The following is a 54,729-nucleotide window of genomic DNA, read 5'->3' as shown; positions in this document are numbered from 1 at the left end:
TAATTGATGGTGTAAAGATACGAAAAATATTCCAGATAACAGCATAAAGCAGAGATTATTTTCGTGAAATATAAACATTTTAAACAGGCCTTACTTTTTAAAGTGGGCTCAAAGATTAAATTCTGCATTTTGTTTTATAGAAGCTTTTGCCCTTTACCTTTCCCTTCGGCCGGTGACCGTTGGTTCAGGGCGCATTGGGTAATTTCAGCCGTATAGGTCGAAAGCCTTTTTAGTCGTTATATAGGTCGAAATCCTTTTTATTCGTTATGAAAGACCTTGTAGGGGTCCATCTGCCGCATTTTTTCCTTGATTTTCTGCTCAATTCCTTCTGATGGTTCTAGAACTTTGGCACCCATTTCCTTTACTGCAGCCTCATCCTCGGCAGCTCCGGCACTATCTCCTAAGATTGTGCGCACTATGCTGCGCTCACGATAAGCATCAATAGAGAAAGGATTCACATCCATCACTTTACCGTAGGTCTGCTCAGCCTCCTTCAACTTTCCCTGTGCCTTCTCTACACGCGCCTTCAGCAACAGCACATCCTCGTTGCCTGGAATATGCTCATAGAGGAAAGTTGCATCGAGTTCAGCCTCGGAAAGCTGAGCCTGATCCAGCAGGATGCTGCCACGAAGCAATCGGGCGGCGTAGAAATCATCACGCTTGCCTATCGCCTCAGTCAGCATCGACACGGCACGAGGTGCATCGCCCAGCCCTCTGCAGGCTCTGGCATAGAAGAAATACGTCTCTACATTCTCAGCATCCAGCTGCAGAGCCTTGTCGCACACATCCGTCATGGCGATATAATCCTCCATCATATACGCCACATCCGCCATACGCAGCAATACAGCCACGTTATCGGGCTGCGCCTCCGAGATTTTCTGCAACTGGGCGTAAGCCTGCTGCAGGTTGCCCATCGAGATGTAGGCACGAGAAAGATAGTCGCGGCATTCCAGATCTTCGGCATTCAGCTGCAGAGCTTGTTCCAGAAACTTGGCTGCAAGGTCAAATTGGTGCATGCGGAGAGCACGCACACCATCATATTTCACCTTGTCGAAGTCCTTTTCCTTCGTTTCTCTCACTTCTTCGGTAGTTTTTTGCCCACCAAATAGCTTTTTCAATATGTTCATATCCAATTGATTTTTTAAGTTTTGAATTGTTTGTTGTTGAAATCGTCTCAAACGACAAGGCAAAGATACAAATAAAATCCAAAAAACGCCCCTTTTTTGGAAGAAATATTTTCTTTTTTCTGATTTTTGGATAATAGAAAACAAACTAAAACGACCAGAGACAATCCATATAAGTATTTACCTTACAGAGAGTTACAACTTTTCCGAATTTCAATTAAAGGCATCAATCTATCAATCTATCAGTTGTTTTTTAAGTACCCCCTCTTACTTTTCACGCCCTTATATATTTATATATAACTAATTAATATTCAATAAGTTATAATAATAAGAGAGGAGGAATTGGAAGAATGACACCCCCTTATTTATAACTGATAGATTGATAGATTGATAGGTTGATAGACTTTGAGACTGAGACTTTTTTAATCAATTGGAACAACCGGAACACAGCCAACTGGAACAAGATAATTGGAACGCAGCCCCCCAGGGAAATCTCCTCTTCTCTAGAAGGCAAGCCCAATCCATTTGCTTCTCACCTTAGGAACAGAAAATCATAGGAAAAACATTAATTTTCCTTAAACAAGCCGCTTTCTAGGATTATTTCGAAGTATAGTTAGAAATATTTTCGGATTTTTGCAAAGTATACTTTAAAATATTTCTGTATGGACAAGCAAATTATCAAAAGAAAGCCTTTCCAGGCTATCACGGCTACATCATCACCCGTGATTACCAGACCCAAATAAAGGCAGATGGCTATACGATAGAGGTAGTACCTATCTGGAAATGGCTACTGCAAGACAACAACTAGAGCTTTAAAGAGCAAAAAGAGATTTTAGATAAAAACAGAAACTTTCCTTTTGAAAAGGAAATAATTGCCGATTTCTTTCCTTTTTAGAAGGAAAGTTTGTATCTTTGCAACCGAGTGTAGGTAGCTACATATTAACAATAAAATAATCAGTAATAAAGAAGGTACACAAATGGAACTACGCAGCACATTTCAGTCAATCATTTCCTTGCACCAAGAGGAATTACCTTTTGCCTTGCAAGAGAGAAGCACCCAACTCCCGTTGGATGGAAACCGCATCGTGACTGTTACTGGCATTCGCCGTTGCGGAAAGTCATCATTATTGGGACTTACGATTAATCGCCTGCTACAACAAGGAACTCCAAAAGAGCGCATCCTCTATGTAGGCTTCGACGATGAACGTTTTCTCTCCATGTCGCCCGAAAACTTCGATGAATTGCTGCAAGCTTATCGTGAAATGTATCCTGATACATCGCTTAAGGATGTTTATATGTTTTTTGATGAGATACACCTCATAGAGGGATGGGAACTCTTTGTTCTCCGGGTGTATAAGAATTATTGCAAGCATATCTATATAACAGGTAGCACAGCCAAGATGCTTTCAGAAGAAATGGCTTCCGCTTTGCGAGGATGGCCTGACGAATATCGCGAGTATCCTTTGAGTTTCAAGGAATATTTGGCGTTCAAAGGCACCAAGGCAAATCCATTTAGCGAAGCTGGAAAGGCAAAGATGGCGGTCTCCTTCCGCGGATATTGCGAGGAGGGCGGTTTTCCAGAGGTAGTTCTCGAAAAAAGCAAGATGGAAAAAGTCAAAATCCTGCAGTCTTACTTCAACACCATGCTCTTCAGGGATATGGTGGAGCATTATCATATCGGAGCTTCTCCTTCGGTGGTGCGTTATTTCTTAAAGCGTGTGATGAACAATCTCACGAAGCCGACTAGCGTGAACAATATTTATAACGACTTGAAATCGCAAGGCTTAAAGGTCTCCAAGGATTCTCTCTATCTGTGGCTCGACTATGCTTGCAACATTTTCATGTTTCGCAAAGTGGAAAAATACGATAAGTCGATGGTAAAACAGCGTTCTGCTCCTGCCAAGTATTATGTGGCTGACATTGCCCTGCGCAATGCCGTATTATTGCCTGAGAGCGAAGATGCAGGCAAGGCTTTGGAGAATATTGTTTATCTCAACTTGGAGAGAACGCTTGGAGAAGAGGACGGGATATTCTACTTCTATGAATCGAAGGAATGCGACTTCGTTGTGAAAAAGGGCGAGCGTGTAGCTGAGCTGATACAAGTCTGCTGGACATTGAATGATGATAACGTAGAACGAGAGATAGGAGGCTTGATAGCTGCCTCCTCCGTTACAGGCTGCAAACAGGGTAAAATCATCACTTTCTCCCAACGGGAGACCTTCGAACGAGACGGGATAAGGATTGAGGTTATGCCAATATGGGAGATGGAATAGGAATAGGCAAAATCATGGCTTAAAGCACCATGATCTTGCCCTTTTCCATTCTGACTTTTGCCACACCCATCTCGTTCAGCGCCGTGATGATTTCCTGCAGGCTTGCCCTGCGGGAGAAGCGGAAGTGGATGAGCTTACCCATATTCGCCTGGGACTGGAAGACTACGGTCTTGTTGTACCAGGCTCCGATGTCGCTCATCGCCTCTGCCAGCGTAACCTGATCCATATCGAAATCGCCTTCCAGCCAATCGGAGACTGAAGAGGAAGCCCTAGACACTACTATCTTATCCGACTGGAGCGTAGCAGTCTGCCCCGGGTGCATCTCTACCTCCGTATCGGCATTGCTCACCTTCACCTTGCCTTCCATCAAGGTTACCTTTGGGGCATCCTTGCGATAGGCTTTCACATCGAATATGGTACCTAATACCTGCGTTTGCATCTCGCCCGCTTTTACCACAAAAGGACGATGAGGGTTCTTGGTTACCTCAAAATGAGCCTCGCCCTTCAGACGGACTTCCCGGACTTCTGCATCATCGAAAGATGCAGGATATTCGAGCGTAGAATTGGCGTTGAGCATCACCCTGGTGCCATCGCTCAGCGTTACCAATGTGGTGGTTGCTGCCGGGGTAGAAACCACGCAATAGCCATCGCTCAGGGTCTGCTCCACCTGCTTGGGAGAAGTGACCTCCGAGAAAAGCTCCATGGAGAACTCCGTAGGCTGAGAAATCTCCTGGGATGAACGGAAAATAAAAAGGAATAGGCTTGCCGCAACTGCAACAGATGCCGTAATCCAAGTCAGGATTCGGGCTTTATCTATCTTTTTCTCAGACAATTCATCTTCTGCCTTCTGTAGATATTCCTCCTCAGAAGAAATATGCTTCTGCTCGAAGGCTTCCCAAGCCGCCAGCGTTTCCTCCTTCGAAGGCTCATCGCCCAAGGCTTCCCCGAATATCTGGGAAAGCCGGGCATCAGAAACATTTTCTGAAACTTTCTCAGAAACATTCTCAGAAACATTTTCTGATACAGAATCCATTCTATAATCCAGTTCTTGATCTTGATTCTTATTCATGATTTTTCCTCCTAATTCTCTATGTTTGTATGCTTCATTCGCTCACGCAAGATGGCGAGTGCCTTGGAAATATGCTTCTTCACGGTGTTGGGACTGATGCCCAGCCTGTCGGCTGCCTGCTGATAGGTGAGATGCTCGAAATAACAGAGGCGGAGAATCGTGCAGGTGGGTTCCTTCAGCTCCCTCGCTATCTGCTCCGCCTGTTGCAGCAGGCGCTCGTGCTCCTCATACCGGGTACTCATATCATACCGGGTGGCCTCTATCAGCGCCTCCACATTGGTCTGTTCCACCTGCTGGTGCTTGAGCCAGTTGAGGCAGGCATTTCTCACCGATGCATAGAGCCAGCTCCTCCTTGTTTCCATCTGCAAGGAGGAGAATTGGTTCCACGCCTTCTCGAAAACATCTCCCACAACGTCACGGGCCTCGTTACCGTCTCCCAAAAGGGACACGGCATAACGCACCAATCGAGGATACATTTCCAGGAATAGCTGCTTAAAGTCGTTGTCTTTCGCTCTGTCCTGCGCCACTACCTTTATATTTATTTCTTGTTGCGTTGAATGTGTATCTCACATTCATAAGAATTTTCTGATTATCTGCATATCGGGTTAACGTGCGATGCGACTGCGTGCCGTTTGCCTCGGAATAATAATATCCTGTATGCAAGAGGTCTTGCACAACAAACATCACCTTGAGGGCATCATTCTTCATGAAGTTCTTGGAAACCCGGAACTGCATATTGCCCGTACATTTTCTCCTTCCGATTCCCATCTCTGCCTTCGTGCTGATGTTGCCCGAAAGATTCATGAACCACCGGTGAGGAAGCCTCAGATTGTTGTTCATGCTGAATGTAAACTGAGGCTGGTTTTTGCCAAACTCGGGGATATTGAGATGATCTACATTATCATGACCGTAGAAGACACTCGCCGTGAGGTTAGGATACCAGATTCCAAACGAAGGCGCCACACGGATATTGGCTCCACAATAGTAGGAATGAGGCACCGAAGCCATCGTCTCCAAAAGCACACTCGGATGGTTCACCTCGTCGTAAGGCTTGTACCAGGTCATGTACATATCAAGTACATAGTTGTAGTAAGCCATGAACGACAGCCACTTGTAATTGCCCGACAGGTTGAAACTGTGCTGCTTCTGAGGCTTGAGATGAGGGTCACCTGAATAGTACTCGTACTTGCTGTCGTAGTCGATGCTGCTCTGAAGCATGACGTAGATAGGACTGTACTTGTTCAGACGATAGGAGAAGGCAAGATTCAGATTATCCTTGCTGTAGCCGATGGATGCAAATGGAATCCAATCCCTGTAGCTGGGACTCTGTTCCGCCTGCAGCACATCCTTCTCGTAATAATCGGTCTTCTGGTATTCGTATCGCAAACCGGCTCCATAGTTCATGTGTCCGATGTTCAGATAATACTCCAGGAATCCGGCATAGATAGACTGGCGGATGTGGTTGAAGGCATCGGCAGAAAAGCCGCTCTGGGTGAAGTCGTTGCGGCGGTTGGTAAACATCTCTTCCGTTCCGAAGGAAAGCCTACCCTTCCACAAAGGTCCCGACACCACCAGCTTGGCAGCATAGAGATTACTCCTCACCTTGCTCTCTGATTCCGCATCCAGCTGTCCGTCGTTTATCGCCGTCTGGGACCTCTGACTCACCTTGTTATAGAAGTCGCCATTGAAATTGATGTTCCATTTGCCGAAATCGCCATTATAATAGGCGTTCACGCTATGCGACCAATGGGGCTTGCGTTTCGAAAACAGATCTACGCCCATGCTTTCCGTCAGTTTGCCATCCTCCCACACATCAGTTGCTCCCCAGCTGTGGGTGTAGTTGTTACCTATTATATTGGTTGTCTCATAGCGCATACCCAGCGATTGCTTCTCGGAAATCTCATAGTTGAAACCTGCGTTCATAAGAATCTCTCCACCAAGGGTTTTCGTGGTTCTGCGGCTGTTGAATTCCCAGTCGCTGGTGGTATGGAGCTGGGTTTCGGAATGGGCGGTGGTGTGCGAGCGATTCAATCCCACTCCCACTTCGCCGAAGATATCGAGTCCGCCCGTACGATAGTTCAACTGCACATCATCAAAAGTATGAGGCGAATAACGGCCCTGCATATATTCAGAATAAAGGCTTCCGCTCAAGCCCTGTCCGCGCTTGCGAACGGCACGCAGACGGATTACGGCATTGGTCTTGGAACTATACTGCGCTCCGGGAACGGTAACGATTTCTGCCTTCAGAATATCCTTGGCGCTCAATCGCTTGAGTTCGTTCAGATTCTCCAGTTTCCTGCCGTTGAGATAAATCTCGGGCGCTCCACGACCGATAATTTCCCAACTCCCTGCTTCGCCCGAAACAAAGGGCAACTGACTGATCATATCTTCGGCAGAGCCCAGTTCGCCCAGGATGGTACCTGATACCAAGGTGGTGAAGGCACCGTCCTTGTACACCACATTGGGGCGGGTACTCTTGATGGTTACCGCCTTCAGCTGCTGGGTGTCGGGATGCAGACCGATGTGCATGGTAGGCTTGCAGGCCAGGGTCTGCGACTTATAGCCCACAAACGAAACCTTCAGCATCACATCCTTATCGGCATAAGGAAGCACGAAGCTTCCATCCTCTGCCGTTACACAACCAGCCACATAAGCCTTGCTGACGGAGGAAATCAACACCACGTTGGCAAAAGGCAGAGGCTTCTGGTGCTCATCCACTACCCTGCCCTTGATCTGTTCCACCCGGGTCGTCTTGCCCGTGTATTGCACGGCAAAATAGGTATTGTGCTCTACGAAGGAGAAAGGTTTCCCTTGCAGCACCATCTCCAGGGCTTCCTTCTGTCGCTTAGCCTGGATATTGGCAGTAACGCGATATTGGTCGGTAGCCTGATAGGCAAAGAGGATATTCTTCTCGCCCGCCTTTTCAATCTTCTTCAACACGGAAGTAAGCGTTTCGTTATGCACCTGAAAGGTCATACCTCTGCTTTGAGCAAATAGGGAAATGCTCAAGACAAGACTCAGTATAAGGGAAGTCGTTCTTTTCATCATTTTTCTTGTTTTTATGATTCTACTTTGTTCATAATACAACATCCCCCTGGAATCGGGTACGCCTATTAAAAAAATAATGTTGCAAAAGTACAAAAATAATTGGGAAACTTGCCATTTGTTTTCACCAAAAAATATTCTTCCTGCCACTTTTGATGCCTTTATCTGCATTTTTTCGTCTAATTATTAGACAATCATTACCCATTTCCGATGATATTTCGTAACTTTGCACCATGATTAAGAAACAAGGAACGATATTGATTGTTGATGACAACCGCAACATTCTTACTACAGTAAGGATGCTGCTGGAACCCATATTCGATGGCATCATCACCATCGCCAACCCTAACTCCATCCCAGCCAAGCTGAGAGAGGAGCATCCCGACGTGGTGCTGCTCGACATGAACTTCTCCAGCGGAATCAATTCGGGAAACGAGGGACTGTACTGGCTCAGGGAAATCAAGAGCCTCAGCCCGAAAACCGAAGTGGTGCTCTTTACCGCCTATGCCGACATCCAACTTGCCGTAACAGGCATCAAGGAAGGTGCCGCCGACTTCATCGTGAAGCCTTTTGAAAACGAGAAGATGATACGTACGCTGGTAGAGGCTAGGGATAAGAACAAGGCTGTGGATAACGTTATTAACAGGAATGGTGGAAAACCTGGTGGAAAAGATGCGCAAAGCGCTATGTATTGGGGAGATAGCGAAGTTATGAACAATTTGAGAAGTATTGTGGAAAAAGTTGCCGCAACCGATGCAAATATCCTCATTACGGGCGAAAACGGAACAGGTAAAGAGGTGTTAGCCAACGAGATACATCGTTTATCCACAAGATGTGGAAAAAAGATGCTGCCTGTGGATATGGGAGCCATTACGGAAACCCTTTTCGAGAGCGAACTCTTCGGTCATGTGAAGGGTGCTTTTACCGATGCCAAGGTGGATAAACCGGGCAAGTTTGAGCTTGCCGACGGCAGTACCATCTTCCTGGATGAGATAGGAAACCTATCATACGGTCTTCAGGCAAAACTCCTTACCGCCCTGCAACGCAGAAGCATCGTAAGAGTGGGCGGAAGTACGCAGATTCCCATCAACGTACGACTGGTTTGCGCCACCAACCGCAACCTGCAGCAGATGGTAAACGATGGCGAATTCAGAGAGGATCTGCTCTACCGCATCAACACCATCCATCTGGAATTGCCTGCCCTGAGACAGAGAAAATCAGACATCGTTCCGCTGGCAGAAAGATTCCTCCGTCAATATGGCGATTTATATAATAAGTTGAATCTCCGTCTTTCGGAAGAAGCTGAGAAAAAACTTACCAGTTTGCCTTGGTACGGCAACATCCGTGAACTTCAGCACGCCATCGAGAAAGCCGTGATTCTGTCTGATGGCGGAATGATTTCTGCCGAAGATATTGACGGCGGAAACCAGCAGAGAAGAGAGAAGCCCCTGGAAGAGGTTCAGACGCTCGACGAGATGGAGAGCCGAATGATAGAGAAAACCATCAGGGAATGTGAGGGAAACCTGTCGGTGGTAGCCGCAAGGTTAGGTATTTCCCGCCAGACGCTTTATAATAAGATTAAGCGATACGGGTTATGAATTTAGGCACGGATTACACGGATTTTTAGTTATCAGATGAATAGTCAGTTAGCAATCATCGTTTTATTGGTGATTTTGGTAGTTCTAGTAGCAGTCAACATCTGGCTCTACCGCCACTATCGCCGGAACATCAAGAAGGTAACCTTCCTTTTTGATGCGATAGATAATGGGGATTTCTCCTTCAACTTTCCTACGGAGAAGGGGTTTAAGGAGGATAAGATCCTGCACAAATCCCTCAACCGCATCAAGCTCTTCCTGCAACATACGAGAGAGGAGCAGATGGATCGGGAGAAATATTACGAGCAGATTCTGAATGCGGTGGATACGGGCATCCTGGTGGTGGATAGTCACGACAACATCCTGCAACATAATCAGGCAGCCCTCCGGTTGCTCGATACGGATGTGCTTACCCACATGAACCAGGTAAAAGAGAAACTGAAGGATGAACACTTGGCAAAGCATGAGACGCAAGCCATGCTGAAAGACAAGCACGTGCGTATCATCGCCCTGAGCGACGTGAGCCACGAGCTGAGCAATCAGGAGGTGGATTCTTGGATCAAACTGATTCGTGTGCTGACCCATGAAATCATGAATACCATCACGCCGGTTACTTCATTGAGCGAAACTCTGCTGAAAGAATTGGGCAGCAAGGAGCTGCTGATTGCAGATAACGAATCTGATGATTTACATTCTCCAGGCAAATTGATAAAGGTTTCAGAGAAGCCACAATCTGCTGAGCAAGCAAAGCTGAAGCAAGGCTTGGAAACCATCCACAAAACAGGAACCGAGCTGTTGGCTTTCGTCAACAACTATCGCCGCTTCACCCATGTTCCCCAGCCTCAGCCTGCCCTCTTCTATGTGGAACCATTCCTGGAAAGGATGGCTCTGCTCTGCAACCACGAAGTAGAAATAGAAGTTTCTCCCAAGGATTTGCTGGTTTACGCCGACGAGAGTCTCCTCTCTCACGTAGTAACGAATCTTCTGAAGAATGCCGTAGAAGCTTTCAGGGGAAAGGGGAAGTTATCTGCAGAAAGAAACAAGCAAGATGGAAATGAGCAGGGTAGGAACAAGCAGGAATGCCGCTCCGCGGATTTGCAATCCGCGGCAAGCAAGAAGGCATTTATCCGTCTCCATGCCTACGCCAACGCCCAGGAATCCATCATCATCGACGTGAGCAACAACGCCGGTCTCATCCCCGAAGATGTAGCCTCCCACATTTTCATCCCGTTCTTCACCACGAAGCCGGAAGGAAGCGGAATCGGTCTCTCCCTCTCCCGCCAGATCATGCGAGTAAGCGGCGGCAGCCTCTCGCTCCATCAGGACAAGGCACAGGGAATCACCACCTTCCGCATCATCATCCCATAACATAAACACTTTTTTGAGAGAAAAGTTTGGTGTTTATCCATAAAAATCGTATCTTTGTCCCCACAAATACAGAAGATTATGGCATTCGAAAAGGAAATCAAGGAATACGAGGATTTGAGACGCAAATATCAAACCCTTATCATCAATAAAATGGATAGAGAAGAGTACATCAAATATAATGAAGTACTCTTCTCTACTTTTTCGTGCGCCATTGAAGGCAACTCTTTCTCCGTAGATGATACCCGGGAACTGAAGGAGAAAGGCCTGGGGATGATTCCTGTCGGAAAGACTCTTTTCGAGGCTTTCGAAATGCTCGACCACTTCGAAGCCTTTGAGTACATGATGCAAAACACGCAGCATCCACTCGACGAGAATCTTCTGAAAGGAATCAACAGGCGGGTTACCAGCCATACACTTTCCTACCGTTCTCCAGAAGCCATTCCGGGCGAATACACCACCACAGACATGGCAGCAGGCGATACGGTATTTGGCGACCACGAAGAACTCATCGCCAGAGTTCCCAAACTGTTGGAATCTACCGAAAAAGCCATCGTTTCGGCAGCCGTTCATCCCATGATTCTTGCCGCCCGCTTCCATGGCTTCTACGAATATCTTCATCCGTTCCGTGATGGGAATGGAAGAACAGGACGACTCATCAGCAACTACATTCTCTTAAGATTGAATCATCCTCTCCTCATCATCCCATCCGAAGCCCGTCAGGAATACATTTCTGCCCTCCGCATGATTCGTACGGAAGCTACGGACGAACACCTCATCCGTTTCTTCTTCAAGATGGCAATACAAAGAATGGAAGAAGAGCTGAAGCAGAAAGAGGCCAATACCAAGCGATTTATGACATTCCTCTTCTAATATGGTCAAACATTTTACGGATTTCGGCATATTCGCACTAAAACATTTTGCGGATTTCGGCAAAAGTCTTATTCGACTACACGTAAATCACTAATTATAAGCGAAATACGTTTTCTTTGAAATTTTACTCATCCACTATCTGTCCATCAAACAGGCGGATGGTGCGATGGGCTATCTTGGCATCATGCTCATTATGCGTCACCATGACGATGGTGGTACCCTCGTGGTTCAGCTCGGTAAGCAGATGCATTACCTCGGCTCCATTCTTGGAATCAAGGTTACCCGTAGGCTCATCGGCAAGGATGAGCTTCGGACCAAAGACCACGGCACGGGCGATGGCTACTCGCTGCTGCTGACCACCTGATAGCTGGTGAGGGAAGTGCTTGGCACGATGGCTGATGGCCATTCGCTTCATAATCGCCTGCACCTTTGCCTTGCGCTCTGCCTTCGGAATATTGAGGTAGGTAAGAGGAAGTTCGATGTTCTCCTCTACATTCAATTCATCTATCAGGTTGAAGCTCTGGAACACAAAACCGATTTCTCCCTTTCTCACATCCGTACGCTCCTTTTCCTTCAGGTTTGCCACCTCGTAATTACCCAGGAAATATTTTCCTGAAGTTGGGTTGTCGAGCAAACCGAGGATGTTGAGCAAGGTGGATTTGCCGCAACCGGATGGTCCCATAATGGCAACAAACTCGCCGTCTTCTACTGTGAAAGATACATTATTTAAAGCAATCGTCTCCACATCTTCTGTGCGGAAAGACTTGCAAAGATTCTCTATTTTAAGCATTTTCTTATCTTTTTACTTTTTTACTTTTTTACTTTTAATTTTATTCATCCTTGAGATATTTCACCGGATTACTGTTAGCCACCTTATAGCAGTTGATGATGACGGAAAGCCCGATGATGACGAGCAAGATGATGGTAACGCCGATAAACAGCAAAGGCGTCATCGTAATCTTCTCGCTGAACGACATCAGCCATTGTCTGGCTATCAGCCAAGCCCCCAAGTCGCCCACGATGATGCAAGGCAAGGCAATCTTCATAATGTCCTTCAGGAAGATGCGAAGAATATCCTTCACCTTCGCCCCGTTCACCTTTCTGATCGCTATCTCCTTGCGGCGGCGGTTCACCTCATCACTCGTATAACCCACCAATCCGAAGAGGGCGATGATCATCGTTACGATGCCGGCTACCAGAATTCCGTTGCGGAAATTGAGCTGGGAAGCATACTGGTTAGCCAATTCTGAAGCATAACTCTTCACGATGACCTTATTGTTCGGATACATCGCCTGCACCTTCGATTGCAACTCTGACAACGATTCATCCCTTAGTTCTTTAAACTTAACCAACATATAATAAGCCGTCTTGGCAGAATAGAAATACAAGTCAGGAAATCCATTCATTCCATCACCACCAGTTTCCGCAGACCCCCAGCGAATATTCTTGCTCACGCCACAAATGGTAAAGATATTATTATCATGCCCTGTACAGGTAATTTGCTTGCCAACTACGCCATCCTTCCAATGCCACGTCTTGATGAGTTTCTCAGCACCTCGTTCATCAATAATTACCTGTCGGCAACTGTCATTTCTTTCCGTAAAGAAAGAGCCCTGAACGATAGGAATATTCATCATCTTGAAGAAATTATCGTCCACTCCCGACATCTCCATGATATTAAAGGTATTCTTCTCGTCGCCAGGTACTCCAACCATATTTCCACTACGATCATACCCATCGAGCGGAACATTAAAAGTCGAACTGCAATCCTTGACATTCGGCATCCGTCTGATTTCTGCCAGACATTGGTTGCGCTGGTCTCTATTGCTGGCATCTACCGAAACAATAGCCACATGATCGTAATCATACCCAGGATTGAGCCCCAACATCAGCTGGTATTGACCATTCACGATGTAAAGCAAACTGAACAGCAAACCAGAAATAACGAACTGGACACCCAACAAACCAAGTTTCCAACGGTTGCGATTCTCATTATAACCACGGAAAGCGATGGCTACAGGAATCTTGTTGTAAAGCCAACCTGGCAGCAAGCCGCCAACCAGCAGTACCAGAATACAGATAGCCACCAATATCCAACTGCCACGATTAAGCACCAACGTGCTTACCGGAGCAGAGAGGAAGTTTTCGATGGTTCCCTTGCAAAGGAATACAAGACCTGCAGCAAGAACAACCGCCAGCCCCACATGCACCAAAGCCTCAGAGAAAATAATGGCATGAATGTTCTTCGATTCGGCACCATAACACTTACGGACAGCCATTTCGCGAGAACGACCCACAAGATTTCCCACGATGATAAGCAGATAGTTCATCACAGAAGTAAAGAGGAGGACAAAAGCGATAATTCCCATAATCCATCCCATCTTCTTGACATAAGGATCTTGGGTGTAAACATCGCTCAATACCGTGAAATCATAGTTCAGTTCTATTCCCATATTCTTCATCTCCTTCAAAGGAAAATGATCCTCTCGCATCTTATTCACGTAAGGCTTGAGTTCTTTTGCCTCATGCCCCTTTGCCAACCGGATGTAGGATCTATAACAATCATTTCCCACCCATTGGCCTCTGCCATCATAGGAATATACGTATGGCACACTACACCTCGACAGAATCATCTGCGTACCATGAAAGGAAGAACCCCAAGGAAACGCTTCGAAAACACCATAGATGGTAAAAGTGGTTCCCGGATAATTAGAAAGCGTGAAATGCTTGCCTACAACATTACCGCCAATCTTTGCTGCCGTTTCTGAATCGATGAGACAGGATAAGGGTTGGGATAAAATCTGTTTAGCCTTGCCTATCAATATCTTCTGTGGAAAGACATCAAAGAAACAACTGTCTGCCATCCTGATATTGGCAGAAACGATGTTCTGGTCTTCCATCTTGCATTGGGCACCATCATAAAAATAGAGAGTACTGGTAGCAGCTTCCACCATAGGCGCATATTGCTTTACACCTTGGGCGGTGGCTCCAGAAGTATTGGTAAACTCCATGGTTTCGCCATGGTTAGTACCCACTTCCGAAATCAGATACGTCCTCCCCCATCCAGGAAAGTACGTATCGTAAGTCTGCTCGAAATAAATCTCGGCAATAATTACCGAACTGATTGCCAATCCGAGCGCCAGACACAAAATCTTCACGAAGTTGTGCTGGCCCCTTCGAGGCAGATTCTTGAATGCGTTAATAATATGATTCATAAGATATATTATTGTAAGGGCGTATGCCCCAATTTAACATTTAACATTTCTAATTTAACATTAGAATTTCATTATCCTTATATGCCTCATAGCCGCTAACGATAACCTGCTCGCCCGGCTCCAAGCCTTCAATCACCTCATAATACTGAGGATTCTGGCGACCGATGGTTATCTTTCGGCGATAAGCTTTTTTGCCACTCTTGTCTAAAACGAAGATCCATTGACCGCCCGTTACACTATAAAACGTGCCTTTAGGAATAATTATTGCCTGCTTCGACTGACCGAGCTGCAAATCTACATAATAAGTCTGACCAGTTCGGATGTTGCCAGGGCGAACGCCCTTGAAGATGAAGTCGATACGGAACCTGCCGTCTCTTACCTCGGGATAAACCTTGCGAACCTGCAGGAGATAATGCTTGCCGTTCTGGTCGAAGGTGGCTATGAGTCCCGGTTTTACCCGGTCGATGTAATGCTCATCCACCTGCGCCTGCACCTTGAAATCGCTGAGGTCGTTGATGACTCCAATCTTCTGTCCAGCCTGGATGCTCTGTCCCAGCTCCACATCGAGCAAACCAATCTCACCCGAAATGGTGCTGCGGATGTTCAGTTTCTCCTTGCGCTGGCGAACCAGTTGCACATTCTTCTGCATGGCTTCCAGATTATCACCCATCTGATCCATCTGCGAACGGCGGAGCTGGGCATCCTTCTTCAATCGCTTACTGATGAGCGCATGCTTCTTGACGGCAAGGTCGTAATCTTCCTTTGCCTTGAGATACTCCTCGCGCGAATTGAGTTCTTCCTTGTGCAGCGCCTCCTGATGCTGATAGGAACGGCGCTTGGTAATGACATCCTGCGAAAGCGACAGTTCCTCGTTGCTGTTGTTCAGACGGTCCTGCTCCATCGAAATCTGGGTGTTGCGAAGCATGTCCTGCTTTTCGGCAAGTTCGCTTTCGGCATTCAGAATCTCCAGGTCGAGATTCGAATTGCTCAGTTTCACGATCACATCGCCCTTGTTCACGTGGGCACCTTCATCCACCACTTTCTCCAGAACAATACCGCCTTCCTCGGAACTGATCTGTACCACGGAGATAGGAATCACCTGTCCATCCACCGAAACATAATCGTTGAACTGCGCCTTCTCTACGGTTCCGATGCTCAATCCCTTCCTGTCCACCTTCAGGGTGGAAGAGAAATTGCCCAATCCCAACCAAATGAGGACTGCGATCAAAACCGCTCCTCCGCCAATCCATGCCCAATACTTGCGAGGCACGAGATATTTTTTCTTTTCTATCTTTATATCCATAATTTATCTTATTAAATTTTCTCCCTGATAATAAGCAACCAATCTCTGTTTGATAATGAGCAGCAACTGCATCTGGAGTTCCTTGATTCTGCTTTCCAGAAGCGTCTGGGCTGCGGTATGAAGATCGAAAGTGGAAAGCATTCCTTCCTCAAACTTCCGGCTCGACATGTGATAGGCGAGCGAATCGGAGGCCACCTTCTTCTGCATCTGATGCAACTCCTTGGCGTAACCCTCTGCATCCATTACCGCCTGGGCTATCTGGTCGTGAAGCTTGCGACGGGTTTCCTCCAGGTTCACCTGCGCCAGTTGCCAGTCGTTGCGTGCCTTCTTCACGCTGTGCCAGCGGTCGCTATTATAAATAGGTATGGAAAGGGTCAATGCGAGGTATTCGCCCTGGTTGTTGCGAAACTGCGAGGCAAACCCATCGTATTGCCCTTTCTGAGAGAGATTCTTGTAATAGTTGGTAGAAATGCCGCCACCGAGAGAGAGTGATGGCAGCAATCTGCCTTTTGCTATCTTATAATCATATCGTGCCCGCTCCACTTCGTATTCTGCCGACTTCAAATCGGGAGAAATATTCTGGAAACCCTGGTAAACGGTTTCGTAGTTTACAGGTAAGATTGACGTTTCTATTTTGTCAGTCCCCAGATTCTCTACCCCATTTGGTTCTACGCTCTGACTACCAGCTTCTTTCTCGCTTTCTTTCAGCATTCCTGATTCCAGGCTTTTCTTCTGAGTCTTCGTCAGAGCCGCCAATTTCAGCTCTTCATCCACCGGAAAATTCATCGCGGATTTCAAGGCGAGCAGACTCTGTTTTGCCACACTCTCCTGATGCGTAAGATTGTATTCATCTTCTGCCACCTGCGATTCCATCTGCACCACATCCGGTCGACCTTTCTCGCCCAGTTCATACAGGCGCTTCATCTTCGCCAGCATCCGCTTGCTTTCGTTCAGTTTCTCGCTTGCTATCTGAATGCTTGCCTCAGCATAGGCAGCATCCACATAATTCTGCATCACGTCGATGGCGCGGTCGTCCTGAATCTTCTGCATCGCCGTGGCAGAATAATCCCGACTCAACTTAGCCTGCTTCAAGGCGTTGATGGTAGCGAAACCATCGAAAACATTCAGTTCGGCATAAAGCTGATAGTAATTGTTGAATGTCGTTACATTATTATAAGTATTGGTTTCCGGGTCGATGTTTCGTCCCCAGGCGTACTGTCCCTGTACGCCACCCATAACGGTAGGCAGGAATCCAGCCACAGCATGCTGGTAATCCTGCTTGCGCTGGCGGGCATTCACCACCTCCCGCTTCACCTCCGTGGCGTGCTCCACGGCGTATTTCATACAGTCGTCAAGGCTCCAGCTCTGTGCCGAGGCACCAGCCGCCCAGACCAACCATCCTATCAATATTCCTATTCTTTTCATAATCTTCTTCATTTTGGCATGATAAGGACAAGAGCCGTGCCAAAACAGCATTTCTCCTGATAATCAGGCCATTAAATAAAAATCCTCATTAAACAAACTGTCCAACAATTAGACACCACCGTCTAATTGTTGGACAGTAAACCGCAGATCAAAGCTAATCATTCGAAACCAAAGATTAAAGCTGATCATTCATCGCATCCACCACTTGTCCATCAAACAGATTGATGATGCGACTGGCGTAGGTAGCATCGTGCTTGGAGTGCGTAACCATCACGATGGTGGTTCCCTCTTCGTTCAGCTCGCTGAGCAACTGCATCACCTCCATACCATTCTTGGAATCGAGGTTACCCGTAGGCTCATCGGCAAGGATGATGCTAGGCTTGCCCACCACGGCACGGGCGATGGCAACCCTCTGCTGCTGACCGCCCGAAAGCTGATGAGGATAATGCTTGGCACGATGGCTCAGCTTCACCTTTCTCAGAATTTCGAGCACACGCTCCTTGCGCTCCGCCTTTCCCACTCCGAGGTATTTCAGCTGCAAATCCACATTTTCCTCAACGGTAAGTTCGTCGATAAGGTTGAAGTTCTGAAACACGAAGCCGATGCGACCCTTGCGATAGGCGGTGCGCTCACGCTCCTTCAGATGGCCCACTTCCTCATTATTCAACCAATACTTGCCCTCCGTAGGACTGTCCAGCAAGCCGAGGATGTTCAGCAAGGTTGACTTGCCGCATCCCGAAGGACCCATAATGGCGATAAACTCACCATCCTCTACTTCTATGTTTACGCCGTTCAGGGCGATGGTTTCCACCTCTTCCGTGCGGAATATTCTAGTTAAATTTTCTGTTCGTATCATCGTTAGAAATCTTTTTAAAGTTTATGACTCATTATTCAGCCTTGATGCTGTCTATCGGATTCGACATCGCCGTACGCAGGGTGCAGCCGATAACCGAAACAAAGGCTATCAATAAGGTAAAAACGGCGCCAGCCAGCAACACCCACCAAGGGAAGGAGATGCGATGGACGAAATCCATGAGATAAGTCTGCATCAGCTTCACGCAGATAGGGATGGCGATGACCACAGCCACCAGCGAACTGACGAGGAATCTCTTAGCCAGTTGCCAGGCCGCATCCCCAATCGAAGCGCCCATCACCTTGCGGAGGGCAATCTGCCGCTTCTGCTGGTTGCCGTAATAAACCGACATTCCGAAGAGGCCCAGGGCAGAAATCAGGATAGAAATGCTCATAAAGGTGATGATGAGCACCATCATATTATGCTTGTCCTTGAGGTTATTCTTCAAAGTATCATCCATATACTCCACATCCATTTCCGTAGGAACACCCATCAGTTCCTTAGCCACCTGCTTGCAGGTATTCCTGATTGCCTGCAGCGCCTGGGCATGATCGCCACGGGTTTTCACCAGAACAGCCCATCCACCCTGCTGCGGGGTAATGACTCCAATGGCATTATGCTCCGTTTTCTCATTCTCGCTCAGCGCATCTCCACTATGATAATCGGCAATCACGCCGCACACCTCATATTCATGTTTACCATCCTTCATTCTCATTCCGAACCAAGGCTTGTGGGCAGAAACGCCATAGGCACGCTTCGCCTCTTCCGTTACCCAAATCTTGCCATAGGCTGGTTCGCAATACTGTTCAATCACCTTGAATCCCAACATCTTCATCGCCGTGGAATCTGCCATGAACATACGGAGCATTCCTATTACTTTTTCATTGTCATCATGCACGCCATTTCCCCAGCTTACAATAGGATTGGCGTTGCCGTAAGTGGCCTCTTCCACCTCAGGAAGCGCTTTCAGACGGTTCCTGAGGATAGCCATCTTCTCCGGCGAACCATCCAAAGAAGAATAGATGTAAACAATATCCTTCGTCTGATAACCCAAGGGCAAATCGGCAAGATGCTTCATCTGGAGCATCATCGTTATCGCCATGACTACCAGCGTGATGCTGATGACGTTCTGGGCTACGATAAATATCTTGCTGAACCACATCTTGCTGCGCATGCGGATGGTTCCCTTCACCACATCTATCGGATTGAAACGGGAAACCACGATGGCAGGAAGGATTCCCGCAAAGATGGAAATGATGACGTAAGCCAACGGCAGGAACCACAGAAGGTCGAAGGAATGGAACAGGTCGATTTTCGTATCCAACATAGAATTGAACAACGGAATGAATGCCCAGGAAATCAACAAGCCCAGCAGGAAGCAGACTGCCGTGAAGAGCGCCGACTCTTTAAGATAGCGCAGCATAACGCCCTCTACCGATTCGCCCAGCAGTCTTCGGGTAGCCATCTCCTTCGCACGGTTGCCAATCTGAGCCACCGTAAGATTGATGTAGTTGAACAAGGCAGAAAGCAGCAGAACCAGCGCCACAACCAGGAGGATATTCACGAGAGTACGATTGCCATGCTTGAAAATATCGACACTATCAGTTGTAAAATGAATCTGGTCCCATCTCATAAACTGGCAGCCCCACATGAAGTTGACTCCATCCGATTCCTTTTTCCAATCTTTCCAATAGTTCATATATTTGCCGAGCAAGGTCTGTCTCACCTTTTCGGGGTCGGCTTCCTTTGCCAGTCGCGCCACCGTAGTGCAGGAGCCAAATTGATCCATCGCCTGAGCCTTAGCTTCTATCAGTTTCATCGACACGAAAATATCGTATGGGTTAAGAAGGTCCTCACGGTCGAAATCCTCCATGATTCCCACCACCTTGAGTTGCAGCTTACCGCATTGGATGGTACGGCCGATAGGATTGGCGTTGCCGAAGGCTTTCTTGGCAAAAGATTCCGAAACCATTGCCTGATGAGCATCCGAAAGGAGATGATCAGGCGCACAACCACGGCATTTGTAACCCATAAACTGGGAGAAGTTCGGGTCGATAGCCAGATATTTTGCCTCATAATACTGTCCATCTATCATGGCTCCCTGCGGAGCATAATATTCACCAAATCTTGTCCATCCCTTGATTTCCGGGATGGAAGGAAAGAACTCCTTGGCTGTGCCCCAGGTCATTCCGAGATAATCGCCGGAACCTGCAACATAGAGTTCCTTCGCCAGTTTCTGATTCGTTCCCACACGATACTCTGCAGTAGCGTAGGAAACGAGAATCAGCACAAAAGCCAGTGCCACCGAGAGGCCCAAGGCCTCTATGGTGGCATAAAGCTTGTTGCGTGATAAGAATTTCACATAACTTTTCATCATATACTCATTTATTTTTTGTTTCACTAAAATCAAACGATAAAGGAAGAATACCATCTCCCTGTTTTCGTTAGCTGCTGCAAAGTTACGGCTTCTCCCGTTTTCTGCCAAGATTTCCGGCAGCCCGGAAGGTGGATTGTATAAAATTCATACACTCTATTGTATGATTATCACACAACTGCCCCATTTTTGTTTGTCGTTTCGGGAAAAAAGCGTACTTTTGCAAACAAAAAAATAAAAGAAATGAAATACGGAACCCTTCTTGTCATCGACGATAATCCGTCGATACTCACGGCGCTGGAAATTTGTCTGAGCAATACGTTCGAACGGATCCTCACCCTTTCTCGCCCCGATACCGCCCCCACGCTGCTGCAACAGGAGCAGGTAGATCTCATCCTACTCGACATGAACTTCTCGCTCGGCGTAAACAGCGGACAGGACGGTTTGCTCTGGCTCCGCACCTTCCGCCGACTCCACGCCCACATCCCCGTGGTGCTCATCACCGCCTTTGCCGACGTGCAGCTTGCCATCAAGGGATTGAAAAGCGGAGCCGCCGATTTCGTCACCAAGCCCTGGGATAATGACGAACTCATCAGAACCCTAAAAGATGCCATCGACAACAATACGGAAGTGGCAACCTTGGAAAATTTCGAGAACGATTACATCCGGAAGGTCGTGGATAAATGCCACGGCAACATCTCGCGTGCAGCCGAAATGCTCGGCATTACCCGACAAACCCTCTATGCAAAACTGAAGAGATGACTTTTGGAAAGGGAAGTTAAAGAAGTTAAGAGAAGTTAGGGAGAAGTTAAGAGACAAATGTATTAGAGCAATTTTATGGTTATTATCAAGATTATATATTTAATAGGTGGAATCTGCCTCATCCTGGGCGGCCTCATCTATCTGTTCTTTCGCCATCAGCGAAGGCTGAAGGCTCGTGCCTTCCTGATGCGTGAGGCTGTAAGAAATGGCGATTACGCCTTCCGCCTACCCACTTCGGGCTTGCTTCCAGGCGAAAGAGCTTTGCAGCAGGCACTCAACGACATGCAGGGCGATATTGCCCGCCTCGTAGCCAGACACGAAGTGGAATCCTGGCAAAAGCTGACCCGTGTACTCACCCACGAAATCATGAACGCCACGGCTCCCATCTCCAGCATCTGCCAGGCTTATCTCAGCAACCCGCAGATCAAGGGAAGCGAATACGAAGAAGGCATTCAGGCGATTCACGACACCAGCAAGTCGCTCACCAACTTCGTGGATAGCTACCGCAAGCTCACCCAGCTTCAGGCTCCCGTCGTAGAACCCCTTCCGCTCGCCTCTTTCCTGGAGAGCATCAAGGCGCTCTATCCCGACCTCAGCTGGCACCTTTCCCTCCCTCAGAATGCCACGCTGGAGGCCGACCGCAACATGCTGCGACAGGTATTCATCAATCTTACCAAGAATGCCATCGAAGCCCATGCCACCGACATCGACGTCCGCATGAGCCAAAACGAGCGTCCTGTCCTGCTGTTCAGCAACAATGGTGCCCCCATCCCTGCCGATGTGGCACGGGAAATCTTCATCCCATTCTTCACCACCAAATCATCCGGAACGGGAATCGGACTATCTCTCTCCCGCCAGATGCTGATGATGCAGAACATCGAACTGGGACTATCCGACAACAGTCTCTCCGGCTACCATGTTACATTCTATCTGGAAAAGCAAGACAACAGCTAACGCTCCTGCCGTTTCACATTTCAAATACGTGAAAATTTAAAACTTTTCTATATTCTCCGAAAGAAAATGACAAAAAGTTTGGAGTTTTCGAAAAAAAACATTACCTTTGTCACCATCAAAAAGACAAAATGAACAACGAAACAACATAAAAATTATGATGACAATCGAAGAATACAGAGCAGCCATCTTACAGGCACTGCTCGATGCAAAGAACGAGGACGGAACGTCAGCCATCACTCCTAAGGAAGCCCAGGAAGCACTCAACGGTTTTACCGATGATGAGCTGCAGGACGGAATCCTTTGGAATTCGCCGGAAGACGTGGCTGAAATTATCCTTGAAGGATAAAGAAAATATCGCTTTTCTTTGCACAATCCAATTATTATTTGTAATTTTGCAGCCGCTTAGACAACAAGGGGATGCAAATGACCCTTGAGCGGGCATAAAGAAAAGATATTTACCGGTAAAAAAGATATAAAGATAATGAAGATAGAAAACGAAATCATCAGCTCTGTCATCGCGGCGGTGAAGGAGCTTTATGGTCAGGACGTACCTGAAAAGATGGTAGCCCTGCAGAAGACCAAGAGTAATTTCGAAGGTAACCTTACCCTCGTCGTATTCCCATTCCTCAAAATGTCAAAGAAGACTCCTGAGAGAACTGCACTCGAGATTGGTGACTACCTGAAGGAGAACTGCGCTAACGTCATCGCAGACTTCAATGTAGTAAAGGGTTTCCTCAACCTTTCTATCGCTCCTGCCGCTTGGGTAGGACTCTTGAACACCATCAACGCTGACCCTAAGTTCGGCGAGAAGCCTGTTACAGAGAATAGCCCGCTCGTCATGATCGAGTACTCTTCTCCTAACACCAACAAGCCTCTCCACCTCGGTCACGTGCGCAACAACCTCCTCGGCTGGTCTCTGGCTCAGATCATGGAGGCTAACGGCAACAAGGTAATCAAGACAAACATCGTTAACGACCGTGGTATCCACATCTGTAAGTCAATGCTCGCTTGGCTCAAGTGGGGCAATGGTGAAACTCCTGAAACTTCCGGCAAGAAGGGCGACCACCTCATCGGCGACTACTATGTAGCCTTCGACAAGCACTATCGTGAGGAAATCGCAGAGCTCAAGGCTCAGTACATGAAGGAGGGTATGGACGAGGAAGCTGCCACAGAGAAGGCAAAGGCAGAGGCTCCGCTGATTAAGGAGGCTCACGAGATGCTCGTGAAGTGGGAGAACAACGACCCTGAGGTCCGTGCACTCTGGCAGAAGATGAACAGCTGGGTTTACGCTGGATTCGACGAGACCTACAAGATGATGGGTGTAAGTTTCGACAAGATATATTATGAGTCAAATACTTACCTCGAGGGTAAGAAGAAGGTAGAGGAAGGATTGGAGAAGGGTCTCTTCTTCCGCAAGGACGACAACTCAGTATGGGCAGACCTCACCAACGAGGGTCTCGACCAGAAGCTCCTGCTCCGTTCTGACGGCACTTCTGTCTACATGACTCAGGACATCGGTACTGCCGACCTCCGTTTCAAGGACTTCCCTATCGACAAGATGATTTACGTAGTAGGTAACGAGCAGAACTACCACTTCCAGGTACTCTCAATCCTGCTCGACCGCCTCGGCTTCAAGTGGGGCAAGGACCTGGTTCACTTCTCTTACGGTATGGTAGAGTTGCCTAACGGTAAGATGAAGAGCCGCGAGGGAACCGTAGTAGATGCTGATGACCTGATGGCAGAGATGATCAAGGATGCTCGCCAGACAAGTGATGAGCTTGGCAAGTTCAAGGACATGAGCGAGGAAGAGCGCCAGGAGATTTCACGCATCGTGGGTCTTGGAGCGTTGAAGTACTTCATCCTCAAGGTAGATGCCCGCAAGAACATGCTCTTCAACCCAGAAGAGAGTATCGACTTCAACGGCAATACAGGTCCTTTCATCCAGTACACCTACGCTCGTATCCGCAGCATCATGCGCAAGGCTGCTGCCGAGGGTATCGAGTTTCCTGCTGAGTTGGGCGCAGATGCTCCTATCAACGAGAAGGAGATCGACCTCATCCAGAAGATGAATGACTTCGCTGTAGCCGTAGCTGATGCCGGCAACAACTATAACCCTGGCGGTATTGCCAACTACTGCTACGAGCTGACCAAGGAATTCAACCAGTTCTACCACGATTACAGCATTCTGAATGCTGAGAGCGAGGCTGAGAAGATTACCCGCCTGGTTCTCGCAGCCAATGTTGCCAAGATTCTGAAGAACGGTATGGCTCTGCTCGGCATCGAGGTTCCAGAAAGAATGTAATTTTTACATAAGATATTATAACCTACAATCGAATAATGACTATTGACAGATAATGAGCAGCCCCAGAGCCAGACTCTGGGGATTGCTCATTTCACATTTATAGAGGTTCGTATACTTCTACAGATATAAAAGTCCAAAAAATTTATTTATAAAGACCATTATTCTCCAAAATTCATCAACCAAGCAACAAAAATCAGAAAAATATGAGTAATATGCCCGTCAATCCTCCTTCGTGGAGAAACGATACAGTTCTCCCTCTACCCAATGAAGTTACGGCGAATGCCTGGGCTGTAGATGCAGCCTGTTCCGGCAATCCGGGTCCGATGGAATACCAATGCATCGACCTTCAGACCGGCGCCCAGGTTTTCCACTATGGTCCTATCCACGGCACCAACAACATCGGCGAGTTCCTCGCCATCGTCCACGCCCTCGCCCTGATGGCACAGAAGGGCATTACCGACAAGGTAATCTATAGCGACAGCGTGAATGCCCAGCTCTGGGTAAGCAAGAAGCAATGCAAGACCAAACTGGAGCGCACTCCTCAGACCGAGCAGCTCTATCAGGTCATCGCCCGTGCCGAGAATTGGCTCCGCACCCACCCCGTCACCGTTCCTATCTTTAAATGGGAAACGAAGAAGTGGGGCGAGATTCCTGCCGATTTCGGAAGAAAAGGATAAAAACGCAATCTCAAATACACTCTTCACCCTTCACCTTTCATGCATAAACCCCTATCACTCAATAGTTTCGGCGGGTGAAGAGTTACGCAGACCCTTCACCACCCTTCACCCACTCTTCACCTTCTAATTTCTCCAGTTTTTTCGCATAAAAGCAAAATTTTCCAAGGGTGAAGAGTGGGTGAAGGGTGGTGAAGAGTTAAGAGCACTCTTCACCCTCATAACATTCTAATTCACAACAAATTACACCCAAAAGGTGAAGGGTGAAGAGTAAAAGCGAGAGTAGAATTTTGACGACTGTGCTTGATTACCAAAGGCATCTTCTTCCTAAAAAAACGAGGCGATACATCGTTTCGTGCCTCGTCATGGCATAATGTTGCCCTGGTAGGGGGCAACATTATGCCATAGTCAGGCAATAAATGAAAAAAGGCTTAAATAAGCAGCAATGGAAGCCACTTTCCTCCTGACAAATAGCCATTTTTAATTCTCCCCCCAACAAAAGTGCTGTAATTATTTGGAGGTTTCAGGAATTAATCGTAAATTTGCACCAAATCTAAATAGATTCATAACTAGCTAACTTGTAATTATTAATAATTCAACCAGACAATGAAACAAAAACATTTATTTTGGGGAGCTGCGGTTGCATTGACCTTCCTCTTCAGCGCATCAGCTATTGCACAACCTAGGCACACCAAGAAAAAAGTAAAGAAGGTGGTGGAGACCAAAGTTGACGTTTGTCCGTTTACAGACAAATGGGTAGAAGACGAAACTAAGTTTGAGGATCGCAAGGAAAAGGCGCACGCTACCTTCGTGCCTTATTCTTCTACTGCCACCATGCAGAAGGACGATTACTTCAAATTCCCATGGCTCACTCCTAAGCGTGCCAACTATCTGTTGCTCAACGGCAAGTGGAAATTCCACTATACAGCCGACTGGAAGCAGGGCAAGCCGGAAAAGGATGATTTCTGGGCAGACAACGCCGACGTTTCTTCATGGAAGGAACTCCAGGTGCCTCTCAACTGGGAGATGGCTGGATACGATGTGCCTGTATATAATAATGTGGGCTATCCTTTCGAGAACAAACCTCCGTTCATCACAGCCTTCAAGGATAATTTCGACAAGAATCCGGTAGGTTCTTATCGCCGTAACTTCAACCTGCCAGAGGGTTGGGAAACAGGAAAACGCGTGTTCCTGCACTTCGACGGTGCCTGCAGCGCCATCGTGGTTTGGGTAAACGGAAAATATGCCGGCTATTCACAGGGCGCCAATACCGATGCTGACTTCGATGTGACCAACCTCGTCCGCAAGGGCGACAACAACGTATCTGTACGCGTTTACCGCTGGAGCGACGGCTCTTACCTGGAGGGACAGGATATGTGGCACCTCGGTGGTATTCACCGCGATGTTTATCTCGTAGCTACTCCAAAGACCTTCGTAGCAGACCATTACATCACATCTGCCCTGAACAAGGATTACACATCAGGCAACCTGAATGTTGATCTGACCATCGATAATGCAGCCAAGGAGAAATCTGAGAAGACGCTGGAGATTGAACTCCTCGACCCACAGGGCAAGTCTGTTGCCAAGCAGTCTGCTCAGGTTGCCATGACTGCCAAGGATGCTCAGAAGAACTGTCGCCTTAGCATCGACAACCTCACCGGTCTGAAGGCCTGGACCTCAGAGCAGCCTAATCTCTATACCGTTATCGTTCGCCAGAAGGCAGGCGACCAGGAAGAGATGGTATTCTCTACCAAATACGGTTTCAGAGAGGTGACCATCAAGGATAAACTGGTTTATGTAAACGGCAAGCGAGTATTCTTCAAGGGTGTCAACACCCAGGATATTCATCCACTCTATGGTCACGCCATCGACGTGAAAACCATGCTTCGCGACGTGATTCTGATGAAACAGGCCAATGTGAACACCGTCCGTACCAGCCACTATCCTCGTCAGGCTAAGATGTATGCGATGTTCGACTACTACGGATTATACTGTATGGATGAGGCTGACGTAGAGTGCCACAACAACCAATCTCTCTCAAACAACCCTACATGGCGCGCAGCCTACGTTGATCGCACAGAACGCATGGTGTTGAGAGACCGCAACCATCCTAGCGTGGTATTCTGGTCGCTCGGTAACGAGTCGGGCGGTGGCGACAACTTCCAGGCTACCTACGATAAGGTGAAGGAACTCCTGCCTGGTCGCGATGCTTGGGTTCACTACGAGGGTTACAATCACGGTGCCAAGTACTCAGACTTCGGTTCAGACATGTATCCAAGAATCGAGGTGGTAAAGAAGCAGATGAACGGCCTCAACGACAAGCCTTACTTCATCTGTGAGTATGCTCACGCAATGGGTCAGGCTGTAGGTAACCTGCAGGAATACTGGGATTTCATCGAGGCAAGTACAGGTATTACCGGTGGCTGCATCTGGGACTGGGTTGACCAGGGAATCTACGATACACGCCGCATCCGCAAGGGTCTTCCTCTGAAGGATCCTAAGACCGGACTCCACTACTACACATCCGGTTACGACTATACCAAGATGAACAACGGTTACAGAGGATTCCAGGGCGACTTCATGAGTAACGGTATCATTACTCCAGGCAGAGAGTGGACAGCCAAGCTCACCGAGGTGAAGTATGTTTATAGAGACGTGAACTTCGAATCTTTCTACAGCCGCGTACTCACCTTGAAGAACAAGTGCGCATTCACCAACCTTGCCGACATCTATGATCTCTGCTACGAGGTGCTCCGCAACGGCGTTTCTGTAGAGAAGAACCAGATGGCTATCCCATCTGTATTGCCAGGCAAAACCTGCGACATCAACATCCCATACACCACCGCTGTAGATGATAAGGCAGAGTATGTCATCACCTTCAGCCTCATCCTGAAGAAGGCAACTTCATGGAGCAAGCAGGGTTATGAGATGGCTCAGCAGCAGTTCAAGCTTTCTGCAGAGAATGTAGCAGGCACATCTGTAGCCGACCCTACCTTCGTACAGAAAGACCATGGCAAATTGCCAGCTATCCAGGAGAAGGGCAAGCTGAAGGTGAAGGATAACACCATCACCGGCAAGGATTTCAGCATCACATTCGCAGAGGATGGAACCCTCGCCAACTGGACTTATCGCAATACTCAGCTCGTTCAGCCTAATGCAGGTCCTGACTTCAACGGTTTCCGCCGCATCGCCAACGACAACGTAAACCTGGGTGCTACAGGTGGTGTTGCCGAGAACGAGAATAAGGAAGAGGGTGCACTCACCGGCAAGAAGATGATGGTGAAGGCTCCTAAGAAGCAGGGCAAGAACGTGGTTGTGGAAACTGCCGTTACCAACGGTAAGGATACTCACCAGATTGCTTACATCATCTATCCTAACGGAACCGTGGATATGAAGGTGACTACCAACAATTCTTCTGAGGAAACCCGAAGAATCGGTATTACCATGCAGTTTGCTCCTGGTTTCGAGAATGTTGAATATTACGCCAAGGGTCCTTGGAGCAACTACATCGACCGCCAGAGAGGTTCGCTGTTAGGTTTGTACAAGACCACCGTGGATGGCATGTTCGAAGAGCAGAGTGCTCCTCAGACCATGGGCGACCGCCAGGGCTTGCGCCAGTTGACATTGGACAACAACAGCACGAAGTTGCAGATTACCACCGAGGGCATGGTAGCCTTCTCGTTGTCTCACTTCGATGATGCCCAGTTCAACTACGACGTATTCTATGGTGGCAAGCATCCTTACGACCTGGTACGCTCTAACCAGATTTTCGCTCACTTCGATTTCTGGCAGCGTGGCATCGGTAACCGCAGTTGTGGTGGCGACTCTTGTCTGCCACAGTACATGACTCCAACAGGAGCTCATGAGTTCACCTTGCGTTTCACTCCAATGGCGAAATAAAGGAAATAAAGAATAAGATATAAAAAAGGTGGGTGTTACACGAATTGTTGTAGCACCCACCTTTTTTATATCTTGTCTTATGCCTGAATGTTTAGTAATCCTGGATGTAACCCTTGGTAAACATGTCATACGACAGGGCTTCCAGCTCGGCGAGCGTCATGTGCTCCACAGAATGCTCTATCTTGCGAATCAACTCGTCTCTCTTGAAATCGTCATTATCGCTCAGGCGCGATGTAAATCTATTGCTCATTTCTTTACTTTGAACTTTGAACATTGAACTTTGAACTTTATGATTAGTAAAGCCGTTGAACTCTTCACTCTTCACTCTTCGTTCTTCACTTTCTTCGCTTTGAACTTTATGATTAGCTTTGGGGCTTCTATGAAACTATTGGCGTTCATAGATATTGATGACGTTTCCATCATACGCCTCATGGCTCACTAACCGTATATTATGAGGAAGCTTGGGTGCTGCTGTTCCGGCAGTTACCACGTTTTCCACATCTGTGGATAAAGATGTTTCTACCCTGATTTCATCCCATAATCCGGCATCGAGGAAAGCCTGATGGGTGATGGCTCCACCTTCTACTATCAGCGACTGCACCTTATTATTATATAGGTACTGCATCATCTGCTTCAACACCTCTTCCTTACCCCTGGAGAAATCCAAGCCCTCGAAACAAGGATGATAGCGGTCGATGACCAGTCGCATCGGGTCCTTGCCGCTCCAGTCTCTTACGTTGAGCAGGCTATGGTCACGCTCATCGGTGATTCTTCCCACCAGGATAGCATCATTCTCGGCACGAAGCTTGTGCGAAAGCATCTTGGTAAAAGGCGACGAAATCGCCATTCCCTGATAATTATTATCCAGAAAACCATTCGCAGTCTGCGCCCATTTCAGGATGATGTATGGTCGCTGATGGGTATTGAAAGTGATGAAACGCTTGTTGAGTTCGAGGCATTCCGCCTCCAGGACGCCTACTGTTACCTCGATTCCTGCCTCGCGAATCTTCTGGATTCCACGCCCCTGAACCTTGGCAAAAGGATCTACGCAGCCGCAGACGCATCTCTTCACGCCTTTCCTGACGACCAGGTCGGCACAAGGAGGCGTCTTGCCATAATGAGAACAGGGTTCGAGACTCACGTAGATGGTGGCATCCTTCAAAAGATGCTCATCTTCGGGCTTCACAGAAGCAAAGGCATTGACCTCTGCATGCCCCTCGCCACATCTTACATGATAGCCCTCGCCGATGATTCTTCCTTCTGCACTCACGATGACGGCGCCCACCATCGGATTAGGCTTCGCATTCTGCCTACCATTCTTAGCCAACTGCAGGCAGCGGCGCATGAACATTTCGTCAATCTCCTGCTGAGAGAGCGGCTCTCCCGTCTTCGGATTCTGAAAAGATACTTTATTTTGTTTCATAATTCAACTTTTCTTTGTTTTTCTTACTCATTTTCGATAAAATGTCGTACCTTTGCTCTCAAATCAAATTGCAAAACAATATCAAATCGCAACAAGCAATATCAAGATGAAAACTTATCAGCAACTTTGGCAATCCCTTACCCCACTCTATGATGCTGGCGAAGCGCAGGCTATCGTCCGCACCGTGCTTGATGTGGAATATGGAATGACTCTGACCGACATAATCTGCGGCAAAGTTAATGAATTATCCGCAGACGAAGGAAGAAATCTGGAAGAAATTATCACAAGACTGCAAAATGGCGAACCGGTGCAGTATGTTCTGGGCAAAGCCGACTTTGCTGGCCGGACTTTCCATGTAGAGCCGGGCGTGCTCATCCCAAGACCTGAGACCGCCGAGCTTTGTCAATGGATTGTGGAAACACAGAAGGAGAACTGGGAAAATGTAGAGGAAATTATCAGAAAAGAATTTAACATCAGCCCTGACGTTGCCTTTGAAGACGTAAACTTGTTTGAGGGAAAAGGATGGTTCAAGCGCAAATATTTACGTTTGAGATTCCTCATCAAAATGACACATTGTTATAAAAAAGCTAGACATACTAAACTAGCCTCTCCTCGACCAAGAATCATAGATTTAGGTACCGGCTCTGGCTGCATTGCCATTACCCTGAGCCTTGACATTCCAGATTCAGAAGTATTAGGAATAGATATTTCCGACTCTGCCTGCAATGTTGCCACAAAGAATGCCAAGCAGTTAGCGTCCAAAGCTATCTTCAAAAATGTCAATATTTTCGACTTGCTTGAAATGTGTAAAACAAACGGAAAAGAACATTTTAAAGCAGACATCATCGTGAGCAATCCTCCTTATATCTGCGAAAAGGAGAAGGCAGATATGGAGAAAAACGTCCTTGATTACGAGCCCGATCTCGCCCTCTTCGTGCCCGATGAAGATCCTCTGAAGTTCTATCGAGCCATCGCCGAGTTCGCCTCATTAGAATTGCGAAGCTGGGGCATGCTCTATTTCGAAATCAACCCTCTTTACGAAAAGGAGACAAGAGAAATGCTCGAAGGATTTGGCTTCAGGGATATTGAAACCAAAGAAGATGCTTTCGGAAAGAAGAGAATGATGCGAGCAATGAAATAGACTATTAGATAAGCGGATTGCAAATCCGCAAAATAATAGGGTCGAACATTTTTTGACGCCGGATTGCAAATCCAGCGGAACGCCTAACGGAAGACTACGCCTAACGGAAGACTACGCCTAGCGGAAGACTACGCCTAGCGGAAGACTACGCCTAGCGATTCCAGAAAGTCCACCGCCAGGCGTCCCTGCGGATTTGCAATCCGCAGTAAAAAAAGGTTCGACCTATCAAAACCGGAGGATTTGTAATCCTCCCAATAAAACATAAATGCATTATGGAATATTATGACAACTCCAAGCGCCCCAAGAAGCCGATGACAGAGGAACAGGCACTACTGAAACTCACCACCCTCTGCACGAAAGCCGAACATTGCTCGCAAGAGATGCTTGACAAGATGAAGAAATGGGGACTGGAAGAGGAAGCCATCGCCCGAAACATGGAATTTCTGACTCAGAAGAAATTTATCGACGATGAGCGCTTTGCCCGCTTCTTTATCAACGACAAGATAAAATATAACAAGTGGGGACGAAGGAAGGTGGAGCAGGCTCTCTGGCTGAAACACATTCCCAAGGAAATCTCCGACCCCATCTTCGAGGAAATCGAGGACGATATGTACACGGAAACCCTCCTGCCCCTGATGAAAAGCAAATATAAGAGCATCAAGGCTAAAAACGATTATGAACGCTCCATGAAACTCATCCGTTTTGCCCTTGGCAGAGGATACAGCATGGATGTAATTCACAAATGCATCGACACGATGAAAGAAGAAGATTTGGGCGACATCGATTTCGAAGAAGACTTCTAGGGAAGAAAGTGAAGAACGAAGAGTGAAGAGTGAATAATTCAACGGCTTTACTAATTATAAAGTTCAATGTTCAAAATTCAAAGTTCAAAGTAAAGAAGTTCAAAGTAAAAAAGAAGTAATGCAAATCAGCCTATTAGGGAAAATACTAGACCTGTTATTTCCCCGCCACTGTCTGATGTGTGGTAGACGCCTTCATGGGCCGGAAGAAATGCTCTGCACATCCTGCCTCTCGACTTTGCCTCGTACAGATACCTGGGAAAATCCATACGAGAACGAGATGGCAAAGATTTTCTGGGCACATATTCCCATCGAGCGATGCGCCTCCTTGTTTTATTACCAGGGCCATTCGCCTGCCAGCCAGTCCGTCTATGCCCTGAAATATGGAGACAGACCGGATGCAGGCTTCTTCTTGGGAGAAATGATTGGCAAAGAAGGAATCGAGAGAAAATTCTTTGAAGGAATTGACGCCATCATCCCCATTCCACTGACACCCAAAAGGAAGGAGAAACGTGGCTATAATCAAAGCGAACAAATAGCCCTAGGCATCAGGAGGCAAACCCAGCTGCCCATCATCACCGATGCAGTAAGAAGGGAAGTCTTCACCGAAAGTCAAACCCACAAGAACAAACGGCAAAGACAGGAGAACGTGGAACATGCATTCCAGCTTGCTACATACTATCACGATGAGAAAGGCAGAAAGCACCCCATCACAGACCTGACGGGCAAACATCTTCTCATCGTAGACGACGTCTGCACCACGGGAGCCACCGTCAACGCCTGCTGCCAGGAACTCATGAAAGCCGGCAAAATGAAATTCAGCTTCACATCCGTAGGATGGACGAAGGAATAAAAAAAGAACTGAAGAATAGTCGAAAACAGCAGAAAAATGGGCTTGAGGTATAAAAAATATATAATAAATCGCATCTTTGTGGCAATAACTCACATTTTTGTAGTACCTTTGCCAAAAATTAATTATTAATTCCTTATAATTATGGACAAACTGAAGAAAGAATTCGCATCTAAGTTATTGAAGGTTAAGGCTATCAAATTGCAGCCTAACGATCCTTTCACTTGGGCTTCTGGCTGGAAGTCTCCTTTCTATTGTGATAATCGCAAGACATTGTCTTTCCCTGAACTCCGCAACTATGTGAAGCTCGAGCTCGTACACGCCATCCTGGAGCAGTTCCCAGAGGCTGACGCTGTTGCCGGTGTGGCTACAGGTGCCATCGCACAGGGTGCCTTGGTTGCTGACGAGTTGCACTTGCCTTTCGTTTACGTCCGTTCTAAACCAAAGGATCACGGTATGCAGAACCTCATTGAAGGTGAGCTCGACCCTAAGGCTAAGGTTGTTGTTGTAGAAGATTTGATTTCTACAGGCGGCAGCTCACTCAAGGCTGTAGAGGCGCTCCGCAAGAACGGCAACGAGATTGTGGGTATGGTAGCTAGCTACACCTACGGTTTCCCTATAGCAGAGAAGGCTTTCGCTGATGCTAACGTGAAGTTGGTTACTCTGACTGACTACGAGCACGTAGTGGAAGAGGCTCTCGAGACTGGCTACATCAAGCAGGAAGACGTAGAGTTGCTCCACGAGTGGCGCAAGGACCCAGCTAACTGGAAGAAGTAATTTTTGACCCATCAATCAATGAGTACAAGTACATTCGAAAGTAATATCAAACAGATTCCTCACAAGCAGGAATCTGTTTTTAATACTTTGAGCGACCTCAACAACCTGCAGGTGCTCAAGGACCGCTTCGAGCAGGTGAAAGACCAGATTCCTGAGGACAAGAGAAAGGAAATGGAGAAACTCAAGGACCTGAGATTCGACAGCGACAGCATCACTATCAACGCTCCTATGGTGGGCGACCTGAAGATGCGCATCATCGACAGAGATTTTCCAAAAACCATCAAGTTCGAGACAGAAAACAGCCCTATCCCATTCAACTTCTGGATTCAGCTGCTCCCTACAGGAGAATTCTCATGCAAGATGAAGCTCACCATCAAGGCTGAGCTCAACATGTTTATCAAGGGTATGGTGAAGAAGCCATTGCAGGAAGGCATCGAGAAGATTGCCGACGCCCTGGCGATGATTCCTTACCAGGATTAAAAATAAAGAAATTATGGCACATAAACTTTGGGAAAAGAACTTTGAAGTAAACAAGGAAATCGAAAGATTCACCGTAGGCCGCGACCGTGAGCTCGACCTCTATCTCGCCAAGTACGATGTACTGGGAAGTATGGCGCACATCACCATGCTCGAAAGCATCGGACTCCTGGAGAAGGATGAACTGGCACAGCTCCTCGCAGAATTGAAGAATATCTACGCCATCGCTGACAAGGGCGAGTTCGTCATTGAAGACGGCGTGGAGGATGTTCATTCCCAAGTAGAACTGATGCTCACCCAGAAACTGGGCGACATGGGTAAAAAGATTCATTCGGGAAGATCACGCAACGATCAGGTTCTGGTAGACCTCAAACTCTTCACCCGTCATGAGTTGAAGGAGATTGTGGACGCAGTGAAGATTCTCTTCGACGAGCTGATTCAGAAGAGCAACCAGTACAAGGATGTTCTGATGCCGGGCTACACCCACCTGCAGGTGGCGATGCCTTCATCATTCGGACTCTGGTTTGGCGCTTATGCTGAGGGACTTGCCGACGACATGCTCTTCCTGCAGGCTGCTTACCGCATGACCAACCGCAACCCGTTGGGCAGCGCAGCAGGATACGGAAGTTCATTCCCATTGAACCGCACCATGACTACCGAGCTTCTCGGTTTCGACAGCATGGACTATAATGTGGTTTATGCCCAGATGGGCAGAGGAAAGATGGAGCGCAACGTGGCTTTCGCCATGGCTACCGTGGCAGGAACACTGGCAAAGATGGCTTTCGATGCCTGCATGTTCAACTGCCAGAACTTCGGCTTTGTGAAGTTGCCTAAGGAGTGCACCACCGGTTCCAGCATCATGCCTCACAAGAAGAACCCTGACGTATTCGAGCTGATTCGCGCCAAGAGCAACAAGCTGCAGAGCTTGCCTCAGCAGGTGATGCTCATCATGAACAACCTGCCGGTGGGTTACTTCCGCGACCTTCAGATTATCAAGGAAGTGTTCCTTCCTGCCTTCGACGAGTTGAAGGACTGCCTGCAGATGGCTGCTTACATCATCAACAAGATGGAGGTGAACGAGCATATTCTTGATGATTCTCGCTACGACCCAATGTTCTCTGTAGAGGAAGTGAACCAGCTTGCTGCCAACGGAATGCCTTTCCGTGACGCCTACAAGACTGTTGGACTGGAAATTGAAGCAGGTGAATTCAAGCCAAACAAGGACATTCATCATACTCACGAGGGAAGTATCGGCAATCTCTGCAACGACAAGATTCAGGAACTGATGGAGAAAACCCTCTCAGAATTCCACTTCGAACGCATGGAGAATGCAGAAAAGGAACTCTTGAAATAAAAACAGAAAAGGCTTCTGTATGAAGAATAGCATATATAATAAGGTATATATATATAATAAGGTGAAGAGCATGGCTGGAATAGCTATGCTCTTACTTTGTTCGTGCGATGCAGAAAACACCATCAGCACACAATACCTGTGCCAGTTTATCTTCAGAACCCAATATCATCTCGACTGCAGCATTGTTACTGCATTGAGTGGCGCAGGAACCTACACCATGGTTAGTGCCAAAAGGGTAAACGGAGTCTGGAACATCTACTCCACCCTGAACGACGGCAGGAATCATACGGAGACTATCATCCTCTCAACTGCCAAGGAAAATTACGCCAACTATAGCCACATGGGCGCTGGAAGCAATACAACCGACGCAACAAAAAACGGCTTTATCTTGGGAACTACCAACTTCAACGGTTACGCTGCGTGGGACCGTCAATGCCCTAACTGCATCCAGCAATATGGCGGGACCAACTATCCGCTGGAATGGACAGGAAACCGCCAATCAGTCGTTTGCAACAAATGCAAAAGAGTTTATAACCTGGAAAACGGCACGATAACAAGTGGCGGTCAAGGAAAAAACGACAAAGCACTCATGAGATACAGAGTGGTTTATTCGGGCAACGGAAGCGTGCTGACAGTAGGTAATTAAGCGAAAATGCTACATTTTAAGCCATAAAACGAAAAAAATGAGGATTCTTCGTCTTAAAAAATGTAAATCTTTTGGTAGAATGAAGAAATAGCATTACCTTTGCACTCGCAACAATGCGGAAATAGCTCAGTTGGTAGAGCACAACCTTGCCAAGGTTGGGGTCGCGGGTCCGAGTCCCGTTTTCCGCTCTAACTCTTAACGTTTACCATGCCGCAATGGTGGAATTGGTAGACACGAGGGACTTAAAATCCCTTGGCCAGTAATGGCTGTGCGGGTTCGAGTCCCGCTCGCGGCACCCCTTAAAGTTTTTCATTATGAAAAAATTTGCTTACATCATATATTTTATTTCAGTTTTAATACTTACCTCATGTGGGGCAAGAAGTGGTTATTTTCAAATTGAAGGCAAATTTCTTCACATGAACCAAGGTGAATTTTATGTTTATAGTCTGGATGGAGGCTTTGAAGGTATGGACACTATCAAAGTACAAGGTGGCCGTTTCTCTTTCGAAAAACCATGCAAGGAAAACTACACCATCATGATTGTATTCCCAAACTTCTCTGAACAGCCTATCTTTGCTGAATCAGGAAAGTCGGTAGATATCAAGGCGGACGCTTCTCACCTGAAGGAAATGGAAGTGAAGGGCACTAAGACCAATGAACTCATGACCAAGTTCCGTCAAAGCATCCTCAACGACACTCCTCCACAGGAGAAAAAACATGCTGAAGATTTCATCAAGGCAAACACAAAATCTGTTGTAAGCCTATACCTGATAAGAAAGTATTTCTTTGCCAATTCTTCACCCGACTACGACAAAGCACTTTCTCTCCTTGCACTTCTTGAAAAAGAACAGGGAAAGAATCCTCTATTCGGTAAAATGAAGACATGGGCAACCGATACCAGAAACAGCAGCGTAGGAAAACAGTTGCCAACATTTACAGCCTACGACCTGAATGGCAAAATGGTTTCATCTGCTGATTTGAGTAGCGTTCCAGTGGCTGTCATCTATACATGGGCATCATACAACTATGACAGTCAGGAACTTCAGAGAGAACTCAAGAGACGCCAGAAGAAAGCTAACGGAAGGCTCAAGCTGATGGGATTCTGCCTGGACGCCAGCAAATATGAATGCAAGCAGAACATTAAGCGAGATTCCATCACTTCTCCAACTATCTGCAACGGAGAGATGATGGAAGACAAGACCCTGAACAAACTGGGACTCAAATCCCTGCCAAATATCATTCTGCTACAGAATGGAAAAATCATCGCCCGAGGCATGAAAAAGCAAGAGCTTTACAATAAGCTCGACGAATTGCTTAAGTAAAAACATCGAGCCATACCATAAACCTTTAAAACCAGTAGCCATATGTTAGTAAAAGCATATTGTGCAGCAGTTAATGGCTTGGAAGTCACTACTGTAACCGTAGAAGTAAGCCTCAACAAGGGTGTAATGTATCATCTTACCGGTCTGGGAGATGAGGCAGTAAGGGAAAGCCGTGACCGTATTGCGGCTGCCCTACAATATAGTGGCTTCAAATTCCCGATTGCGGATATTACCATCAATCTGGCTCCTGCCAATCTCAGAAAGGAAGGAAGCAGCTTCGACCTACCGTTGGCAATAGGCATCATGGGCGCAAACGGGAATATTCCAGAAGAGCACTTGAAAGAATACATGATGGTAGGAGAACTGAGCCTTGACGGCACCTTGCAACCCATAAAAGGCGCACTTCCTATCGCTATCAGAGCCAGAGCAGAACATTTCAAAGGACTTATCGTACCGGAACAGAATGCCCGGGAAGCAGCTGTCGTAAACAATCTTGTGGTTTACGGCATGAAAAATCTCTTTGAAGTAATCCAGTTTCTCAGCGACCAGTCTGCACCAGAACCAACCATCGTAGATACGCGGAAGGAATTCTACGAGAACCAGACTCATTGCGACTATGACTATGCAGATGTACGTGGACAGGAAAACGTAAAACGTGCACTGGAAGTGGCTGCTGCAGGCGGTCATAACCTTATCATGGTAGGCCCTCCGGGATCAGGCAAATCCATGATGGCAAAAAGACTGCCATCCATCCTTCCTCCTCTAACCTTATCAGAAAGCCTGGAAACAACCCAGATCCACTCTATTGCAGGAAAACTGGGCAAGAATGTCTCACTCATTTCCCAACGACCATTCAGAGCACCTCACCATACGATTTCACAAGTAGCCCTAGTCGGTGGAGGAACCAGTCCTCAGCCGGGCGAAATATCATTGGCGCACAACGGCGTGCTCTTCTGCGACGAACTTCCGGAATTCAACAAAACAACCCTTGAAGTACTGCGACAACCATTGGAAGATCGCCACATCAACATCAGCAGGGCAAAATATTCCATAGACTACCCATGCTCCTTCATGTTTGTAGCAAGCATGAACCCATGTCCATGCGGCTATTACGGTGACCCTACCCACAAATGCGTCTGCACACCAGGACAAATCCAACGATACATGAATAAAATATCAGGACCACTGCTTGACAGAATAGACATACAGTGCGAAATAAGTCCTGTACCGTTCAAGGACATCTCCAAAGCTGCGCCAGGCGAACCTAGCGCAAATATCAGGGAGAGAGTGATAAAAGCCAGGGAGATTCAAGCCAACAGATTCAAAGACTTCAAGGGCATTCATTGCAATGCTCAAATGACGGAACGGATGATTCACCAGTTTGCAGAACCGACAGAGGAAGGAATCAACCTCCTGCGCATGGCCATGGAGAAATTGTCTCTTTCTGCCAGGGCATATAATAGAATTCTGAAAGTGGCAAGAACAATAGCCGACCTGGCTGGTTGTGAGAACGTAGAGCCTCAACATCTTGCTGAAGCCATAGGTTACCGTACATTAGACAGAGGAGACTGGGCAGAAAGAGGACAATTGTGACAAAATGTTGGATAAAAAAACGCATTATCGCCCTCTTAATACTGCATAAATATAAAGAAAAAGATAACACAAGGGGAGTAATTTCTATCACAACAGAGGTAATAACTGTTGTTTTTTAACAATAAAGACACATTTTTACTCCAAAAACAAGAATAAATACCCCATACATTAACAAAAAAGCCCTAACTTTGCATTCGTAAACAAGATCATACGGCAACGTAGTGGTCAATTATTAACAACAAAAACTTTTAAGATCATGGATTGCATTTTTAAAATTACATCAGCAGTAAAGAAAATAGGTATCGTAGTCTTGCTCGCAGAGTTAGCTGTCATTGCCTATATGAGTCTTTAAGACATTATAATAAGTATAAGGGAGGTTATCTATCAATTGCACCAGAAATATACATTCCTGGTTCAAAAAAGCCTTAGCGCACCTTTAAAGGGGTTCGTTAAGGCTTTTTTGTTGTACATAACAGACATCCCTCATTTTTACAACGCAAGAAATACAGATAAAAAAACATCCATTCTGAAAACGGAGACGGAATTCATTTAGGGTAAATTTTACGCTTATCGTAGCAAAACCTATTGTTTTTACCCATATTCTAAACAATTCATACCCCAAAAAATCAATATTTACCCCACAGATAACAGAAAAACCACTACCTTTGCAACCGATAAAAGAACCAAGCACATAAGTGTAAGGGGTAAATTACAAGCAACAAAACTATATAGAATATGAATTGCATTTTTAAAATTACAGAATTAGTTAAGAAGATTGGTTTCGTTATTCTTGTTGCAGAGTTGGCTGTTATCGCCTACATGAATGTAATGTAAGAATAATCCTATCATCATCAACATAAAAAGATGGATATTAGGATAACAAGACGAAACAGGGTAATAACTTCTTTATCATAGAGAAAAAAGAAAAAAATAACAGATAAAAATAGTAAATGATAATAAAAAAGACTCTAAGCTCAACTGCTTAGGGTCTTTTTTATTTTCGGACAACTCTACTTATTATTGCTGTTTTAGCTCTTTTTATCCATTTTCCACACAAAATGCCACCTTATTATATAGATAAGTAAGAAAAAGGAGCGCCAATCCTTTCTACTTTCCAACATTTTTTTGTAATTTTGCAGGCAAATTACAAAAATATATTAGCTAATATGGAACAAAAGAATTTCAAACGTACCACCGTAACTGCAGCATTGCCTTACGCTAACGGTGGTGTGCATATCGGCCACCTGGCAGGTGTTTACGTGCCAGCCGATATCTATGTTCGCTATCTTCGCCTCAAGAAGCAAGACGTTGTTTTCATCGGCGGTAGCGACGAGCATGGTGTACCAGTAACCATCCGTGCCAAGAAGGAAGGTATTACAGTACAGGAGGTTGTTGACCGCTATCACAACCTCATCAAGAAGAGTTTCGAGGATTTCGGCATCTCTTTTGATATTTACAGCCGTACCACTTCGCCTACTCACAATAAGTTTGCTTCTGACTTCTTCCGCACTCTCTACGACAAGGGTGTATTGGAGGAAAAGGTAGAGGAGCAGTTCTGTGATGAGGTAACAGGCGAATTCCTTACCGACCGTAACATCGTGGGCACTTGCCCTCGCTGCGGTGCAGAAGGTGCCTATGGCGACCAGTGCGAGAAATGTGGTGCTACCCTCTCTCCTGAGGAACTTATCAACCCTACCAACAAGAACAACCCTGGTCATGGCCTCGTGAAGAAGCCTACCAAGAACTGGTATCTTCCATTGAACAAATATCAGGATTGGTTGAAAAAGTGGATTCTGGAAGGTCACAAGGAGTGGCGTACCAATGTTTACGGTCAGTGCAAGAGTTGGTTGGATATGGATCTTCAGCCACGTGCCATGACCCGTGACCTGGATTGGGGTATTCCGGTTCCTGTAGAGGGAGCAGAAGGCAAGGTGCTCTACGTTTGGTTCGATGCACCTATCGGCTACATCTCAAACACCAAGGAGCTTTGCGACGCTCATCCAGAAAAGTGGGGAACATGGCAGAAGTGGTGGCAGGATCCTGAAACACGTCTTGTTCACTTCATCGGCAAGGACAACATCGTGTTCCACTGCATCATCTTCCCTACCATGCTGAAGGCTCACGGCGACTATATCTTGCCAGACAACGTACCAGCCAACGAGTTCCTGAACCTGGAGGATGATAAGATTTCAACATCCCGCAACTGGGCTGTATGGTTGCACGAGTATCTCGTAGATTTGCCAGGCAAGCAGGATGTATTGCGCTATGTTCTGACAGCCAATGCGCCTGAGACCAAGGACAACAACTTTACATGGAAGGATTTCCAGGAACGCAACAACTCTGAGTTGGTTGCCGTTTACGGTAACTTCGTAAACCGTGCCCTCCAGCTCACCAAGAAGTATTGGGGCGGCGTAGTTCCTGCCTGCGGTGAATTGCAGGAGGTAGACGAGAAGGCCATCGCTGAGTTCAAGGACGTGAAGGAGAAGGTTGAGCAATATCTCAACGTATTCAAGTTCCGTGAGGCTCAGAAAGAGGCTATGAACCTGGCTCGTATCGGTAACAGATACATCACAGAGTGTGAGCCTTGGAAGGTTTGGAAGACCGATCCTAAGCGTGTGGAGACCATCCTGAACATCTCCCTCCAGCTGGTAGCCAACCTCGCCATCGCCTTCGAGCCATTCTTGCCATTCTCTTCAGAGAAGCTCCGCAAGATGATCAATATGCCTAACTTCGAGTGGACTCAGCTCGGCAGCACAGATCTGCTCAAAGCTGGTACCCAGCTCGGTGAGCCTGAATTGCTCTTCGAGAAGATTGAGGATGAGGTAATAGAAAGACAGCTCCAGAAGCTTGCTGACACCAAGAAGGCCAACGAGGAGGCTTCTTACCAGGCAGCTCCTATCAAGCCAGAAGTTAGCTTTGATGATTTCGAGAAACTCGATATCCGCGTAGGTCACATCCTGAACTGCGAGAAGGTAAAGAAGTCTAAGAAGCTTCTGAAGTTCACTATCGACGATGGTTCTGGCGTAGAGCGCACCATCTGCTCAGGTATCGCAGCCTACTACGAGCCAGAGCAGCTGATCGGCAAGGACGTATTGTTCGTAGCCAACTTTGCTCCTCGCAAGATGATGGGCATCGAGAGCCAGGGTATGATTCTCTCTGCAGTCAACTTCGACGGCACTTTGAATGTTACTTCACTCCTTGGCAAGGTTAAGCCAGGAAGCCAGGTAGGTTAATCTTTGAGAAACAAAAGGCTAAAAGTCCTTTGAAATAAGAACAAAAGAAGCCTTTTTTAAATAAAAATCTAAAAAGCTCTATATCTTCAATACTGAGGATATAGAGCTTTTTCTTATTAAAGCGCAAAGCGATAGCCTATTGTAAAGGTGAATACCTTATTCTTGGAATCTCCGGCATCCTCCTTATTTACCTTGGTTAAACCTATATGATAGCGGGCATCCAGAATAACGTTCATATACTCATACGATAAACCCACAGGAATAGACACATTCACCTTCTTGGCAGCGTAAATACTCTCCACTTCCCGGCTTTCCTTGTAAAGAGTAGAACCAGTCTTATTATCCTTCTCCAACTCTGTTTCTTCCGACAACATCTTGCCATCACCGCACAAGAAACCCACCTGTGCACCAGCCATGATGGCAAACTGAGGAGCCACGTATGCTTTCAGCATCAAAGGAATCTGAACATAGTCAAGATTCAGATGATGATTCTTGACACCCGTATATTTCTTGATGCCATTATTAACAACATTCCCATTTTCTGCCATCTCATAATCACCCCATCTGGCACCCTGACGGACATAACAAGCACCTAGAGAAACACTCAGATAGTCTGTGGCACGATACTCCACATCAAGTCCGCCCAAGAATCCAGTCTGATTCTTAGACTTCACCTCCCTGCCGTTTTCTGTTGTCAGATAAATGGAATTATCACTCAGATTTGCGATAGCCACACCGATACGAGGAATCACAGAAAATCTTCCTACAGGATTCTCCTCACCTTGTGCCATTGCTCCTATAGCAGAAAGCAACAACATCATCACGATAGCAATGTTCTTTTTCATTATATTCTTTCTTGAATTGACAATTTACACCTTATTATATATAAATAAACTCAAAAACAGGAAGAATATTGCATCTATAATATACAAGAAACAACTATTAAAACTAATCTAAGCACATATTCAAAAGGAAAAAGGTTACCCTTCAGCTGTATAATTAACAAATCAAGACTCTGCCAGGCTGTTATTCATATAGTTTAAAGTATGCATATCACACGCCGTGCACCGAGCGAAGCATGCTTGTGCATCGTACGATGTGAGCATTTACGACGTTCGACGCATGTGTTCACACCGTTCGATGTGAGCCAAAAGACAAATAGGCAATACACCGCTTTCCCTGTAGGAAACAGCATGTATTGCCTATTATGAGTAGATGTGATGATGTGTAATACATCATTCTTTCCTTATTTTTCAATTATCCGTAGATAACCTTCCCATTCTCATCCTCGTAAGGAGTCATATCCTTAGCATACTGGTTCATGGCGCGGAGGCTCATACCCATAGATGAGAAACCACCATCGTGGAAGAGGTTCTGCATAGTTACCTTGCGGGTGAAGTCAGAGAACATCATTACGCAATAGTTAGCGCAATCCTCTGCTACCGCATTTCCGAGTGGAGACATCTTGTCAGCAAAGTCCATCATATTCGCGATATCCTTGATACCCTTACCTGCTGTTGTAGCTGTAGGGCTCTGAGAGATGGTATTGATGCGGACATGCTTCTCACGACCATAGATGTAGCCGAAGCTGCGTGCGATGCTCTCGAGCATGCTCTTGGCATCAGCCATATCGTTGTAACCGAAGAAAGTACGCTGAGAAGCTACGTAAGTGAGAGCTACTACAGAACCCCACTCATTGATAGCATCCAACTTCTTGGCTACCTGCAACATCTTGTGGAAAGAGATAGCAGAAATATCCAAAGTCTTGTTCAAGAAATTGTAGTCGAGATCATCGTATGTACGATGCTTACGAACATTAGGGCTCATAGCAACAGAGTGGAGCACGAAGTCAATCTTGCCACCGAGCTTCTCCTGAGCCTCAGTGAATACCTTTTCCAAATCCTCAACGCTGGTCGCATCCGCTGCGATGATAGGAGCGTTGATCTGTTCAGCGAGCTTATCCAGCGTACCCATACGCAAAGCCATAGCTGTATTACTGAGTGCGATGGTAGCACCCTCTTCAGCAGCCTTAACGGCTACTTTCCAAGCGATTGATTCCTCATTGAGTGCACCGAAGATGATGCCACGCTTGCCTTTTAACAAATTGTGAGTCATTGTTATCTTAATACTATATGTTTGTAAATCGTGCGCAAAATTACGAATTTTGTGCAATATATGCAAGCTTTTTCACAAAAAAGTGCATTTTACACCTTCTTTTTTGAGAAAAGTCAAGCAAATCATGCCTTATTTATCATCTATCAGAATCCGAGCCACTAATGGAAGATGATCACTGTAACCCCCTAAATACTTCGGACCCAGGTAGGTTCGATAAGGTTTTTTACCACCATATTTCTCATCATCTTCGAGCAAGAAAGGCAAATCTCCTATCCTGCTGACATTTTCCTGATGCTGCATCGATTCACTCAGCAGAATCTGGTCAAGACTTCTCCATTCACCATGCCAACGATAAGTAGCCTTAGCACCATTACTCCCTTTAGCTTTAGAAGAAATATTAATAAGATGATGCTGATAAAGATATTCAAGTGCAGGAGAGTCGTGATAATCATTGAAATCTCCTGCCACAATAATTTTGGCACTATCATTGATTGCATAGATAGAATCAACGGCAGCTGCCAGTTGATTGGCTACCTGCATACGATAAGGTCTGGATACCAATTCACCACCTCTACGACTCGGTGCATGAACCACAAATATATGTAAAGTATCATCACTCATGATCCGACCGGAAGCATATAATATATCTCTCGTAGGACGCGAATGGGGTAATCGTTTAATACGAATAGGCCAGGAATGAATCAAAGCAAAAGAAAAGGGATGATACAAGAGAGCAACATCAATGCCACGCTCATCAGGAGAATTCGTCATTACATACTCATAACCTGCCGTACGAAGAGCAGAGCGCTTGGTTAAATCAAACAACACGCTATCATTTTCCACTTCACAAAGAGCAACGAAATCCGGAAGTTTCCATTTTTTGCCAGAATCAGTCATCGAGTTGGCAACATGAGTTGCCATTTCTCCATTATTGCTTATATGCTTGACTGAGTAATCTTCATAGCCCAAAGCAACTATAGTTTGAGACAGAAGATTCAGTTTACGCCAATAGCGGACGGGAGTCCAATGATAGTTGCTTTCTGGAAGGAACTCAACATCATTTTTAAGCGAATCATGACTCGTATCGAAGAGATTTTCACAGTTTAACTCAACAAAAGTGAGGAAACTTGATAACAACAATGATAAAAACATAGTTAATAATTTTGTCGTGTCAATGATTTGATGTATCTTTGCAGTCAAATTGCAAAACGCAGAAAGATCTGACTGTTTTAGCAAGGGAAGGTCCCATAGTTTAATGGATAGAACGGAGGTTTCCTAAACCTTTGATCCGAGTTCGATTCTCGGTGGGACCACTTCTTCTACTACAAACCTTATTTACCGGAATCATCTGGTAAAAACCATAAAAGGTCGCTCCTAGAAACCAGGAAGCGACCTTTTGTTATTTATAGTATTTGCCGTTATCTATTTCCATCCAGTTTTCACCAGATGGAAATAAGATAAAACAACTTTTTACTTAACTTCTGCAACAGCAACCTCCTCAGCTGGCTCCTCCTTGATCTTGCGACCAAGAACGATGTAAGCCATAGGAGAAGCGATGAAGATAGAAGATAATGTACCGAATACAACACCCAGAATCATTGCGAATGAGAAGCTGCGGATACTGTCACCACCGAGGATGAAGATACAGAGCAACACAATCAATGTAGATGTAGATGTATTGATGGTACGAGCCAATGTCTCATTGATAGATGCATTGAAGATCTGCTGACGATCTCCCTTTGGATGCAACTTCAAGTTCTCACGGATACGGTCGAATACTACCACCTTATCGTTGATAGAGTAACCTACCACGGTCAGGATAGCACCGATGAAGGTCTGGTCGATCTCCAATGAGAATGGAACGAGCCCCCACAGGAGTGAGTAGAAACCGATTACTGTCAAGGCATCGAATGCCAACGCAATAGTAGAACCTACAGAGAAGGCCACGTTGCGGAAACGTACCAGGATGTAGAGGAAGATGGCAATCAGAGCGAAGAGCACACTATAGATAGCACCCATAGTGATATCCTTAGCTACTGAAGGACCTACCTTAGTACTACTGATAATAGAACCACCCTGACGAACGTCTGGGTTCTTGAATGCCTCAACACTCTTCTGAGATACCAGGTTAGCCTTCTTCAAGGCATTGTAGAGGATAGTCTCAGCCTCATCGTCAACAGTTGGACTGTTGCTCTCAATCATATAGTTAGTAGATACACGGATAGTCTTACCGTCTGTACCGATAGCGATAGCGCTGGTAGTAGCCTTGGTTCCGTCTGCATTGACGAATGCATTGCCAAGAACGGTACGGATCTGCTCAGGCTCTACAGGGTTCTCGAACTGTACCACATAGTTACGACCACCAGTGAAGTCGATACTCTTACTCAAGCCACGAACAAAGAAGCTACCGATGAATACCACAGCAGCAATGATAGCTACGGTGAAGGTAGTCTTGTACATAGACATGAACTTGTACTTCTTACCCTGCATCAGGTTGTGAGAAACAGGAGTATCAAACTTGCAGTGCATCCACTTGTCGTGGTTCAACTTATAGTCGTAAACCAGACGAGTCAGGAACACAGCAGTGAAGAATGAAACTACGATACCGATGATCCATGTGGTAGCGAAACCACGGATAGGACCTGTACCAGTTGTCAACAGAATAACACCAGTAATCAACGAAGTCAAGTTAGAGTCGAAGATAGCAGAGAAAGCATTACCATAACCGGCAGCTACAGCCTGCTTCATACCCTTGCCAGAGCGAAGCTCCTCTTTGATACGCTCATAGATAAGCACGTTAGCATCCACGGCAGTACCCAGAGACAAGACCATACCGGCAAGACCTGGCAATGTCAAGGCTGCCTGGAAGGACGTCAGAATACCGAGTGTGAAGAATACATTGACGAGCAATGCCAGGTTAGCCATCATACCAGGAATGATGTTGTACATCATAACCATGTAAACCATCAGGAGTACGAAAGCTACAACGAATGATACAATACCCATCTGGATAGACTGTGCACCGAGTGTAGGACCTACAACCTCCTCCTGAACGATACGTGCAGGAGCTGGCATACGACCAGACTTCAATGTATTAGCCAAGTCCTTGGTCATTTCGATAGTGAAGTTACCGGAAATCTGTGAGTTACCACCATCAATCTCACCGTTTACACGAGGAGCTGAGTAAACTACACCATCCAGAACGATAGCGATAGCCTTGCCCACGTTAGCCTTGGTCATCTGAGCCCACTTGCGGGCACCCTCAGTATTCATCTTCATGCTTACAACAGGAGAACCCATCTGGTCGAACTCATCCTTAGCGTCTGTGATGACATCACCCTCCAATGGAGCACGACCTGTAGTAGTTGTCACCTTCAAAGCGTGAAGCTCATAGATATTCTTCATCTTGATATTGTCAGCAGGCTGTGCACCCCAGAGCAAACGCAAGTCTGAAGGCAGCAGGCGCTTAGCCACTGCAGAATAGATAATCTTGTTGATAGCAGCTGTATCGCGAACGCTGGCATAACCAACAATACTCAAACCACCACCGAGCTGCAAACGAGCCAACAATGGGTGAGCCTTGATAGCAGCAGCATTCTGAGCATCCTCGCCTACCTTGGCAGCAGCATCGTCCTTCTTCTTGATAGAGAACTTAGCCTCAGCCTTCTTAGGCTCTGCCTTAGCTACTTTCTTCTTAGCGGCTGCAGAATCTGCAGCTACAGTATCATTCTTCTCCTCACCATTGTCACCATTAGCGATATGAGTATCGAGCTGCTGGAGATAAGGAGCGATTTCCTCTGAGTTATATGTCTCCCAGAACTCAAGGTTAGCACTACCCTGAAGCATCTTACGCATACGCTCTGGCTGGCTGATACCAGGCATTTCTACCATGATACGGCCCTGCTGACCTTCCAACTTCTGGATGTTAGGCTGAACAACACCGAACTTATCGATACGGGTGCGGACAACGTTGAAAGAGTTGTCGATAGCCTCCTGTACAGAAGCGCGGATAGCCTTCTCTACCTCTGCATCGCTGCTCTGAGGAGAAACCTTGCCCTGCAACTGCTGAGTTGCGAACACTTCTGCAAGTTTATGACCAGGTGCGCTCTTGTGATAAGCGTTAATGAAAAGTGACACGAAGTCACCACCGTTAGCTTCTTCCTGAGCTCTAGCTTCCTTCATGGCATTGGTAAAACCAGCGTCGGTCTTGTGATCGGCAAGGTTTTCAATTACATCAGGTACTGAAATCTCAAGGATTACATTCATACCGCCCTTAAGGTCAAGTCCAAGACCTATCTGAGTCTCCAAGCAGTTCTGATAAGAATAAACACCCAAGTACTTAACAGAATCCTTATAATCCTGCTGTGCAATAGGGTCTTTGATCTTTGCAGCCTCGCCGTCATAATAACGTGTGGCGAACGAGAATGACAAATAGAAGATACTTGCGAGTGTCAGTAAGACGGCTACACAAATTACAATTCCTTTGTTTTGCATTTCTATTTTATTGTTATTAATTTATTTATTTTCAGTCTTATTATTGTTGCTACATATATAATGACGTGCAAAAATACGCATTTTTTTTCGTAAATAAGAATAATTTGCGCTATTTTTGATGTTTAGCCCTCATTTTTAGCTTACAAATGATGGGATAGTGGTCAGAAACAGCGATTTTATCATCAACTTTACACTCGTAAGGTTCCCAATCATCTGAACATAAAATATTGTCAATGCGAACAAAAAATCCACTATGATGGTAACTAATCCCCAATCCGTTGCCACTGGAAACAAAGCAATCAGTCAATCCATTAGCTATCGTCCGATGTGCATAGGAAATAGGACCGTCATTAAAATCCCCACAAACTATTTTACTCATTTTCCCATAATGCTTCAGATAGCTGGCCACAGCCTCAGCTTCCGAGGCACGCTTTCGGGTAGCTTCAGCTAACTTCACAACTAAAAGCTTTGATGTATGTTCAGCAGTATCCACTTCCAGTTTTCCCACTACAAGTCTTTTAAACTGCTTTCTTTCTTCCAGACTTAAACCAGTCGTTTCCAGATGATTATTAACCAATAACACTTCTCGACCCCTGATATTTAAGCGATAAGCCACACTCATATTACCTTTAGACTGATAAGGAATAATTTCCTTTGATAATATCGGGAATTTACTCAAGAGCATCAGGCAATTTCCACCACCAGGATGCATGGTCGTATCTTGAAAAGCATATAGCGGTTTTAACAAACTATCTATCTGCTGAACATTTCTTGAGGTTGGCATCGCTTCCTGCAAACAAACAATATCTGCATCTTGTTCCTGAATATATGCTAAAGAAATATTAGTACCTTCAGAATCCTCTGTCTGGTCGCCAAAATTCCACGTATTATATGAAAGCACCTTGATACATTTAGAAGGAGTCTCACCATTTACATTAATGGGCATATACTTACGAACAGGAACAAAGCATACCAGAAATCCCACAAATGGTATTGTAGCATATTTTGGACGGAACAATAACCAAAAGAGGAGAAAACACAAGTTGATTGCCAAGAATAACGGAAAAGTAAGCCCTGCATTTGTAAAAATGCCAAGCTTCTCAGGTGACAAGACATCTGAGAAGCCTACCAAGAACATGATTACTATCGTAGCCACATTGGCACCAGCAATCATCCGATAAGTAAATTCCTTAAATCCTTTAAACATAAGTTTTCATCTACGATATTACTTGTTGCTCTGATCAAAGAGAGACTGTTTTTCCTCTTTGGTCAAACTATCATATCCACTTTTCCTTATCTTATCCAAGATACGGTCTATTTCCTCTTGAGAGACAACTTTCTCGTTGGTGGTACACTCTGCATCCTGCTCGTATTGAGAAGTATAAGAATCATTACGGGTATAGGTAAAGTTTCTCTTACCTGTATTACGTTTTCCGCCAAACATATTCTTTAACTTATCAAATGCATCAGCCGTATGAGAGCCGCCATAACCACCATCTACCTGCTTACGCCAATATCTAATCATAAAGAATCCAAATACCATACCTCCCAAATGGGCAATATGAGCAACACCATCACCTGTAGTTGCCAACGCAGAGAACAGTTCTATGGCTGCATAACCAATAACAAAATACTTAGCCTTGATAGGTATAGGCAACGGGAATATAAAAATACGCTCATTCGGATAAATCATACCAAAAGCCAACAAAATGGCATAGATTGCACCAGAAGCACCTACAGTAGTCCATTGATTAAGCACAGCAGAACTATTATGAGCAACTACAGTCAATTCAGAAAAAGACAACCCTGGCAACTGAGAAGAAGCTACGACATAGAACTGCACTGCCTGCGCAGCTTCCTGAAAAAGGCCCGCTCCCACGCCACATGCAATGTAATAAAAAAGGAATTTTTTCGGCCCCCATACTCGTTCTACAACACATCCAAACATCCACAAAGCAAACATATTAAAAATAATATGCTCAAAACCTCCATGCATAAACATGTAAGTAAACAACTGATAAATATGGAAATCAGATGCTAAAAAGAAATGAAGTCCCAGCAAATCATTGAGCACATAGCCGTCTGGTCCGTTCTTTCCCATCAAAAAACACACCAGAAAGGCAACAACATTCACTATCAGCAAATTCTTTGTAACTATTGGTATATTGCGCATAACTATAAACTTTCTTATTAATTAATTATCGAATATTTTTGTAATTTGGGGGCAAAATTACTAAAAATATCCGTGAAAACATCAAAAAATAAGCATATTACACTTAATTTTCGATAATTTCATCACTTTTCTGCTTTTTTTATTTGAACTTTCAAAGGAAAAAGCTATATTTGTAAGCAAAAAGGACAAAAAGGCAAAAATTACTAATCATTTAATAACGTAAAATTATGAACAAGACAGAATTGATTGACAAGATTGCAGCAGGTGCTGAGATTTCAAAGGAACAGGCTAAGGCAGCTCTCAATGCTACAACAAGCGCTTTGAAAGAAGCTCTCATCGCAGGTGACAAAATCCAGTTGGTAGGCTTCGGCACTTTCAGCGTAAACGAGCGTCCTGCACGTGAGGGTATCAACCCAGCAACTAAGGAGAAGATCCAGATTGCTGCCAAGAAGGTTGCAAAGTTCAAAGCTGGCGCTGAGTTGGCTGATGCACTCAATAAATAATTGTAAAGATTATTTTTAAACATAATAGGACAATCCTCACAGATAGCCTATTATTGTAAATCATAAAAATCCCATCCTCGCAATTTGTGCAAGGATGGGATTTTTTATTTAACTAACCTTGTGATAGGGTCCTTATCTTATTTAGGCTGCTTGCCGATGTAAGCCAAGATACCACCATCCACATAAAGGATGTGACCATTGACTGCATTAGATGCTTCAGAAGCCAGGAACACAGCTGGACCTTCCAACTCCTCTGGTTCCAACCAGCGACCAGCTGGAGTCTTTGCACAGATGAAGCTGTCGAATGGATGACGGCTACCGTCTGCCTGACGCTCACGAAGAGGTGCTGTCTGTGGAGTTGCGATATAACCTGGGCCCAAGCCGTTACACTGGATATTGTACTCACCATACTCAGAGCAGATGTTACGAGTCAACATCTTCAAGCCACCCTTGGCTGCAGCGTATGCAGAAACGGTTTCACGACCCAGCTCGCTCATCATAGAGCAGATGTTGATAATCTTACCATGACCCTTCTTGATCATGCCTGGGATAACTGCCTTAGATACGATGAATGGTGCAGTGAGGTCAATGTCAATCACCTGCTTGAAGTCATCTACTGACATTTCTGTCATAGGAATGCGCTTGATGATACCAGCGTTGTTAACCAGGATGTCGATAACGCCGAGTTCCTTTTCGATGTCAGCAACCATGTTCTTCACCTGCTCCTCATCTGTTACATCGCAGATATAACCCTTGGCATCAATACCCTTAGCCTTATAATCAGCAAGAGCCTGATCCATGTGATGCTGGCTGCGGCAGTTGAAAGCAATTTTAGCACCTGCCTTGGCATAAGCCTCAGCAATAGCGAAACCGATACCGTATGCGGCACCTGTCACGAGGGCAACCTTACCCTCCAATGAGAATAGTTTGTTAAAGTCCATACTTTTATATATTTATCAATTGTTTGATTTGTTACGAGGGCAAAGATACAAAATTATTTTGAATCTCGCTCTTAATCAATACGAAAGATGCGACCTTTTTACTTATTTTCTCATTTTATTGACTACTTTTCATAAGTTAGTCCCTTTTTGCGATGCTTTATCCAACACTTATTGTATCTGAACACCCAATGTTTCTTCTATTACCTGGATAACCTGTGGGATGGAATCTGTTTCGAAATCACCCGTCAGACGCTTACTCTCATCAGAAGCCGTATATCTTGTGCCTGATAATTTAGAAAGTTCCTTCAATACTTCGGATAATGGAGTATTGTCGAAATGCAGTCGATGCGTAGCCCATGCCACATCATTGATATCATAATCAGCCAACAACTCAGGCTGGACAGCCCCTTTCAACAGACGTGCCCGCTTGCCTTTAATCAGGAAGACACCTTCAGCAGAACTGCGAGCCGTGAAAAGCACCTTTCCACAGGTTACCATTACTTCGGGAACATCCGTTCTTTCATCCACCATAAACTGGGTACCGAGCACTCTTACATGTCCATGCTCTCCCATCACATCGAAAGGATGCTGTTCATTATGCTTCACCTGATAATAGATGCAGCCCTTCATCTTCACCTTTCTGCAATCATCTTCCTGATAGGAAAGAGAAGAATGAGGCATCAATGATACCCTCGTTCCATCAGGCAGATGATATGCCACTACTTCCGATTCGGCAGAAAGCGTCACCGTCTTTGGCTGCAAAAGCGTATAGGCTCCTATGGTGAAGAGCACCAGAATAGATGCAGCCACAGCTATCCAGCGGATACGACGCATGCGTAAAGATACAGTTGCTGCATGCGAAATCTCTTCATCAGCAATGCCTGCCCGAGCCTTCACCTTCTGCAAGGCCTTTCTGGTATCCAGCTTGCCCGACTGAAAATACTTCAGCACAAAATTCTGTTCCTTCTTGTTGATCTTCATCATAGAATCCCTTTCTTCCTTTAAAATTGTCCTGTAATAGATGCAAAGAGCGTATTGGTGTGCTTATACTTCTCGATGCCATTATATCGCTTACCCTTCGTATAGCGGATATTGTTTCTGCCATTTTCGATATTGAAGTCGCTTGTCAGCCATCCCAAAGATAGAAACACGTCGCCCGAACGGAAGGTCAAAGCCGACTTGATGCGCCAAGCCAGCCATTTTCCGCCATGATTCCTCACAGTTCGGGTAGTTACATTGCCATAAAGCTCATCTGTATAAGATGCAGGATGCCCCACACCTTGTGCGTCCTTGATTTCGGTAAACTTCACCTTATCATTACAAAATGGCGTGATGCAGAGTCCAGGCTCGCAATGCAGCATCAAGCCCGCAGCACGACGCTTGCTCATCAGGAAGATTTCCCTGCATCGCTCGGGCAATTTTTCGATAGCCGTCCACAGTTCCGCCTCCCGGAAAGAACTTTCCTGCGCCTGATTATCAGAGATTGTGCCGCTCAAGTCAGAAGGAGAAATCTCCGTATCTATCGGAGACTGGCGGCGCAACCGGTCAATGCAGGCATTACGCACAGAGGTATATAAGAAAGCCTTGATGTTTTCCGGCATGATGCTCCTGCTCATCAATTTCACAAAACAATCCTGCACTACATCTTCAGCCTCATCGATATCATGCAGATAATACCTCAGTTCGGGATAAGAAATAGTGCCTAAAAAAGTTGGTAATCTCCGATATTTTTTGTATCTTTGTAGTTGAAATCCAATTAGTTACAAACATAAAAAGATATC

42 protein-coding genes and 3 tRNA genes are annotated in these 54,729 nt (G+C 46.0%); 24 read left to right on the top strand and 21 right to left on the bottom strand.

All coding sequences use genetic code 11. The features are described from left to right. Nucleotides 1-257 precede the first annotated feature (257 nt). Nucleotides 258-1,127: a tetratricopeptide repeat protein gene (locus tag ACTQ53_RS10610; RefSeq protein WP_217760652.1), complete on the bottom strand. Its 870-nt coding sequence runs from the start codon at nt 1,125-1,127 to the stop codon at nt 258-260. 974 nt (nt 1,128-2,101) lie between these two features. Between ACTQ53_RS10610 and ACTQ53_RS10605 the strand changes: the two genes are divergently transcribed. Beyond that, nucleotides 2,102-3,397 carry an ATP-binding protein gene (locus ACTQ53_RS10605; protein ID WP_441932995.1) on the top strand — a complete coding sequence of 432 codons (1,296 nt, stop codon included), beginning with the start codon at nt 2,102-2,104 and terminating at the stop codon, nt 3,395-3,397. Nucleotides 3,398-3,416: 19 nt separating this feature from the next. Here the strand turns inward: ACTQ53_RS10605 and ACTQ53_RS10600 are convergent, their stop codons facing one another. Genes ACTQ53_RS10600 through ACTQ53_RS10590 form a run of 3 tightly spaced genes read right to left on the bottom strand, consistent with a single transcriptional unit; the run spans nt 3,417 to nt 7,514 of the window. Then, entirely contained in the window at nt 3,417-4,466 is a 1,050-nt protein-coding gene (locus ACTQ53_RS10600; RefSeq protein WP_441932994.1) for a FecR family protein, read from the bottom strand. 11 nt (nt 4,467-4,477) lie between these two features. Then, a complete protein-coding gene (locus tag ACTQ53_RS10595; protein ID WP_413777461.1) occupies nt 4,478-4,942 on the bottom strand; it encodes a sigma-70 family RNA polymerase sigma factor in 465 nt (154 codons plus the stop codon). A gap of 16 nt (nt 4,943-4,958) precedes the next feature. After that, nucleotides 4,959-7,514 carry an outer membrane beta-barrel family protein gene (locus ACTQ53_RS10590; protein ID WP_441932993.1) on the bottom strand — a complete coding sequence of 852 codons (2,556 nt, stop codon included), beginning with the start codon at nt 7,512-7,514 and terminating at the stop codon, nt 4,959-4,961. Nucleotides 7,515-7,744: 230 nt separating this feature from the next. Between ACTQ53_RS10590 and ACTQ53_RS10585 the strand changes: the two genes are divergently transcribed. The 3 genes from ACTQ53_RS10585 to ACTQ53_RS10575 all read left to right on the top strand — a co-directional run bounded on the left by ACTQ53_RS10585 (nt 7,745) and on the right by ACTQ53_RS10575 (nt 11,344). Continuing rightward, nucleotides 7,745-9,109: a sigma-54-dependent transcriptional regulator gene (locus ACTQ53_RS10585; protein ID WP_441932992.1), complete on the top strand. Its 1,365-nt coding sequence runs from the start codon at nt 7,745-7,747 to the stop codon at nt 9,107-9,109. 36 nt (nt 9,110-9,145) lie between these two features. Then, nucleotides 9,146-10,474 (top strand): sensor histidine kinase, encoded by a 1,329-nt coding sequence (locus tag ACTQ53_RS10580; protein ID WP_441932991.1) that lies wholly within the window; start codon nt 9,146-9,148, stop codon nt 10,472-10,474. Nucleotides 10,475-10,552: 78 nt separating this feature from the next. Next, a complete protein-coding gene (locus ACTQ53_RS10575; RefSeq protein ID WP_441932990.1) occupies nt 10,553-11,344 on the top strand; it encodes a Fic family protein in 792 nt (263 codons plus the stop codon). A gap of 124 nt (nt 11,345-11,468) precedes the next feature. Here ACTQ53_RS10575 and ACTQ53_RS10570 read toward each other — a convergent pair whose 3' ends face one another. The 6 genes from ACTQ53_RS10570 to ACTQ53_RS10545 all read right to left on the bottom strand — a co-directional run bounded on the left by ACTQ53_RS10570 (nt 11,469) and on the right by ACTQ53_RS10545 (nt 20,517). Beyond that, nucleotides 11,469-12,134 (bottom strand): ABC transporter ATP-binding protein, encoded by a 666-nt coding sequence (locus tag ACTQ53_RS10570; protein WP_441932989.1) that lies wholly within the window; start codon nt 12,132-12,134, stop codon nt 11,469-11,471. Between the two features lie 40 nt (nt 12,135-12,174). Beyond that, nucleotides 12,175-14,559, bottom strand: coding sequence for an ABC transporter permease (locus tag ACTQ53_RS10565; protein ID WP_441932988.1), 2,385 nt, complete (start codon nt 14,557-14,559; stop codon nt 12,175-12,177). Between the two features lie 49 nt (nt 14,560-14,608). Beyond that, a complete protein-coding gene (locus ACTQ53_RS10560) occupies nt 14,609-15,862 on the bottom strand; it encodes an efflux RND transporter periplasmic adaptor subunit (RefSeq protein ID WP_441932987.1) in 1,254 nt (417 codons plus the stop codon). A 3-nt stretch (nt 15,863-15,865) separates the two neighbouring features. Then, on the bottom strand, nt 15,866-17,287 hold the full coding sequence (locus tag ACTQ53_RS10555) for a TolC family protein (RefSeq protein ID WP_441932986.1): 1,422 nt from the start codon (nt 17,285-17,287) through the stop codon (nt 15,866-15,868). Nucleotides 17,288-17,462: 175 nt separating this feature from the next. Continuing rightward, the gene (locus tag ACTQ53_RS10550; RefSeq protein WP_118311189.1) at nt 17,463-18,143 is read right to left on the bottom strand and encodes an ABC transporter ATP-binding protein; all 681 of its coding nucleotides are present in this window, start codon (nt 18,141-18,143) and stop codon (nt 17,463-17,465) included. Nucleotides 18,144-18,174: 31 nt separating this feature from the next. Next, a complete protein-coding gene (locus ACTQ53_RS10545; RefSeq protein WP_441932985.1) occupies nt 18,175-20,517 on the bottom strand; it encodes an ABC transporter permease in 2,343 nt (780 codons plus the stop codon). Nucleotides 20,518-20,757: 240 nt separating this feature from the next. On the opposite strand from ACTQ53_RS10545, the gene ACTQ53_RS10540 reads away from it, so the two are divergent. The 6 genes from ACTQ53_RS10540 (at nt 20,758) to ACTQ53_RS10515 (ending at nt 29,106) form a co-directional block, all read left to right on the top strand. Further along, nucleotides 20,758-21,276, top strand: coding sequence for a response regulator (locus ACTQ53_RS10540; protein ID WP_441932984.1), 519 nt, complete (start codon nt 20,758-20,760; stop codon nt 21,274-21,276). A 75-nt stretch (nt 21,277-21,351) separates the two neighbouring features. Then, nucleotides 21,352-22,230 carry a sensor histidine kinase gene (locus tag ACTQ53_RS10535; protein WP_441932983.1) on the top strand — a complete coding sequence of 293 codons (879 nt, stop codon included), beginning with the start codon at nt 21,352-21,354 and terminating at the stop codon, nt 22,228-22,230. A 154-nt stretch (nt 22,231-22,384) separates the two neighbouring features. After that, a complete protein-coding gene (locus ACTQ53_RS10530; protein WP_217760640.1) occupies nt 22,385-22,576 on the top strand; it encodes a hypothetical protein in 192 nt (63 codons plus the stop codon). Between the two features lie 135 nt (nt 22,577-22,711). Further along, nucleotides 22,712-24,532: an arginine--tRNA ligase gene (gene argS / locus ACTQ53_RS10525; RefSeq protein ID WP_441932982.1), complete on the top strand. Its 1,821-nt coding sequence runs from the start codon at nt 22,712-22,714 to the stop codon at nt 24,530-24,532. A gap of 203 nt (nt 24,533-24,735) precedes the next feature. After that, the gene (locus tag ACTQ53_RS10520) at nt 24,736-25,209 is read left to right on the top strand and encodes an RNase H family protein (protein ID WP_295346960.1); all 474 of its coding nucleotides are present in this window, start codon (nt 24,736-24,738) and stop codon (nt 25,207-25,209) included. 603 nt (nt 25,210-25,812) lie between these two features. Beyond that, nucleotides 25,813-29,106 (top strand): glycoside hydrolase family 2 TIM barrel-domain containing protein, encoded by a 3,294-nt coding sequence (locus tag ACTQ53_RS10515; protein WP_441932981.1) that lies wholly within the window; start codon nt 25,813-25,815, stop codon nt 29,104-29,106. A gap of 91 nt (nt 29,107-29,197) precedes the next feature. On the opposite strand, the gene ACTQ53_RS10510 is transcribed toward ACTQ53_RS10515, so the two are convergent. Further along, nucleotides 29,198-29,356 (bottom strand): hypothetical protein, encoded by a 159-nt coding sequence (locus tag ACTQ53_RS10510; RefSeq protein ID WP_176425501.1) that lies wholly within the window; start codon nt 29,354-29,356, stop codon nt 29,198-29,200. 135 nt (nt 29,357-29,491) lie between these two features. Continuing rightward, entirely contained in the window at nt 29,492-30,529 is a 1,038-nt protein-coding gene (ribD, locus tag ACTQ53_RS10505) for a bifunctional diaminohydroxyphosphoribosylaminopyrimidine deaminase/5-amino-6-(5-phosphoribosylamino)uracil reductase RibD (protein WP_441932980.1), read from the bottom strand. Between the two features lie 106 nt (nt 30,530-30,635). Between ribD and ACTQ53_RS10500 the strand changes: the two genes are divergently transcribed. The 12 genes from ACTQ53_RS10500 to metG all read left to right on the top strand — a co-directional run bounded on the left by ACTQ53_RS10500 (nt 30,636) and on the right by metG (nt 42,722). Next, on the top strand, nt 30,636-31,670 hold the full coding sequence (locus ACTQ53_RS10500) for a N5-glutamine methyltransferase family protein (protein WP_441932979.1): 1,035 nt from the start codon (nt 30,636-30,638) through the stop codon (nt 31,668-31,670). Between the two features lie 272 nt (nt 31,671-31,942). Beyond that, nucleotides 31,943-32,473 (top strand): regulatory protein RecX, encoded by a 531-nt coding sequence (locus tag ACTQ53_RS10495; protein WP_441932978.1) that lies wholly within the window; start codon nt 31,943-31,945, stop codon nt 32,471-32,473. Between the two features lie 118 nt (nt 32,474-32,591). Further along, nucleotides 32,592-33,323, top strand: a complete 732-nt coding sequence (locus tag ACTQ53_RS10490) for a double zinc ribbon domain-containing protein (protein ID WP_294971157.1) — start codon at nt 32,592-32,594, stop codon at nt 33,321-33,323. 141 nt (nt 33,324-33,464) lie between these two features. After that, nucleotides 33,465-34,097 (top strand): orotate phosphoribosyltransferase, encoded by a 633-nt coding sequence (pyrE, locus tag ACTQ53_RS10485; protein ID WP_153122021.1) that lies wholly within the window; start codon nt 33,465-33,467, stop codon nt 34,095-34,097. 18 nt (nt 34,098-34,115) lie between these two features. Next, entirely contained in the window at nt 34,116-34,577 is a 462-nt protein-coding gene (locus ACTQ53_RS10480) for a polyketide cyclase (protein ID WP_089543321.1), read from the top strand. A 13-nt stretch (nt 34,578-34,590) separates the two neighbouring features. After that, a complete protein-coding gene (gene argH / locus ACTQ53_RS10475; RefSeq protein ID WP_294971162.1) occupies nt 34,591-35,928 on the top strand; it encodes an argininosuccinate lyase in 1,338 nt (445 codons plus the stop codon). A 19-nt stretch (nt 35,929-35,947) separates the two neighbouring features. Continuing rightward, complete coding sequence (locus tag ACTQ53_RS10470) at nt 35,948-36,574, top strand: hypothetical protein (protein WP_293629176.1); 627 nt, start codon at nt 35,948-35,950, stop codon at nt 36,572-36,574. A 115-nt stretch (nt 36,575-36,689) separates the two neighbouring features. Continuing rightward, nucleotides 36,690-36,762 (top strand) — tRNA-Gly (locus tag ACTQ53_RS10465). Between the two features lie 21 nt (nt 36,763-36,783). Continuing rightward, nucleotides 36,784-36,869: transfer RNA gene (locus ACTQ53_RS10460), tRNA-Leu, on the top strand. Nucleotides 36,870-36,888: 19 nt separating this feature from the next. Then, nucleotides 36,889-37,896 carry a DUF4369 domain-containing protein gene (locus ACTQ53_RS10455; protein WP_441932977.1) on the top strand — a complete coding sequence of 336 codons (1,008 nt, stop codon included), beginning with the start codon at nt 36,889-36,891 and terminating at the stop codon, nt 37,894-37,896. Between the two features lie 42 nt (nt 37,897-37,938). After that, a complete protein-coding gene (locus ACTQ53_RS10450; RefSeq protein WP_153122017.1) occupies nt 37,939-39,489 on the top strand; it encodes a YifB family Mg chelatase-like AAA ATPase in 1,551 nt (516 codons plus the stop codon). A gap of 1,166 nt (nt 39,490-40,655) precedes the next feature. Beyond that, nucleotides 40,656-42,722, top strand: coding sequence for a methionine--tRNA ligase (gene metG, locus ACTQ53_RS10445; RefSeq protein ID WP_264951163.1), 2,067 nt, complete (start codon nt 40,656-40,658; stop codon nt 42,720-42,722). Between the two features lie 116 nt (nt 42,723-42,838). Here metG and ACTQ53_RS10440 read toward each other — a convergent pair whose 3' ends face one another. The 3 genes from ACTQ53_RS10440 to ACTQ53_RS10430 all read right to left on the bottom strand — a co-directional run bounded on the left by ACTQ53_RS10440 (nt 42,839) and on the right by ACTQ53_RS10430 (nt 45,989). After that, the gene (locus ACTQ53_RS10440) at nt 42,839-43,567 is read right to left on the bottom strand and encodes a porin family protein (protein WP_295346955.1); all 729 of its coding nucleotides are present in this window, start codon (nt 43,565-43,567) and stop codon (nt 42,839-42,841) included. 412 nt (nt 43,568-43,979) lie between these two features. Beyond that, nucleotides 43,980-44,837, bottom strand: a complete 858-nt coding sequence (locus ACTQ53_RS10435; protein ID WP_089545314.1) for an enoyl-ACP reductase FabI — start codon at nt 44,835-44,837, stop codon at nt 43,980-43,982. Nucleotides 44,838-44,966: 129 nt separating this feature from the next. Then, entirely contained in the window at nt 44,967-45,989 is a 1,023-nt protein-coding gene (locus ACTQ53_RS10430) for an endonuclease/exonuclease/phosphatase family protein (RefSeq protein ID WP_295347070.1), read from the bottom strand. Between the two features lie 89 nt (nt 45,990-46,078). Between ACTQ53_RS10430 and ACTQ53_RS10425 the strand changes: the two genes are divergently transcribed. Then, a tRNA-Arg gene (locus ACTQ53_RS10425) sits at nt 46,079-46,150 on the top strand. A 157-nt stretch (nt 46,151-46,307) separates the two neighbouring features. Here ACTQ53_RS10425 and secDF read toward each other — a convergent pair. The 3 genes from secDF to ACTQ53_RS10410 form a co-directional block, all read right to left on the bottom strand. Further along, entirely contained in the window at nt 46,308-49,331 is a 3,024-nt protein-coding gene (gene secDF / locus ACTQ53_RS10420) for a protein translocase subunit SecDF (RefSeq protein WP_441932976.1), read from the bottom strand. A 109-nt stretch (nt 49,332-49,440) separates the two neighbouring features. After that, a complete protein-coding gene (locus ACTQ53_RS10415; protein WP_441932975.1) occupies nt 49,441-50,538 on the bottom strand; it encodes an endonuclease/exonuclease/phosphatase family protein in 1,098 nt (365 codons plus the stop codon). Nucleotides 50,539-50,556: 18 nt separating this feature from the next. Continuing rightward, on the bottom strand, nt 50,557-51,504 hold the full coding sequence (locus tag ACTQ53_RS10410) for a rhomboid family intramembrane serine protease (RefSeq protein ID WP_441932974.1): 948 nt from the start codon (nt 51,502-51,504) through the stop codon (nt 50,557-50,559). Nucleotides 51,505-51,731: 227 nt separating this feature from the next. Here ACTQ53_RS10410 and ACTQ53_RS10405 point away from each other — a divergent pair, with 227 nt between their 5' ends. Beyond that, nucleotides 51,732-52,007, top strand: coding sequence for an HU family DNA-binding protein (locus tag ACTQ53_RS10405; RefSeq protein ID WP_153122011.1), 276 nt, complete (start codon nt 51,732-51,734; stop codon nt 52,005-52,007). A 137-nt stretch (nt 52,008-52,144) separates the two neighbouring features. On the opposite strand, the gene ACTQ53_RS10400 is transcribed toward ACTQ53_RS10405, so the two are convergent. The 3 genes from ACTQ53_RS10400 to ACTQ53_RS10390 form a co-directional block, all read right to left on the bottom strand. Continuing rightward, entirely contained in the window at nt 52,145-52,948 is an 804-nt protein-coding gene (locus ACTQ53_RS10400) for a gluconate 5-dehydrogenase (RefSeq protein WP_153089633.1), read from the bottom strand. Between the two features lie 168 nt (nt 52,949-53,116). Then, nucleotides 53,117-53,932: a FecR family protein gene (locus ACTQ53_RS10395; protein WP_441932973.1), complete on the bottom strand. Its 816-nt coding sequence runs from the start codon at nt 53,930-53,932 to the stop codon at nt 53,117-53,119. Between the two features lie 17 nt (nt 53,933-53,949). Next, the gene (locus ACTQ53_RS10390) at nt 53,950-54,618 is read right to left on the bottom strand and encodes a sigma-70 family RNA polymerase sigma factor (RefSeq protein WP_441932996.1); all 669 of its coding nucleotides are present in this window, start codon (nt 54,616-54,618) and stop codon (nt 53,950-53,952) included. Nucleotides 54,619-54,729 lie beyond the last annotated feature (111 nt).

The sequence above is a fragment of the Prevotella sp. Sow4_E9_plate genome, from assembly GCF_052116205.1.
In the GTDB taxonomy this organism is placed as follows: Bacteria; Bacteroidota; Bacteroidia; order Bacteroidales; family Bacteroidaceae; genus Prevotella.
The sequence above is the reverse complement of the archived record's forward strand: the minus strand, read 5'-3'. Positions and strand labels throughout refer to the sequence as shown.

Bases quoted from the DNA above. Each gene is read 5' to 3' on its own strand.
- ACTQ53_RS10610 (WP_217760652.1), bottom strand. From the start codon at position 1,127: ATGAACATATTGAAAAAGCTATTTGGTGGGCAAAAAACTACCGAAGAA.
- ACTQ53_RS10605 (WP_441932995.1), top strand. From the start codon at position 2,102: ATGGAACTACGCAGCACATTTCAGTCAATCATTTCCTTGCACCAAGAG.
- ACTQ53_RS10600 (WP_441932994.1), bottom strand. From the start codon at position 4,466: ATGAATAAGAATCAAGATCAAGAACTGGATTATAGAATGGATTCTGTA.
- ACTQ53_RS10595 (WP_413777461.1), bottom strand. From the start codon at position 4,942: ATGTATCCTCGATTGGTGCGTTATGCCGTGTCCCTTTTGGGAGACGGT.
- ACTQ53_RS10590 (WP_441932993.1), bottom strand. From the start codon at position 7,514: ATGATGAAAAGAACGACTTCCCTTATACTGAGTCTTGTCTTGAGCATT.
- ACTQ53_RS10585 (WP_441932992.1), top strand. From the start codon at position 7,745: ATGATTAAGAAACAAGGAACGATATTGATTGTTGATGACAACCGCAAC.
- ACTQ53_RS10580 (WP_441932991.1), top strand. From the start codon at position 9,146: ATGAATAGTCAGTTAGCAATCATCGTTTTATTGGTGATTTTGGTAGTT.
- ACTQ53_RS10575 (WP_441932990.1), top strand. From the start codon at position 10,553: ATGGCATTCGAAAAGGAAATCAAGGAATACGAGGATTTGAGACGCAAA.
- ACTQ53_RS10570 (WP_441932989.1), bottom strand. From the start codon at position 12,134: ATGCTTAAAATAGAGAATCTTTGCAAGTCTTTCCGCACAGAAGATGTG.
- ACTQ53_RS10565 (WP_441932988.1), bottom strand. From the start codon at position 14,559: ATGAATCATATTATTAACGCATTCAAGAATCTGCCTCGAAGGGGCCAG.
- ACTQ53_RS10560 (WP_441932987.1), bottom strand. From the start codon at position 15,862: ATGGATATAAAGATAGAAAAGAAAAAATATCTCGTGCCTCGCAAGTAT.
- ACTQ53_RS10555 (WP_441932986.1), bottom strand. From the start codon at position 17,287: ATGAAAAGAATAGGAATATTGATAGGATGGTTGGTCTGGGCGGCTGGT.
- ACTQ53_RS10550 (WP_118311189.1), bottom strand. From the start codon at position 18,143: ATGATACGAACAGAAAATTTAACTAGAATATTCCGCACGGAAGAGGTG.
- ACTQ53_RS10545 (WP_441932985.1), bottom strand. From the start codon at position 20,517: ATGATGAAAAGTTATGTGAAATTCTTATCACGCAACAAGCTTTATGCC.
- ACTQ53_RS10540 (WP_441932984.1), top strand. From the start codon at position 20,758: ATGAAATACGGAACCCTTCTTGTCATCGACGATAATCCGTCGATACTC.
- ACTQ53_RS10535 (WP_441932983.1), top strand. From the start codon at position 21,352: ATGGTTATTATCAAGATTATATATTTAATAGGTGGAATCTGCCTCATC.
- ACTQ53_RS10530 (WP_217760640.1), top strand. From the start codon at position 22,385: ATGATGACAATCGAAGAATACAGAGCAGCCATCTTACAGGCACTGCTC.
- argS (WP_441932982.1), top strand. From the start codon at position 22,712: ATGAAGATAGAAAACGAAATCATCAGCTCTGTCATCGCGGCGGTGAAG.
- ACTQ53_RS10520 (WP_295346960.1), top strand. From the start codon at position 24,736: ATGAGTAATATGCCCGTCAATCCTCCTTCGTGGAGAAACGATACAGTT.
- ACTQ53_RS10515 (WP_441932981.1), top strand. From the start codon at position 25,813: ATGAAACAAAAACATTTATTTTGGGGAGCTGCGGTTGCATTGACCTTC.
- ACTQ53_RS10510 (WP_176425501.1), bottom strand. From the start codon at position 29,356: ATGAGCAATAGATTTACATCGCGCCTGAGCGATAATGACGATTTCAAG.
- ribD (WP_441932980.1), bottom strand. From the start codon at position 30,529: ATGAAACAAAATAAAGTATCTTTTCAGAATCCGAAGACGGGAGAGCCG.
- ACTQ53_RS10500 (WP_441932979.1), top strand. From the start codon at position 30,636: ATGAAAACTTATCAGCAACTTTGGCAATCCCTTACCCCACTCTATGAT.
- ACTQ53_RS10495 (WP_441932978.1), top strand. From the start codon at position 31,943: ATGGAATATTATGACAACTCCAAGCGCCCCAAGAAGCCGATGACAGAG.
- ACTQ53_RS10490 (WP_294971157.1), top strand. From the start codon at position 32,592: ATGCAAATCAGCCTATTAGGGAAAATACTAGACCTGTTATTTCCCCGC.
- pyrE (WP_153122021.1), top strand. From the start codon at position 33,465: ATGGACAAACTGAAGAAAGAATTCGCATCTAAGTTATTGAAGGTTAAG.
- ACTQ53_RS10480 (WP_089543321.1), top strand. From the start codon at position 34,116: ATGAGTACAAGTACATTCGAAAGTAATATCAAACAGATTCCTCACAAG.
- argH (WP_294971162.1), top strand. From the start codon at position 34,591: ATGGCACATAAACTTTGGGAAAAGAACTTTGAAGTAAACAAGGAAATC.
- ACTQ53_RS10470 (WP_293629176.1), top strand. From the start codon at position 35,948: ATGAAGAATAGCATATATAATAAGGTATATATATATAATAAGGTGAAG.
- ACTQ53_RS10455 (WP_441932977.1), top strand. From the start codon at position 36,889: ATGAAAAAATTTGCTTACATCATATATTTTATTTCAGTTTTAATACTT.
- ACTQ53_RS10450 (WP_153122017.1), top strand. From the start codon at position 37,939: ATGTTAGTAAAAGCATATTGTGCAGCAGTTAATGGCTTGGAAGTCACT.
- metG (WP_264951163.1), top strand. From the start codon at position 40,656: ATGGAACAAAAGAATTTCAAACGTACCACCGTAACTGCAGCATTGCCT.
- ACTQ53_RS10440 (WP_295346955.1), bottom strand. From the start codon at position 43,567: ATGAAAAAGAACATTGCTATCGTGATGATGTTGTTGCTTTCTGCTATA.
- ACTQ53_RS10435 (WP_089545314.1), bottom strand. From the start codon at position 44,837: ATGACTCACAATTTGTTAAAAGGCAAGCGTGGCATCATCTTCGGTGCA.
- ACTQ53_RS10430 (WP_295347070.1), bottom strand. From the start codon at position 45,989: ATGTTTTTATCATTGTTGTTATCAAGTTTCCTCACTTTTGTTGAGTTA.
- secDF (WP_441932976.1), bottom strand. From the start codon at position 49,331: ATGCAAAACAAAGGAATTGTAATTTGTGTAGCCGTCTTACTGACACTC.
- ACTQ53_RS10415 (WP_441932975.1), bottom strand. From the start codon at position 50,538: ATGTTTAAAGGATTTAAGGAATTTACTTATCGGATGATTGCTGGTGCC.
- ACTQ53_RS10410 (WP_441932974.1), bottom strand. From the start codon at position 51,504: ATGCGCAATATACCAATAGTTACAAAGAATTTGCTGATAGTGAATGTT.
- ACTQ53_RS10405 (WP_153122011.1), top strand. From the start codon at position 51,732: ATGAACAAGACAGAATTGATTGACAAGATTGCAGCAGGTGCTGAGATT.
- ACTQ53_RS10400 (WP_153089633.1), bottom strand. From the start codon at position 52,948: ATGGACTTTAACAAACTATTCTCATTGGAGGGTAAGGTTGCCCTCGTG.
- ACTQ53_RS10395 (WP_441932973.1), bottom strand. From the start codon at position 53,932: ATGATGAAGATCAACAAGAAGGAACAGAATTTTGTGCTGAAGTATTTT.